Annotated in this window: 36 protein-coding genes, 2 tRNA genes and 1 pseudogene; 10 read left to right on the forward strand and 29 right to left on the reverse strand. The window is 66.1% G+C overall.

Annotation, left to right across the window (positions count from 1 at the left end; translation table 11 throughout):
• The coding region (locus tag ACR2JA_RS07395; protein ID WP_434008455.1) for a hypothetical protein at nucleotides 1–2,021 on the forward strand (2,021 nt) is incomplete at its 5' end.
• Nucleotides 2,022–2,308: 287 nt separating this feature from the next.
• Here the strand turns inward: ACR2JA_RS07395 and ACR2JA_RS07400 are convergent.
• The 7 genes from ACR2JA_RS07400 to ACR2JA_RS07430 form a co-directional block, all read right to left on the reverse strand.
• The gene (locus tag ACR2JA_RS07400; protein ID WP_434008456.1) at nucleotides 2,309–2,923 is read right to left on the reverse strand and encodes a response regulator transcription factor; all 615 of its coding nucleotides are present in this window, start codon (nucleotides 2,921–2,923) and stop codon (nucleotides 2,309–2,311) included.
• 1,026 nt (nucleotides 2,924–3,949) lie between these two features.
• On the reverse strand, nucleotides 3,950–5,719 hold the full coding sequence (locus ACR2JA_RS07405; protein WP_434008457.1) for a DUF6538 domain-containing protein: 1,770 nt from the start codon (nucleotides 5,717–5,719) through the stop codon (nucleotides 3,950–3,952).
• Between the two features lie 114 nt (nucleotides 5,720–5,833).
• Nucleotides 5,834–5,909, reverse strand: a tRNA-His gene (locus tag ACR2JA_RS07410).
• A 38-nt stretch (nucleotides 5,910–5,947) separates the two neighbouring features.
• Entirely contained in the window at nucleotides 5,948–7,849 is a 1,902-nt protein-coding gene (locus tag ACR2JA_RS07415) for a SurA N-terminal domain-containing protein (RefSeq protein ID WP_434008458.1), read from the reverse strand.
• A gap of 83 nt (nucleotides 7,850–7,932) precedes the next feature.
• Nucleotides 7,933–8,008, reverse strand: a tRNA-Val gene (locus tag ACR2JA_RS07420).
• 29 nt (nucleotides 8,009–8,037) lie between these two features.
• Nucleotides 8,038–8,310, reverse strand: coding sequence for an HU family DNA-binding protein (locus ACR2JA_RS07425; RefSeq protein WP_066158910.1), 273 nt, complete (start codon nucleotides 8,308–8,310; stop codon nucleotides 8,038–8,040).
• Between the two features lie 295 nt (nucleotides 8,311–8,605).
• Nucleotides 8,606–9,703 carry a tartrate dehydrogenase gene (locus ACR2JA_RS07430; RefSeq protein ID WP_434008459.1) on the reverse strand — a complete coding sequence of 366 codons (1,098 nt, stop codon included), beginning with the start codon at nucleotides 9,701–9,703 and terminating at the stop codon, nucleotides 8,606–8,608.
• Between the two features lie 94 nt (nucleotides 9,704–9,797).
• On the opposite strand from ACR2JA_RS07430, the gene ACR2JA_RS07435 reads away from it, so the two are divergent.
• Nucleotides 9,798–10,769 (forward strand): LysR family transcriptional regulator, encoded by a 972-nt coding sequence (locus ACR2JA_RS07435; protein WP_434008487.1) that lies wholly within the window; start codon nucleotides 9,798–9,800, stop codon nucleotides 10,767–10,769.
• On the opposite strand, the gene ACR2JA_RS07440 is transcribed toward ACR2JA_RS07435, so the two are convergent.
• The 3 genes from ACR2JA_RS07440 to uvrC all read right to left on the reverse strand — a co-directional run bounded on the left by ACR2JA_RS07440 (nucleotide 10,720) and on the right by uvrC (nucleotide 14,366).
• Nucleotides 10,720–11,601 carry a DMT family transporter gene (locus ACR2JA_RS07440; protein ID WP_434008460.1) on the reverse strand — a complete coding sequence of 294 codons (882 nt, stop codon included), beginning with the start codon at nucleotides 11,599–11,601 and terminating at the stop codon, nucleotides 10,720–10,722. The genes ACR2JA_RS07435 and ACR2JA_RS07440 overlap by 50 nt on opposite strands.
• A gap of 38 nt (nucleotides 11,602–11,639) precedes the next feature.
• Complete coding sequence (gene pgsA, locus ACR2JA_RS07445; RefSeq protein WP_434008461.1) at nucleotides 11,640–12,209, reverse strand: CDP-diacylglycerol--glycerol-3-phosphate 3-phosphatidyltransferase; 570 nt, start codon at nucleotides 12,207–12,209, stop codon at nucleotides 11,640–11,642.
• 123 nt (nucleotides 12,210–12,332) lie between these two features.
• Nucleotides 12,333–14,366: an excinuclease ABC subunit UvrC gene (gene uvrC, locus ACR2JA_RS07450; RefSeq protein ID WP_434008462.1), complete on the reverse strand. Its 2,034-nt coding sequence runs from the start codon at nucleotides 14,364–14,366 to the stop codon at nucleotides 12,333–12,335.
• Nucleotides 14,367–14,406: 40 nt separating this feature from the next.
• On the opposite strand from uvrC, the gene earP reads away from it, so the two are divergent.
• From earP to ACR2JA_RS07470, 4 genes are all read left to right on the forward strand, one after another.
• Nucleotides 14,407–15,504 (forward strand): elongation factor P maturation arginine rhamnosyltransferase EarP, encoded by a 1,098-nt coding sequence (gene earP / locus ACR2JA_RS07455; RefSeq protein ID WP_434008463.1) that lies wholly within the window; start codon nucleotides 14,407–14,409, stop codon nucleotides 15,502–15,504.
• A gap of 150 nt (nucleotides 15,505–15,654) precedes the next feature.
• Nucleotides 15,655–16,209, forward strand: a complete 555-nt coding sequence (efp, locus tag ACR2JA_RS07460; protein ID WP_434008464.1) for an elongation factor P — start codon at nucleotides 15,655–15,657, stop codon at nucleotides 16,207–16,209.
• A 61-nt stretch (nucleotides 16,210–16,270) separates the two neighbouring features.
• The gene (locus tag ACR2JA_RS07465) at nucleotides 16,271–17,149 is read left to right on the forward strand and encodes an AEC family transporter (RefSeq protein ID WP_434008465.1); all 879 of its coding nucleotides are present in this window, start codon (nucleotides 16,271–16,273) and stop codon (nucleotides 17,147–17,149) included.
• Between the two features lie 31 nt (nucleotides 17,150–17,180).
• The gene (locus ACR2JA_RS07470; RefSeq protein ID WP_434008466.1) at nucleotides 17,181–18,053 is read left to right on the forward strand and encodes a TIGR00730 family Rossman fold protein; all 873 of its coding nucleotides are present in this window, start codon (nucleotides 17,181–17,183) and stop codon (nucleotides 18,051–18,053) included.
• A gap of 123 nt (nucleotides 18,054–18,176) precedes the next feature.
• Here the strand turns inward: ACR2JA_RS07470 and ACR2JA_RS07475 are convergent, their stop codons facing one another.
• Genes ACR2JA_RS07475 through ACR2JA_RS07485 form a run of 3 tightly spaced genes read right to left on the reverse strand, consistent with a single transcriptional unit; the run spans nucleotide 18,177 to nucleotide 23,973 of the window.
• Nucleotides 18,177–19,541: an efflux transporter outer membrane subunit gene (locus ACR2JA_RS07475; RefSeq protein ID WP_434008467.1), complete on the reverse strand. Its 1,365-nt coding sequence runs from the start codon at nucleotides 19,539–19,541 to the stop codon at nucleotides 18,177–18,179.
• 13 nt (nucleotides 19,542–19,554) lie between these two features.
• Nucleotides 19,555–22,701, reverse strand: a complete 3,147-nt coding sequence (locus ACR2JA_RS07480) for an efflux RND transporter permease subunit (RefSeq protein WP_434008468.1) — start codon at nucleotides 22,699–22,701, stop codon at nucleotides 19,555–19,557.
• Nucleotides 22,702–22,713: 12 nt separating this feature from the next.
• Nucleotides 22,714–23,973, reverse strand: coding sequence for an efflux RND transporter periplasmic adaptor subunit (locus tag ACR2JA_RS07485; protein WP_434008469.1), 1,260 nt, complete (start codon nucleotides 23,971–23,973; stop codon nucleotides 22,714–22,716).
• Between the two features lie 199 nt (nucleotides 23,974–24,172).
• Here ACR2JA_RS07485 and ACR2JA_RS07490 point away from each other — a divergent pair, with 199 nt between their 5' ends.
• Nucleotides 24,173–24,907, forward strand: a complete 735-nt coding sequence (locus ACR2JA_RS07490) for a TetR family transcriptional regulator (protein WP_434008470.1) — start codon at nucleotides 24,173–24,175, stop codon at nucleotides 24,905–24,907.
• Here ACR2JA_RS07490 and mnhG read toward each other — a convergent pair.
• The 14 genes and pseudogenes from mnhG to ACR2JA_RS07560 form a co-directional block, all read right to left on the reverse strand.
• A pseudogene (mnhG, locus tag ACR2JA_RS07495) lies at nucleotides 24,870–25,127 on the reverse strand (monovalent cation/H(+) antiporter subunit G); the annotation flags it as partial. The gene ACR2JA_RS07490 and the pseudogene mnhG overlap by 38 nt on opposite strands.
• 17 nt (nucleotides 25,128–25,144) lie before the next feature.
• The gene (locus tag ACR2JA_RS07500) at nucleotides 25,145–25,420 is read right to left on the reverse strand and encodes a K+/H+ antiporter subunit F (protein WP_434008471.1); all 276 of its coding nucleotides are present in this window, start codon (nucleotides 25,418–25,420) and stop codon (nucleotides 25,145–25,147) included.
• Entirely contained in the window at nucleotides 25,417–25,944 is a 528-nt protein-coding gene (locus ACR2JA_RS07505) for a Na+/H+ antiporter subunit E (protein WP_434008472.1), read from the reverse strand. Before ACR2JA_RS07505 ends, ACR2JA_RS07500 begins: the two co-directional genes overlap by 4 nt.
• A complete protein-coding gene (locus ACR2JA_RS07510; RefSeq protein ID WP_434008473.1) occupies nucleotides 25,941–27,572 on the reverse strand; it encodes a monovalent cation/H+ antiporter subunit D in 1,632 nt (543 codons plus the stop codon). Before ACR2JA_RS07510 ends, ACR2JA_RS07505 begins: the two co-directional genes overlap by 4 nt.
• Nucleotides 27,569–27,907 carry a Na+/H+ antiporter subunit C gene (locus ACR2JA_RS07515; RefSeq protein ID WP_434008488.1) on the reverse strand — a complete coding sequence of 113 codons (339 nt, stop codon included), beginning with the start codon at nucleotides 27,905–27,907 and terminating at the stop codon, nucleotides 27,569–27,571. Before ACR2JA_RS07515 ends, ACR2JA_RS07510 begins: the two co-directional genes overlap by 4 nt.
• A gap of 2 nt (nucleotides 27,908–27,909) precedes the next feature.
• Nucleotides 27,910–30,738, reverse strand: a complete 2,829-nt coding sequence (locus ACR2JA_RS07520; RefSeq protein ID WP_434008474.1) for a monovalent cation/H+ antiporter subunit A — start codon at nucleotides 30,736–30,738, stop codon at nucleotides 27,910–27,912.
• A gap of 62 nt (nucleotides 30,739–30,800) precedes the next feature.
• Nucleotides 30,801–31,991 (reverse strand): MFS transporter, encoded by a 1,191-nt coding sequence (locus ACR2JA_RS07525; protein WP_434008475.1) that lies wholly within the window; start codon nucleotides 31,989–31,991, stop codon nucleotides 30,801–30,803.
• Nucleotides 31,988–33,517, reverse strand: a complete 1,530-nt coding sequence (gene rmuC / locus ACR2JA_RS07530) for a DNA recombination protein RmuC (RefSeq protein WP_434008476.1) — start codon at nucleotides 33,515–33,517, stop codon at nucleotides 31,988–31,990. The genes ACR2JA_RS07525 and rmuC overlap by 4 nt, the downstream gene beginning before the upstream one ends.
• Nucleotides 33,514–34,503: a 2-hydroxyacid dehydrogenase gene (locus ACR2JA_RS07535; protein ID WP_434008477.1), complete on the reverse strand. Its 990-nt coding sequence runs from the start codon at nucleotides 34,501–34,503 to the stop codon at nucleotides 33,514–33,516. Before ACR2JA_RS07535 ends, rmuC begins: the two co-directional genes overlap by 4 nt.
• 40 nt (nucleotides 34,504–34,543) lie before the next feature.
• Nucleotides 34,544–35,959 (reverse strand): sodium:proton antiporter, encoded by a 1,416-nt coding sequence (locus ACR2JA_RS07540; RefSeq protein WP_434008478.1) that lies wholly within the window; start codon nucleotides 35,957–35,959, stop codon nucleotides 34,544–34,546.
• 176 nt (nucleotides 35,960–36,135) lie between these two features.
• Nucleotides 36,136–36,483 (reverse strand): FKBP-type peptidyl-prolyl cis-trans isomerase, encoded by a 348-nt coding sequence (locus ACR2JA_RS07545; RefSeq protein WP_310563976.1) that lies wholly within the window; start codon nucleotides 36,481–36,483, stop codon nucleotides 36,136–36,138.
• Between the two features lie 35 nt (nucleotides 36,484–36,518).
• On the reverse strand, nucleotides 36,519–37,238 hold the full coding sequence (locus ACR2JA_RS07550; protein WP_434008479.1) for a nitroreductase: 720 nt from the start codon (nucleotides 37,236–37,238) through the stop codon (nucleotides 36,519–36,521).
• Nucleotides 37,235–37,687 (reverse strand): acyl-CoA thioesterase, encoded by a 453-nt coding sequence (locus ACR2JA_RS07555; RefSeq protein WP_434008480.1) that lies wholly within the window; start codon nucleotides 37,685–37,687, stop codon nucleotides 37,235–37,237. The genes ACR2JA_RS07550 and ACR2JA_RS07555 overlap by 4 nt, the downstream gene beginning before the upstream one ends.
• Nucleotides 37,688–37,713: 26 nt before the next feature.
• Nucleotides 37,714–38,682, reverse strand: a complete 969-nt coding sequence (locus ACR2JA_RS07560; protein WP_434008481.1) for a histone deacetylase family protein — start codon at nucleotides 38,680–38,682, stop codon at nucleotides 37,714–37,716.
• Between the two features lie 256 nt (nucleotides 38,683–38,938).
• Between ACR2JA_RS07560 and ACR2JA_RS07565 the strand changes: the two genes are divergently transcribed.
• A complete protein-coding gene (locus ACR2JA_RS07565; protein ID WP_434008482.1) occupies nucleotides 38,939–39,484 on the forward strand; it encodes a phasin family protein in 546 nt (181 codons plus the stop codon).
• Nucleotides 39,485–39,711: 227 nt separating this feature from the next.
• Here the strand turns inward: ACR2JA_RS07565 and ACR2JA_RS07570 are convergent, their stop codons facing one another.
• Nucleotides 39,712–40,635, reverse strand: a complete 924-nt coding sequence (locus ACR2JA_RS07570) for a patatin-like phospholipase family protein (RefSeq protein ID WP_434008483.1) — start codon at nucleotides 40,633–40,635, stop codon at nucleotides 39,712–39,714.
• Nucleotides 40,636–40,725: 90 nt separating this feature from the next.
• Between ACR2JA_RS07570 and ACR2JA_RS07575 the strand changes: the two genes are divergently transcribed.
• Nucleotides 40,726–41,781, forward strand: a complete 1,056-nt coding sequence (locus ACR2JA_RS07575; protein WP_434008484.1) for an extracellular solute-binding protein — start codon at nucleotides 40,726–40,728, stop codon at nucleotides 41,779–41,781.
• A gap of 151 nt (nucleotides 41,782–41,932) precedes the next feature.
• On the opposite strand, the gene ppk2 is transcribed toward ACR2JA_RS07575, so the two are convergent.
• Nucleotides 41,933–42,847, reverse strand: a complete 915-nt coding sequence (gene ppk2 / locus ACR2JA_RS07580; protein ID WP_434008485.1) for a polyphosphate kinase 2 — start codon at nucleotides 42,845–42,847, stop codon at nucleotides 41,933–41,935.
• 153 nt (nucleotides 42,848–43,000) lie between these two features.
• On the opposite strand from ppk2, the gene ACR2JA_RS07585 reads away from it, so the two are divergent.
• Nucleotides 43,001–43,759, forward strand: coding sequence for a 3-hydroxyacyl-CoA dehydrogenase (locus tag ACR2JA_RS07585; protein ID WP_434008486.1), 759 nt, complete (start codon nucleotides 43,001–43,003; stop codon nucleotides 43,757–43,759).
• Nucleotides 43,760–43,912: the final 153 nt, after the last annotated feature.

Here is a 43,912-nt window from a genome sequence, read left to right on the forward strand (position 1 = left end):
AGATGCCCAAAACGTATCCAACCAAGGCATTTGCTGCCCTGCCACGCCTCCTCTTGGCGGTGATCGTGGCAGCTTCTCTTGCAGCCTGCGGGGGTGGAGGTGGTAGTGGCACAGGCCCGGACAGCCCCAAAACTGACAACATACTGACAGCTCAGTACAAGGCCAACATTCAGGAAATCTCGACAGAGCAATACGCACAGGCCAGTGTGCAGGTCATGGCAAACGGCGGCGCGGGACTTGTTCTGACGCCTGTGGGCGATGAATTCGCAGGACTGGAAATTGGCCAGACGGTGGTGCTCGGTCCAAACGAGCAACAGGGCCTGCCCTTTGGCTACACCGGCGTTGTCTTGGGCAAGGAAAACAACCAGGTCACGCTCAGAGACGCCAACATCGAAGACGTCTTTGAAAACCTTGTGGTCGACTATGACAGTGCTCGCGAAACGCCTGCGATCGAGACCTTTTCGATGCCCGATACGAAACTCAAGATTGCATCGGCATCATCAACAACAGGCTCCATGTCGCGGACCGACTCGGGCACCGATCTCGTACTGGAGGTCAACCGTGATGCAGGCCTCAATACCGTGCTCACTGGCCGCATCGAGATCAAAGACCTGCGGGTGATCTCCCTGATTAACTACAGCCTATCCGACTACCCTGGAACGTATGGTCTAGACAGGTTCACGTATGAGGTCAAGGGTCAGACATCTGCGAGTTTGCGGCTGCGACCAAAAACCGCTGACGGCAAGGAAGCCTCTATCAACTGGGGAAACATCTTCCCCAAGCTCAATGGTGGAAATTACGTCTGGGACAGGCCAGTCAACGTTCCCATTCCAGGCACAAGCTGGCTACCAGAGTCGGCAAAGTATTTCTCGCTAAGTGGTCTGGATGCATCTGACCGTCAGGGTCTCGTGCCACTGGGGGGACTGGTCCTCATCCCCGGTGCCGTGACGGCATTTTCCAACCAGCCAACGATATTGCAGCAGATCGCTCCCATGTCGATTGTCATTTGGCTTTACCTAGACGCCAATGGCGAAGTCAAGCTGTTGGCTGACAATACCTTGCTCGACGCCAATAGCGGCATCTGGCACACCGGCTTTCGCATCGAGCGTGAAAGTGCGACGCAGCTCAGATCCACGATTCTCAAGGACTTCGGCAATCCGAAAGTATCCAGCCATGTCAACGAAGCTGTTCAGGCTTCGCAAGAAGTCGGTGTGACCATTGGCGCAGACGTGATTTTCAGTGGTATCCGTCCGGCTACCGGGAAGGTTGACCTCTTTAACATGGAGCTCAAGGGGAACTTCCAGGCCTCCAAGCCAACGTCTGTCACGTGGTACCCCAGCTTTGCTGTGACTCTGCCCAGGGAGCCCGAGTTCTGTGCGTCCTACTCGCTGGAGGTCTTCAGCGAGGCGTCTTACAAGGTCGGATTGTCTGCCACTGTGCCGGGCTTTGGTGAGTACAAGTACCAGAAGTCGGCAAAAACAGACCGCATCAAGTGGGGAGCGTTGGGCGACTTTTATGCCAAAAACTGCCCCATGAAGACGGCGCTAACAGTAGCCAAGGTCATAGAAGATCCACAGGTGGTGCAAAACTGTGGCAGTGGCGACCAAGTAGTCCCCTGCAACCTCTTTTGCACCAACGAGGCCGTGGTTGGAGATCAACAATTTCTGACGAGTAGTTTCAGTGCAGCAACTCTCAAGTCTAGAGGTGCATCGAAACTCATGCTCGACGATGAAGAAGAATCTTTCTTCGATGGCATCTTTGACCTTCAGTACAAGAACAACCAGCTGATAGGCTTGTTCACTGCTCAGAAACTGTTGGACATGGGCTCCGCACGATATGGTGATCTTGACTACACATCTCGCAAGGAACTTAAAGTGCGCTCAGATGTCGACAGAGCATCGGCAGAGTTCAACGGTAAATTCACGCGCACCATGACCAATAGCTGGTCACGGGATAACAGTACTGTGTCCTGCGTCGTAGAGTTTGATATGAAGTCCGAGGTCGACTGGAAAATCAAATGATCCACTTTCTTGCCTGAGTCGAAGCAGATACGTTCTCGAATAGCCTTAAGATGTCCGGGGATTAGGTCTGCTTCGACATATGCTGGCAAGTTGCTCCACCTGAGCCAGCTCAACCGCCTTTTCAGGAGCTGTAGGCCTGTTCCAGGCCTCTTTCCGTTCTCACCTCTTTTCGCCAGGAGGCCCGGACCGTCATGCCGGGGAGGATTCACGTGCTTGAAGGCTAAAGCTCGCCCTCTACACCGGGCATAGCCGAACCGTCCTGGCCACCCGTGTCTTCGGGCTGCGGTTCACCGTAGCAAGGCACCAAAATCTGACGCGTATCTCATCAGTTCCACCCTACTTTGAAGTCCAAGCTTTGAGCTGAGCCTGACTCTATGGGTACTGACCGTTTTTTCGCTTAGTTGCAAAATGCCTGCGATCTCCCGGTTACTCATCCCAGTCACAAGCAGGCCAAGAATCTCATTTTGTCGAGCGGACAATCGCTGTGCCAGTGGCTTTTCGAGATCGAAGGCTATCCTTTCCATCAGGAAGGCCTCCATGAAGTGCCCACCACTGCGAACATTCCTGATCGCCTGAAGGAGTTGGTCGGGATCAGCTGATTTCGTGATAAATCCATTGGCTCCCGCTTGAATAACAGCTTGAGCCAGTTGTGCACTGTTGTGAAGTGTCATCACCAAGATAGGCAACTGTGGGTGATGCTCCCGAATAGCTCGAATCAGGTCAAGTCCGCTGAGTCCCGCCATGCTAAGGTCTGTCAATACGACATCAAAGCATTTCAGCGCTAGAGACCTGAGCGCACTGTCGCCATCGGCCGCGCTCCCTGTGACGACCATGTCCGGCTCACCACTGATGAGTTTGGACACACCAGCACAGAACAGCTTGTGATCGTCGACGACGAACACTCGTGTCCTTGCAGACGGCTTGGCCGAGGGAGTTTGTGTTCTGGACATGGATCAGACGCGATGCTGTAGGCAAGCTAGCAAGCAATGATGTTCGGTGCCAGCGGCGTCAATGCAAAAGTATTGTGGTCCGCACCGGCGCAGCACACTCCCTTTGCTCTAGCGAAACTATGAGTTTGTCATTTTAACTGATCCATCGGCCCAGCCCCCTCTAGCGCAAACGACCAGCCGGAAAAACACTGGGGCTTGCAGGTACCAGCCACTGGCAGCAGGTTGATGCGGGAGCTCAGTTGGCGCGCGCCAACTCCCACGGGCGATGGATAGACTCACAACCTACCGCTTGGCGGTCTGCGGTGTGGCAGCAGCCAGCCAATCCAGCGTTGAGGCCTCCACCATCCACGACCTGAACAGCTGTCTCCTGCCCAGTTGGCGCGCGCCAACTCGCTGCCATGCCCTACCTGGTATTCGCGCGCAGTGCCTCCACTGAGTTGGCCGGCCGCAAGTGCGGCCCCTAGGCAACGCTGCCCAACCTTAGTGGCGGGGTGAAGCGCGCCGGCAAACTGAGCGGGCCGTCAGGCCCGTTGGGCTTTCGGGGGTGTTATGCGACAACTTTCTTCCCCGGGCAGCCCGATCAGCTGGTCTATCTGCCAACGCCGCCTCCTGTGTCACGAGCCTGGCAAATCTTGGCGCGCGCCAACTTTCTCCGAAGGTCGTCTCGATCAGCTGGTCTATCTACCAACGCCGCCTCGGGTGTCACGCGCCAGGCGAATCTTGGCGCGCGCCAACTTTCTTCCAGGCTTGGGTCGTCTACTACCTGGGTTCAATCTGCCCGCCCGCGTCCTCACCCTCGAAAGGGGCATCCCATGCTCGATGGCGGCGTCACTGGAACAGAGCCCGCCTTATGTCCTCTGGCGAATCATCCAAAGGCTGCGGACGAAGATAGCGTGGGCGCCGACGCAGCGCGACGTCAAAACGGGTAAGACACGAAAAGTCGACCGCCCAATTGGAGGCGTCCAGCACATGACAAGGTCAACCAAGTCTGAGCGTTCCCTTGCCTGGCTGCCATGGCTTGGCGGGTATCGGGTGGAACTGAATGGACCGGAAATGTTGCACCAGCAGCTGCAGCGGCAGGTCGCTGCCGTACCCGTCAGTGATTTGCCCATCTCCCGATGTGTGCCCCAACAGTCGCTTGAGGTATTTCGACGGTACTTCGGCCCTCTCCATCGCATCCTTCATGGTGTGCCGGAACGAATAAAGGACTTTGTTGCTGTCCGTGATACCCAACTGCACCTTCAGACGGCCGAAAAACTTGCGAAACGAGCCAGAGAGCTTGCCGTGCCAATCCGGCTTGAGCGTAGGAAACAACGCCACAGCACCCTGGGCTTTGAGCCAGTCGATGTAGTCGAACAACCCCAGGTCGATGAGCTGCGACGCAAGTGGCACGCGTCGCACAGACGCTGCGTTCTTGAGCGTGCGGGCATGCAGCCCAGCTTCAACATTGGTGGCGGCCTTCCTCTCCCCCTTACCTTTGGTCTCGTCCTCAAACAGTCCCACATCCGCAGCCTCCGGACGGTCAATCAGGTTGAAGTACCAGCCGTTCTGCGGGTCGTGGACGATGTCGGTGATGGCCAATCCCGCCACCTCTTCTGTGCGCGCGCCCGTGTAATACATCAGCAGAGGAATCCAGTAGCTCGCCTCTTTGGCCTGCCCCTGGGATCGCAGCTGGGCGTCGGAGTAAATCTGGCACCCAAAAATCGTTTCAAGGTCTTTGACATCAAATGATGAGCGGCTCTTTTTGCGCCGCTCAAGACCCGATTTTCCCTGCCCCACAACGGTCACAGCAGGGTTGCTTTGCAGGGCATTGCGCCCGACTGCAATCTTGTAAATGCCACGCACCTTGGACAGACGGTCGTTGACCGTATCCGGCGCGAGACCGCGAGAAACCATCTCTTCGACAAACTCGATAACAAGGTCTTTGGTCACTTTGCCCGGCTCGAAGACGCCCTTCTTCGCTGCAACCCGCTGCAGGTCCCGCCAGGGTGTCTGAGCAGCAATGATTGTGGACTTGGGCCGTTGGCCAACATGCCGGTTCCACCTCTGAAAAACGTCATCCCAGCTCGGTCCGCTGGCCTGCTGCTGCAAAGAACTCTTCAATTGCTCAAAAGGCATCGCAGGCGCAAATGCATGGGATGGCTTGGCAAGCCCTTCCTGGCGCTGCAGGCGCAGTTCAATGGCCTGGGTGACGGCCTCAAGGAAGCGAAAAGAAACTTCTCGCTGGCGGTCAACGGGCAGAGCCATGTCCACACCCAGCAGATGCATGAAAGCCTGAAGTGCCGGCAAGACGGGAGCAGTCTGCCCCATCGCCAGAAGGCGGCCGTACTCTTTTCGCTGGGATCGCAGCTGTTCGTCCAGTTCGGCGAAGGCCTGCTCATCCAGGCCGTGGCTGCGCAGGTAGTCATCCCCCAGCAGCGCCTGGTGAATCCAATTACCGGCAAGCGCTTGAACCTGTTCGTCGGACAAAGCGGTCAGCTGCGGACTGCTGTTGTCATTACGCGACAAACCCGGAGTAAAACGCCCACTGGCAGCGAGCTTGCGCTCTTGGCGCTCGAAGTCTTTGTAGACGGTCACCAGTTGTTTGGCCAACCGTCTGCGCGCATCCAAGACGCTGCTGGTGCGCAGAGACCGGGTAATTTCTTTCCTGCCAGGATAGGCAGGCAACAATTTCTGCGGAATACGAACACGGCAATAAAAGATGCCGGATTTTCCACGCTTGAAGAGATTTCTTTCGACTTGCAACATCAGCCTGCACCACGAAAATGTGTGACAGGCTGTGTAACAAGTGAAGTTTATCCGACACTCCAAGTTGTTGAATTTACTTATAAATCAACAACTTAGAGAGGATTTAAGAGGGGTTGGGGTGGCTGATGGGGCTCGAACCCACGACAACAGGAATCACAATCCTGGACTCTACCAACTGAGCTACAGCCACCGCAAGCCTTGCATTATAGCGCGAAGGTGGCGCCTTGTTCAGCGTTTCGGTTCTGGCACCAGCAGTTTGACCTTGAAACGTTCCTTGAGCGTTTCGTAATAGGCCAGTCCTTCGGCAGAAGACCACCACTGGCCATACTGCTGCACCTCCTGCGCCAGGCCCTGTGCATCGCGCGGCGTGCGCGGCAGCACCTTGTCCACACGCACCACGGCGTAACCCTCATTCCCCAGGGAGACACCGACCCAGGCTGGCAGGGTGGCGGTGGGTGCACTCATGGCCGCGCTGAGCACGGGTTGTGGCAAACCTTGGGCGCTGTCCCGTGCGATCGTCGCAGCCGCGGGCATGCCGCTGGCATCCGCTCCGCCCTTCCAGGCTGCCAGCTGCTTGGCACCTTCTTCGCGTGCCAGTTCGGCCGAACGCTGGGCCACCAGTCGACCACGGACCTGTTCGCGCACTTCCGCCAAGGGCTGGGTCCGCGCCGCCTGGTACTGCAGCACACGGGCGGCCACCAACTGGCTCGAACCGGTCTCGATCGCCTCGGTGTTGCGCTTCTTCTCGACCGAGTCGGGTGCAAAGATGGCCGTCAGCAGCTTCTCATTGCCCAGCACGCCAGCATCGGGTTTGGGCTGACGGGTCAGGCCCTTGGCCGTCTGCACTTGCAGCTTCAGCCGATCCGCGGCGGGCTTGAGGCTGTCGGCCTGTTCGTACACGAGGTTGCTGAACGCTTCAGCGCTTTCAGCGAAGAGTTTCTGGGCCTGCTGCTTCTTCAGATCGGCCTCGATCTCGGCTCGCATGGCTTCGAAGCTGCGCACCGGCGGAGCCTTGATGTCGGTGAGCTGAACGATGTGGAACCCGAACTCGCTTTCGACCAGGTCGGCGATGCCGCCCTTCTGCAGCGCGAAAACCGCGTCTTCGAACGGCTTGACCATGGATCCGCGCGAGAAGAAGTCCAGATCGCCACCGTTGGCGGCCGAACCTGGGTCTTGCGACTGGGCCTTGGCCAGTTCGGGGAACTTGGATGGGTCCTTGCGCACCTGCGCCAGCAGGTCCTGCGCACGCAGGCGGACCTTGTCCTTGTCGGCCGCCGGAGCACCGGCCGGCACGGTCAGCAAGATGTGGCGCGCGCGGCGCTCTTCGTTGCCGGACAGGCGCGTTGCGTTCTGATCGTAATAAGCACGCACATCGGCCTCATTGAGCGTGAGCCCCTTGGCCAGCCCTGCCGCATCCAGCACGAGGTATTCGATGTCCGCCTGCTCCGGCGCCTGGAACAAGGCGGGATTGGCCGTGTAGAAGGCTTCGATGTCGGCGTCCGTGGGCTGCACCTTGGCCGCGAAATCGCTGGCCTTGAAAGTCTGCACGCGCACCTCACGGCGTTCAAAGAAGGCGTTGAGCGACACGCCGGCCAGCGCGGGCGGCGTCACGCCAGAGCCGGTCACGCCCTGGGTGACCTGGCGCATGGAGATGTCGGCCCGCACCTGGGCTTCGAACATTTCGGGCGTCATGCCCTGGCGTCCCACCAGCTGGCGGTAGGCCTCGACATCAAGCGTACCGTCGGGGCGGCGCAAGGACGCGATGGTTTCGTTCTTCTGCAGATCCTGCGCCAGGCGCTGGTCGCTGGTGTAGAGGTGGAACTTCTGTGCGGCGGTGGCCAGCACACGTTCACGCACCAGGCGCTCCAAGGTGGCGTAGCGGGCCTCGTCGCTGTCCAGCAACTTGGCGTCGATGGTGGGCATGGCTTCGCGCAAGCGCTTGGCCTCGGCCTGATGCGCCTGGTCCCAATCGGCCTTGGTGATGTCCTGGCCATCCACCGTGGCCACGGGCACCGATCGGTTCTTGAAGTCGGTGAAGCCCTGCACGCCGAACAGCACAAAGCCCGGGATGATCAGGATCAGCAAAAAGCCCATCAGGTACTTCTTGTGATTGCGGATGGAATCGAACATGCGTTGAAATCCTGAAACAACAAACAGACGCTGTGCCCGCGTCGACAACAAAAAAGGCGAACCCGTGTTCGCCTTTTTGGTGGTGGTGGGTGCTGACGGGGTCGAACCGCCGACCTACGCCTTGTAAGGGCGCCGCTCTACCGACTGAGCTAAGCACCCCACCGGGACATCCCGTGGTGGGGACGACCTCAGTTCAGCGCATCCTTCAGGGCCTTGCCCGGACGGAACTTCGGCACCTTGGCGGCCTTGATTTTAATCTCAGCGCCCGTGCGGGGGTTGCGACCCTTGCGGGCAGGACGCTTGGTGACGGCAAACGAGCCGAAACCGACCAGCGACACGGTGCCGCCTTTTTTGAGCGTGGTGCGGATGGCGGTGATGGTGGAATCCAGCGCACGCGTGGCGGCCGCCTTGGAGATGTCGGCGTGCTTGGCGATGTGTTCGACGAGTTCTGTTTTGTTCACAAATAGCCCCTCTAGAAATGATTTGATGAATCCCTTCGGACCCACCGCTGACAGCGTTGGCCACCATGGTGTGCAAGGCTGGCGGTGCGGCCGCTCGTGTTCGCATCGGCCCGGACGAGTCGCCGAAAAACTAATGCCTTGTGATTAAACCCATGGGGCAAAGCCCCTGTCAACACAGGCCAGTCGAACGCCGCCCGGGGCGCACGCGAAACGCGAGATTCTAGACGCATTGGCCACACGGGCCCGTCCCGTCCGAGAAATTTGGCACACCTTGCGCACTCCTGGGTAGACAACCTCAAGCCAGCAGTGCGGCCGCGATCGCACGCCCCACTTCCGCGGTGCTGGCGGAGCCGCCCAGGTCGCGTGTGCGGGGCGCGCCGCTGCCGGGCTGCAAGGTCGTTTCGATGGCCCTCATCACCGCGTCGTGTGCGTCGCGGTACCCCAGGTGGTCCAGCATCATGGCGCCACACCAGATCTGGCCGATGGGGTTGGCAATGCCCTGCCCGGCGATGTCGGGCGCCGAGCCGTGCACCGGTTCAAAAAGCGAGGGGTGCTGGCGCGTCGGGTTGAGGTTGGCGCTGGGCGCGATGCCGATGGTGCCGGTGCAGGCGGGACCCAGGTCGCTCAGGATGTCGCCGAACAGGTTGCTGCCGACCACCACGTCGAAGAAGTCGGGGCGTTGAACGAAGTGCGCGGTCAGGATGTCGATGTGGAAATTGTCGACCTTCACGTCCGGGTATTCCTTGGCCATCGCCTCCACACGCTCATCCCAGTACGGCATGGTGATGGCGATGCCGTTGCTCTTGGTTGCGCTGGTCAGGTGTTTCTTGGGCCGCGAGCGTGCCACTTCAAAAGCGTAGCGCAGCACGCGGTCGACGCCGATGCGGGACATCACCGTTTCCTGCACCACGATCTCGCGCTCGGTGCCTGGGTACATGCGACCGCCGATGCTGGAGTATTCGCCCTCGGTGTTTTCGCGCACGATGACCATGTCGATCTCGCCGGGCTGGCGCGGGCTGCCGTCGCGGCGCACGACGGGGGCCATCACGCCGGGCATCAGTTTGGCGGGCCGCACGTTCACGTACTGGTCGAACTCGCGGCGGAACATCAGCAGCGAGCCCCAGAGCGAAATGTGGTCCGGCACCTTGTCGGGCCAGCCCACGGCGCCGAAGTAGATGGCGTCGTGACCGCCAATTTGCTCTATCCAGTCGTCGGGCAGCATCTTGCCGTGGCGTTCGTGGTAGTCACAACTGGCGAAGTCGAAGTGGTCGAACCGCAGCGGGATGTTGAACTTCGAAGCGGCCGCTTCGAGCACGCGGATGCCCTCGGGCATGACTTCGGTGCCGATGCCATCGCCGGCAATGACAGCGATGCGGTGGGGTGTCTGGCTCATGGGGGTCTCCTGCAGCGGTGCGTTGGTGATGCGTGCAGCTTAGCGCTGACAGCCTACATAATCAGGCAACCCATTGATTCCCAAAATGCAACAATTGGACCGCCCCGACCTGGAACTGGTGCTGGCCATCCGCCAGCACAGCACGCTCGCCGCCGCGGCGCGGGCACTGGGCCTGGCCGCGCCCGCAGCCACCAAACGGCTGGCCGCGATCGAGGCCCGCCTGGGTCTGCGGCTTTTCCAGCGCACCACGCGGCGCGTGAGCCCCACCGCCGAAGGCGACGCGGTGTGTGAACGCGCGACCGAGCTGCTGCGCGGCTTCGAGGCACTGGAGAGCGAATTGCGCGAGCGCCGCGCCGAACCGTCCGGTCCCATCCGCCTGGCCGCCACCTTCGGTTTCGGCCGGCATTGGGTCGGCCCGGCCCTGGCCGCTTTTCAGCGGCGCTACCCGGCGATCAGCGTGCAGCTGCAGCTGACCGAGCAACTGCCCGACCTGGCCGTGGCCGGTTTTGACGGTGCCATCTGGCTGTGGAGCGCACCGGCGCAGCGCGCCAGCGAATGGGTCTCACGTCCGCTGGCCCTCAACCAGAGGGTGCTGGTGGCTGCGCCGGCGTACCTGGCGCGCTACGGCACGCCGAACACACTGCAGGACCTGCGCCAGCACCATTGCCTGGTGGTGCGCGAGAACGGCGGACTGACCGACCGGCACTTTGACCACTGGCGCCTGCACCCGTCCGACGGATCGCCCGCCTTGCATGTGCAGGTGCGCGGGCCGCTGAGCAGCAACTCGGGCGAGATGGTGCGCGACTGGTGTCTGGCGGGCCAGGGCATCATGCTGCGCAGTCTGTGGGACATCGCTCCCCAGCTGGCCAGCGGCGAACTGGTTCGGGTGCTGCCGGGCTGGTCCATGCCCGACGCCGACATCCACTGGCTGGCGCCTTATCGGGCCCAGGTGCCGCGGCGCATCCGCCTGCTGGTGGAGCACCTGGCGGCACATTTCGGCACCGAGCCGTGGAAGCTCAAACCGGTTTCGGCGCCCGCACCACCAGGCTCACGCCAAAAGCGGTGAGCGCGGTGCCCGCCAGCGTGGTGGCAGTGATGGGCTCTGCGAACAGCAGCCACGCGATCAGCGCGGTGCTGGGCGGCACCAGGTACATGAGGCTGGTGACGGACGCTGCCGCGCCGCGCTGGATCAATATGTACAGCAGCGAGCTGCCGCCCAGGGTCAGCCCCAGCACCGACCACGCCATGGCGCCGACCAGTTCGCCGTTCACAGCGCCGCCGGGCAGCGTCCAGCGCATGGTTTCCCCCTCCAGCAAGGCCAGCGGCAGGGTCACCACCAAGGCCGCGGTCAGCTGCACCGTGTTGGCGGTGCGCACGTCACAGGGCTGCACAAAACGCTTCTGGTAGAGCGTGCCGACCGTGATGGCGAACAGGGCCATCACCGCAAACGACAGGTTGTGCCAGTTGGCCGAATCGCCGGGACCACCGGCCCCGAACTTGCGCGAGACCACCAGCACCAGACCGGCAAAGCCCAGCAGCAGCCCCAGCCATTGGCGACGCGAGACGTGCTGCCCGCCCACGCTGGTGAGCCAGATGGCGGTGAGCACCGGCTGGATGCCGACGATCAGAGAAGACAGCCCGGACCCCATGCCCGCCTTGACCGCGGCCCAGACGCCGCCCAGGTAGCCCGCGTGCATGAGGATGCCGGTGATCGCCAGGTGCAGCGCCTGGGTGCGGTTGCCCGGCCACTTCACACCGGCCAGCACGATCCACGGCAGAAAACACAGGATGGACAGCGCGTAGCGCACCGCCAGAAAGGACATGGGCGGCGCGTGTGGCATGCCGTAGCGCGCCACGATGAAGCCGGTGCTCCAGATCAGCACGAAGACCCCGGGCATGGCGCGCAGCCACGCGTTGTCTTGAACCGCGGGTGCCATCAGCGCGAGCGGGCGCGGATGTCGGGCAGCGCCTTTTGCAGGTAATACACCATGGACCAGACGGTGAGCACCGCCGAGATCCAGATCAGCCAGGTGCCCCAAAGGTGGGTGTCGATGGCATCGAACAGCCGGCCGTTGAACAGCAGGAACGGGATGGCCGTCATCTGCACCGCGGTCTTGAGCTTGCCCACCATGTGCACCGCCACGCTCTTGGTCGCGCCGATGATGGCCATCCACTCGCGCAGCGACGAGATGGCGATTTCACGGCCGATGATGATGAGCGCGACGAACACGTCGGCCCGGTTCATGTGCACCAGCACCAGCAAGCTGGCGCAGACCAGGAACTTGTCGGCCACCGGATCGAGGAAGGCACCGAAAGCCGAAGTCTGGTTGAGCCGGCGGGCCAGGTAGCCGTCGGCCCAGTCGGTGGCGGCGAACACCACGAACAGCACCGTGGCGAACAGGTTCTGCTCGCCCGCGCTCAGGCCTTCCAGATAGAACACCCCAACGATCAGCGGGATGGCGACGATGCGCGCCCAGGTCAGCAGGGTGGGAAGGTTGAAAAACATGGGGCGATTATGGGGGAGTCGTTCATCGCTGCAGGAGCACACAGCCGATCCGGCGCCGGGCCGCCCCAATCCGGATCAGCACCCCTGGGGGGCAGCGACCCGCGCAGCGGCGGAGCGTGGGGGTCAGTGCAAGGCACGGTAGATGGCGTCGGCGAGTTCGGCCGAAATGCCTTCGACGGTGGCCAGGTCGTCCACGCTGGCCGAGGCCACGCCACGCACGCCGCCGAAACGCTGCAACAGCCGCGCGCGCTTCTTGGGGCCCACGCCCGGAATGTCTTCGAGCTTGCTGCCACCGGTGCGCACCTTGGCACGCGCCGCGCGCATGCCGGTGATGGCGAAGCGGTGCGCCTCGTCGCGGATCTGGGCCACCAGCATGAGCGCGGCCGAGTCGTGACCCAGGTAGACCTTCTCTCGGCCGTCGGCAAACACCAGTTCCTCCAGCCCCACCTTGCGGCCCTCGCCTTTTTCCACGCCCACGATGAGCGACAGGTCCAGGCCGAGCTGCTGGAACACCTCACGCGCCATGCTGACCTGGCCCTTGCCGCCATCGACCAGCACCAGGTCGGGCATGCGCGGGCCTTTCGGTGCTTCAGCGTTGGCGTCCTTGGCGGGCTCGGTGGCGGCGTCCTCCACGGGTGCCGCGTCGGCCTGCACCGCCGCACCCTCGCGCTCGGCGCGCAGCGCCTCGGCGATCTTGCCGTAGCGGCGCAGCAGCACCTGGCGCATGGCGGCGTAGTCGTCGCCGCCGGTGATGCCCTCGATGTTGTAGCGGCGGTACTGGCTGTTCTGCATCTTGTGGCCCTCGAACACCACACAGGACGCCTGGGTCGATTCGCCGGCCGTGTGCGAGATGTCGAAGCACTCGATGCGCAGTTCGTCCAGTTCGTCGTCGGGCAGGCCCAGCGCCTCGGCCAGCGCGCGGGTGCGGGCCTGTTGCGAACCCTCTTCGGCCAGCAGGCGCGCGAGCGCGATCTCGGCGTTCTTCTGCGCCATGTCCAGCCAGGCGCGGCGGTGTTCGCGCGGCTGGTGCACCGCGTGCACCTTGGCGCCGTTCTGTTCGGTCAGCGCCTCCAGCAGGTATTTGCCCACCGCGTGGCTGGTCACCAGGGTGTGCGGCAGGGCCGCACCCAGGTAGTGCTGGGCGATGAAGGCTTCGAGCACGCGCACGTGCACCCGCTCCAGAGGATCGCCCTCGCGGACCTCGCCTTCCGTTTCCAGCCCCTCGTCGATCTGGGTTGCGTCGTCCACATGGGCCGGAAAATACGGCCGGTCGCCCAGGTGGCGGCCGCCGCGCACCATGGCCAGGTTCACGCAGGCCTTACCGCCCTGCACCTTGACGGCCAGGATGTCCACATCCCGGTCGCTCAGGTTGTCCATGGCCTGCTGGTGCAGCACGCGCGAGAGCGCGCTCATCTGGTTGCGGATCTCGGCCGCCTGCTCGAACTCCAGCTTCTCGGCGTGCGCCAGCATGCGCTGCTCCAGCTCGTCCAGCACGGCCTGGGTTTCGCCGCGCAGAAAGCGCTCGGCCGCCGTCACGTCGCGCCCGTAGGTCTCCATGTCGACCAGGTCCACACAGGGGCCGCTGCAGCGTTTGATCTGGTAGAGCAGGCAGGGCCGCGTGCGGTTGGCGAAAACCGTGTCCTCGCAGGTGCGCAGGCGGAAGACTTTCTGCAGCAGGGTGATGGACTCCTTGACCGCCCAGGCACTGGGGTAGGGACCGTAGTAGCTGTGGCGCTTGTCGATCACGCCGCGGTAGTACGCCATGCGCGGAAAGGCCAGCATGGGCACCGGCATCGCTCCGGCGGTGCGGAAGGTTTCGCGCGTGCCGGTGATCTTGAGGTAAGGGTAGCTCTTGTCGTCGCGGAACAGGATGTTGAATTTGGGGTTCAACGTCTTGATCAGGTTGTTTTCCAGCAGCAGCGCCTCGGCCTCGGAGCGCACCACCGTGGTCTCCATGCGCACGATCTTGCCGACCATGTGGCCGATGCGGGTGCCGCCGTGGTCCTTCTGGAAGTAGCTGCTGACGCGCTTTTTCAGGTTGCGCGCCTTGCCCACATAGAGCACCTGGTTCTGGGCGTCGAAGTAGCGGTAGACGCCCGGCAGCGCGGGCAGCGCGGCCACTTCGGCCAGCAACTGTTCGGAATGGGTGTCGGACATGGGCCGTATTGTGTCGCCCGCCGGCATGGACAATCGCGCCATGCGTTGGGACATCTTCTGTCACGTCATCGACAACCTGGGCGACATCGGCGTCTGCTGGCGGCTGTGCGCCGACCTGGCCGGCCGCGGCGAGCAGGTGCGCCTGTGGATCGACCAGCCCGAGCCACTGCGGTGGATGGCGTCCGGCGCGCTGGAGGGCCAGGTGCCCGGCGTGCAGGTGCTGCACTGGACCACGCCGCTCTCGCCAGCCCTGCCCGCCGCGCTGCCAACCGCCGACGTCTGGGTGGAAGCCTTCGGCTGCGACGCGGCGCCGGAATGCGCCCAGCACCTGGCATCCGTCCTGGCACAAGGGCACCCGCCACCGGTCTGGATCAACCTCGAATACCTGAGCGCCGAACGGTACGTGGAGCGCTCGCACCGCCTGCCCTCCCCCGTGAACAGCGGCCCGCTCAGAGGTCTGACCAAGTGGTTTTTCTACCCCGGCTTCACCTTGGCCACCGGCGGGCTGCTGCGCGAGGCCGATCTGCTGGAACGTCAAGCCAGCTTCAAGGCCGACGACTGGCTGCGCACATTGGGCCTGCCCTTGACCGGCCAGCGCCGTGTGAGCCTGTTCTGCTACGAGCCGCCGGTCCTGCCCGCCGTGCTCCAGCAGGCCGGGCAGGACGCCCTGGCCAGCGACTGGCTGGTGACCCCAGGCCGCGCCACACAGGCGGTGGCCCTTGCGCGCGAACAAATCGGTGAGTCCGGCGCCGCCTGCCAGTTGCACGCCCTCCCCGCGCTGACCCAGCGCAACTTCGACCACCTGCTGTGGGCCTGCGACCTGAACTTCGTGCGCGGCGAGGACTCGCTGGTGCGCGCCCTGTGGGCCGGCCAGCCCTTCGTCTGGCACATCTACCCGCAGCACGACGACGCGCATCACGCCAAGCTCGAGGCCTTTCTGGATTGGCTGCAAGCGCCGCCCTCGCTACGGGCGTTTCACCGCGCCTGGAACGGCATTGAAGCCACGGCCGGCCCGGTCTGGCCCGGCTGGGCGGTGGTCGACGGCTGGCGCACCTGCGTGCTCGCGGCCCGTGATCGCCTGCTGGCGCAGCCCGACCTGAGCACGCAGCTGATCAAATTCATCGCCCAAAAGCGATAAAATTCAAGGCTTTGCGGAAAACCGGTCCGGTTCACACCGAGCCCCGTTGCCTGCCAGCCATCTGCCTCGCCGCACAGATCGCAGCCATCAGCACCGTTCCCGGGCCTTTTCAGCCCTGCCGGAACAAGCGGCCCAACCGTTGGAATCTTTATGAAAATCGCCCAAGAACTGCGCGCCGGCAATGTGATCATGCACGGCAAGGACCCGATGATCGTCCTGAAGACCGAATACGCCCGTGGCGGCCGTGGCGCGGCCACCGTGCGTCTGAAGCTCAAGGCCCTGCTGAACAACATGGCCACCGAAGTCGTCTGCCGTGCCGACGACAAGATGGACCAGATCATCCTGGACAAGAAGGAGTGCACCTACTCCTACTTCGCCGATCCGATGTACGTCTGCATGGACGCCGACTTCAACCAGTACGAAGTTGAAGCCGAAAACATGGGCGACGCCCTGAACTACCTGGAAGACGGCATGGCCGTTGAAGTGGTGTTCTACGACGGCAAGGCCATCTCGGTCGAACTGCCCACCAGCGTGGTGCGCGAAATCACCTGGACCGAACCCGCCGTCAAGGGCGACACGTCCGGCAAGGTGCTCAAGCCCGCCAAGATCGCCACCGGCTTCGAAATCCCCGTGCCGCTGTTTGTGGACCAGGGCGACAAGATCGAAATCCACACCCGCACGGGCGAATACCGCAAGCGCGTCTGATCTCCTGCCGCGTTGAATGAAAAGGCTCCTGCGGGAGCCTTTTTGCTTTTCAAATCTGCACATGGACCTCATCTCCCGTATCGCCGACGTCATCGTCCCGGTGTTCCTCATCGTGGCGATCGGCTACGGGTACGCGCGCCGCGCGCCGCCCGACCTGACCACGTTCAACCGCATCGCGCTCGATGTGCTGGCCCCCGTGCTGGTGTATTCGGCGCTCGCCTCGCGGGACTTCCACCTGGCCGACCATCTGCCGCTGCTGCTCGGCGGTACGGTGCTGATCCTTGGAAGCGGCCTGCTGGCCTGGCCGCTGGCGCGCCTGTTCGGCGCGCAGCCCCGTACCCTGGTGCCGGTGGTGATGTTCAACAACTGCGGCAACATGGGCCTGCCGCTGGCCCTGCTGGCGTTCGGTCCGGCCCACTTCGGGGCAGCGGTGGCGCTGTTCTCGGTCAGCAACCTGTTCCACTTTTCCATCGGCGCGCGCATCACCAGCGCATCGGCCCGCACGCGCGATCTGCTGACCAGCCCGCTGATGATCGGCACCGCGCTGGGCTTCGCGAGCGCCTTGACGGATCTGCGCCCGCCCGACGCCCTGCTCTCGGGCCTGAAGCTGCTGGGCGATGCCTTGCTGCCGATGATGCTGTTCGCGCTCGGTGTGCGCCTGACCTCGCTCACGCGCCAGGGGCTGGCGCTGGGCCTGCTGGGCGCGCTGGCCCGGCCCCTGATCGGTCTGGCGATCGGCATCCCGCTGGCATGGGCCCTGGGGCTGGAGGGCCCGGCGCGCGGGCAGCTGCTGCTGTTCGCGGCGCTGCCGCCGGCCGTGATGCAGTTCATGCTGGCCGACCGTTACCACCAGGAACCCGACAAGGTGGCCGCGATGATCATGCTGGGCAACGCGCTGGCGGTGGTGTTCGTGCCGCTCGCGCTGGCGCTGGGTCTGTGACCCACAATCTGGACACACACAAGGAAGCCGTATGGAAACCACACACCACCTGAGCGAACAACGCATCGCCGACGCCTGGGCCGACCTGCAGGCCCATTCCAGCAGCGGCAACGTGCTGCAGGCCGACGCCTACCGCCTGGCCTTCGCCGACCCCGAATTCCTGCTGCGCCGCGAGACGCGCGGCATCCGCTTCCAGCTGGAGATGCTCAAGCCCGACCTCGCCCAGAGCGAGCTGGGCATCGAGAACACCATCGTGGTGTTTGGCAGCGCCCGCGTGCGCGAGCCGGCCGAGGCGCAACAGCAGCTGGAACTGGCCGAAGCCAGCGGTGACGCACGCGCCATCGCCAAGGCCAGGTCCTTGCAGCGCAATGCCCACTTCTACGACCGCGCCCGCGAGTTCGCGCGCATCGTGGCGCGCTACAGCGCCCGTTGCCCGAAGAACGACCAGCTGTTCATCTGCACCGGTGGCGGCCCCGGCATCATGGAAGCGGCCAACCGCGGCGCGCACGACGAAGGCGCGCTCAATGTGGGCCTGAACATCTCGCTGCCTCACGAGCAATCGGGCAACCGCTTCATCTCACCCGAACTGAGCTTCAAGTTCCACTACTTCGCGCTGCGCAAGATGCACTTCATGATGCGCGCGAAGGCGCTCGTGGCGTTTCCGGGCGGCTTCGGCACGCTGGACGAGCTGTTCGAGGTCATCACCCTGGTGCAGTGCAAGAAGGCCAAGCCGGTGCCCATCGTGCTTTTCGGCAGCGACTACTGGAAGCGGCTGATCCACTTCGACGTGCTGGTCGACGAGGGCATGATCTCGCCGGAAGACGTGAACCTGTTCAAGCTGGTCGACGATCCGCAGGACGCCTGGGACCACATCGTCCAGTTCTACGATTTGCCGAAAGTCTGACGCCCAGGTCCGACCGGCGCGGAGGGCCCCCGTCCAGCACACACCGTGGGACCGGCTCCGCCGGGCCACAGGTGTGGTCCCCCTGGGGGGAAGCCGCGCAGCGGCGCAGGGGGGGGAGCCGTTTCAATAGCCTCCACCCAGGGCTTTGTACAAAGCCACCTGGTTCTGCTGCTGCGCCAGACGCACCTGGGCCAGCGACTGCTGGGTGGCGAACAGCGAGCGTTGCGCGTCCAGCAAATCCAGCGAACTGGCCACACCGCTGCGGTAACGCAGTTCCGAGAGGCGCAGGCGCTCGGCGTCGGCGTCGGCCTGTTGCTGCAGTGCGGCCAGCTGTTCGCCCAGCGTGGCGCGGCCGGCCAAGGCATCAGCCACTTCGCGGAAGGCGGTCTGGATCGCTTTCTCGTACTGGGCCACGGCGATGTCGCGCCCGACCTTGGCCGACGCCAGGTTGGCCTGGTTGCGGCCGGCGTCGAAGATGGGCAGCAGCGCCTGCGGCGCCAGGGTGAAGCCCCAGGAACCGTCCTTGAACAGGCCCGACAGGTCGCTGCTGGCCGAACCCACGCTGGCCGTGAGCGCGATGCGCGGGAAGAAGGCCGCGCGCGCCGCGCCGATGTTGGCGTTGGCCGCGATCAGCGCCTGCTCGGCCTGACGGATGTCGGCCCGACGGGCCAGCAGGTCCGAGGGCAGGCCCTCGGGCACGGCCCGCATCGCCACCGATGAAACGCCTGCCGTGGGCAGCAGCGCCGCCGGCGGTGTCTGGCCCACCAGCAGGGTCAGGGCGTTGAGATCCTGTGCGCGGCTGCGCTGCAGCTGGGCCAGGGTGCCGCGGGCGGCGGCGGCCAGCGACTCGGCCTGGCGCAGGTCCAGCGCGGACGCGACGCCGTTGTCAAAACGCAGCTGGGTCAGGCGCAGCGAGTCTTCACGGGTGGCGAGCGTGCGCCGGGTCAGGTCGAGCAGTTCCTCGTCGGTCTGCAGCGCCAGCCAGCCGTTGGCCACCGACGCCACCAGGCTGGTCTGTGCTGCCCGTTGGGCTTCTTCGCTGGCCAAGAACTGCGCCAGCGCCGTGTCTTTCAGCGCGGCGACACGGCCGAAGAAGTCCAGCTCCCAGCTGGACATGGCCAGGCCGGCGCTGTAGGTGCTGCTGATGCCACCGCTGCCGTTGGGCTGGCGGTTGCCGCTGGCGGCCAGGTTTAGCGTGGGGAACTGGTCGGCACGCCGGATCTGGTAGGCCGCGCGCACCTGCTCCATGTTGAGCACGGCCACCCGCAGGTCGCGGTTGTTCTGCAGCGCCAACGCGATCAGGTCGCGCAGGCGCGCATCGGCCACCACCGTGTCCCAGGCCGGCAACGCAGCGCCGGCGCTCGCGTCGGACGCCTGGCCCGGAAAGCTGGCGGGCACCGGCGCGGCCGGACGTTCGTAGGTGGGGATGAAAGAGCAGCCGGACAACACCGCCACGGCCAGGGTCAAGACACTGAGTTTCATGTTCATGGGATTCAACCGGTCAGTGGACACCGTGGTGGGACGCTTGCTCTGCGTCGTGTGCGTGCTGGCGTGCGCTGCCCTTGAACAGCTTGCGCACCACCACGAAGAAGACGGGCACGAAGATCACCGCCAGCACGGTGCCAGTGAGCATGCCGCCGATCACGCCGGTGCCGATGGCGCGCTGGCTGGCCGAACCCGCGCCCGAGGCCAGGAACAGCGGCAGCACGCCCAGCGTGAAGGCCAGCGAGGTCATGATGATCGGGCGGAAACGCAGGTGCGCCGCGGCCAGCGCCGCCTCGACCAGGCCTTTGCCCTGGGCCTGCAGGTCCTTGGCGAACTCGATGATCAGGATGGCGTTCTTAGCCGACAGACCGATGATGGTGATCAGGCCGACCTGGAAGTACACATCGTTCGAGTAGCCGCGCAGCAGCGTGGCCAGCAGCACGCCCAGCACGCCCAGCGGTACCACCAGCACGACGGCCAGCGGGATGGACCAGCTCTCGTACAGCGCGGCCAGGGCCAGGAACACCGCCAGGATGGCGAAGCCGTACAGGATGGTGGCCTGCGAGCCGGCCAGCTTTTCCTCGCGCGACTGGCCGGTCCATTCAAAGCCGAAACCTTGCGGCAGCTTGGCTGCCAGCGCCTCCATCTCGGCCATGGCCTGGCCGGTGCTCACGCCCGGCGCGGCGCTGCCGCTGATGCGCATGGCCGGGTAGCCGTTGTAGCGCACGGTCTGCATGGGGCCGGTGATCCACTGCGTGCTGGCAAAGGCCGACAGCGGTACAGCCTGGCCCTGGGCGTTGAGCACGTTGATGCGCAGCACGTCATCGGGCTGCATGCGGGCCGTGGCGTCGGCCTGCACCACCACGCGCTGCAGGCGGCCAGCGTTGGGGAAGTCGTTGATGTAGCTCGAACCCAGCGCGGTGCCGATGGCGGCGCTGATGCTGTCAAAGCCCACGCCCAGCGCGTTGGCGCGGTCGCGGTCGATGTCGATCTGCAGCTGTGGCGCGTCCTCCAGACCGTCCGGCCGCACCTGGGCCAGCAGCTTGCTCTGCGAGGCCATGCCCAGCATCTGGTTGCGCGCGTTGACCAGAGCCTCACGGCCCAGACCGGCGCGATCCTGCAGGCGGAAGCTGAAGCCCGACGAGGCCCCCAGCTCGGGAATGGGCGGCGGGCTGAGCGCGAAGATGAAGGCGTCGCGGATGCCCGACAGCGCGCCGAAGGCCCGGCCGGCGATGGACTGCGCGTCGCTGCCCGGCGCGGTGCGCTCGGACCAGTCCTTGAGGGTGATGAAGGCCAGCGCAGCGTTCTGGCCCTGTCCCGAGAAGCTGAAGCCCAGCACGCTGACCATGCCCTGCACTTCGGGCTGCTTGAGCACGTAGCCTTCGACCTGTTGCATCACGTCCAGCGTGCGTTCCTGCGTGGCGCCCGGGGGCAGCTGCACGTTCACCAGCATGGTGCCCTGGTCTTCGTTGGGCAGGAAGGACGTGGGCAGGCGCATGTACACCACGGCCACAGCCCCCACGATGGCGGCGTAGATGACCAGCGCGCGACCGGCACGCGGCAGCAGCGCGGCCACGCCACCTTCGTAGCGCTTGGCAGTGCGCGAGAAGCCGCGGTTGAACCAGCCGAAGAAGCCCTTCTTCTCGTGGTGGTGGCCGGCTTCCACCGGCTGGAGCAGCGTGGCGCACAGCGCCGGCGTGAGCGACAGCGCCATGAAGGCCGAGAAGGCGATGGACACGCCCATCACCGCCGCGAACTGGCGGTAGATGTTGCCCACCGAACCGCTGAAAAAGGCCAGCGGCACGAACACGGAGATCAGCACCACGGTCACGCCGATGATGGCGCCGGAGATCTGGCCCATGGCCTTGCGCGTGGCCTGCAGCGGCGGCAGGCCTTCCTCGCTCATGATGCGTTCAACGTTTTCCACCACCACGATGGCGTCGTCCACCACGATGCCGATCACCAGCACCATGCCGAACATGGTGAGCACGTTGATCGAGAAACCCATGGCCAGCAGCGCGGCGAAGGTGCCCAGCAGGGCCACCGGCACCACCACCGTGGGGATGAGGGTGTAGCGCCAGTTCTGAAGGAACAGGAACATCACCAGGAACACCAGGGCCACGGCCTCGGCCAGGGTCTTGGCCACTTCCTGGATGGAGATCTTCACGAACTTGGAGCTGTCGTAAGGAATCGACCAGGTCATGCCCTTGGGGAAGAACTTCTCCAGTTCGGTCATCTTGGCGCGCACGGCGTTGGCCGTGGCCAGCGCATTGCCGCTGGGCGAGAGCTGCACACCGATGCCGGTGGACGGCTTGCCGTTCAGCCGCGCCGAGGTGGCATAGGCCTGGGCGCCCAGTTCGATGCGGGCCACGTCCTTGAGGCGCACGGTGGCGCCGTTGCTGCTGGCGCGCAGCACGATGTTGCCGAACTGTTCGACGTTGGCCAGCTGGCCGTTGACCACCACCGTGGCCGCGATGCTCTGGCCCGCCACGTTGGGCAGGGCGCCGATTTCACCGGCCGAGACCTGGGCGTTCTGCGCGCGGATGGCGTTGTTCACGTCGGCCGCGCTCAGGTTGTAGCCCAGCAGCTTGGCCGGGTCGATCCAGATGCGCATGGCGCGTTCGGTGCCGAACAGCTGGGCCTGGCCCACGCCGGGCAGGCGCTGGATTTCGGGCACCACGCTGCGCGACGCGTAGTCGCCCAGGGCCACCGGGTCCAGGGCCGGGTCGTCGCTGGAGAGGATGGCGAACAGCAGGAAGTTGTTGCGCGACTTGTCCACCCGCACGCCCTGCTGCGTCACCGCCGAGGGCAGGCGCGGCGTGGCACGCGAGAGGCGGTTCTGCACGTCCACCTGCGCCAGGTCGGCGTTGGTGCCGGGCTGGAAGCTCAGCGTGATCTGGCCGGTGCCGTTGGCCTGGGCCACGGCTTCCATGTAGATCAGGCCGGGCGAGCCGTTCATTTCCTGTTCGATGACCGACAGCACGCTGTCTTCCAGCGTCTTGGCCGATGCGCCGGGATAGGTGGCGTTGATGACGATGGCGGGCGGCGCCACCGGCGGGTACTGCGCGATCGGCAGCTGGGTGATGGACACCGCGCCCAGCACCATGATGAAGAGCGCGATCACCCAGGCGAAGATGGGGCGGTCGATGAAAAACTTGGCCATGCCGGGGCCTCCTTACTTCGCGGCAGCCGGGGCTGCGGCGGCCGCGGGCTTGGCTTCTGCGGCGGGTGCAGCCGCAGCCGGCGCAGCGCCCCCGGGCGTCCACGGCACGGCATTCACCGGCGTGCCCGGCGGCATCATCTGCAGCTTCTGGAAGCCGTCCACCATGACCTGCTCACCAGCCTTCAGGCCGTCCAGCACGACCCAGCGGCCGCCCTGCTGACCACCGATCTTGACCGTGCGCTTCTCGATCTTGCCGTCGGCACCCACCACACTGACGGTGTCGCCCTGCGCCGTGCGCGTGACGGCCTGCTGCGGCAGCGTGATGGCGTCGCGCGCCACCGCCTGCTCCAGCCGCACCCGAACGTACAGGCCCGGCAGCAGCGCGCCGCCGGGGTTGGGCACCTCGGCGCGCAATGTCACCTGACCGGTCGCGGCGTCCACCGTCAGGTCGGAGAACAGCAGCTTGCCCGGTCGTGCGTATTCGCTGCCGTCGTCCAGCACCACGCGCACCGCGGCAGCGCCGTTGCCCGCGCCCTTGAGCTGACCGACTTCCATCGCGCGCTTGAGCTTCATGGCCTCGGTGGCCGACTGGGTGAAGTTCACGTACAGCGGGTCGACCTGCTGGATCACCGCCAGCGCGGTGGCCTCGCCCTGGCCCACCAGCGCGCCCTCGGTCACCAGGGCACGGCCGATGCGGCCCGAGATCGGCGCCGTGACGCTGGCGTAGTTGAGGTTGATGCCGGCCGTCTGCACGGCGGCCTTGGCCGCGGCCACGTCGGCCTCGGCGGTCTTTTGCGCCGCGATGGCGGCGGTGTAGTCCTGCTGGCTGATGGCCTTGGCGGCCATCAGCGGCTGGTAGCGCTCGACCACCGCGGTCGCGTTGGTCAGGCTGGCCTGGGCGCGCGCCAGGCTGGCCTGTGCACTGCTCAGGCTGGCCTGGTACGGCGCGGCGTCGATGCGGAACAGCGCCTGGCCGGCCTTCACGTCGCTGCCTTCCTTGAACAAGCGCTGCTGCAGGATGCCGGCCGCACGGGCACGCACCTGGGCCACGCGAGAGGCTTCCAGCCGGCCCGGCAGCTCGGTCTGCAAGCCCACATCACCCGGCTGCACGGTGACCACGCCCACCTGGGGGACGGGCATGCCGCCACCGGGTGCGCCACCGGCGGGCGGTGCAGACGACTGGCCGCAGGCCACCAGGGCCGCCACCAGCGGCAGCAACAACAGGGGGCGCAGCCAGGCGCCAGAGGGGGATGGGGAATGTGCGTGGGGCATGCGAACCTCGTGCGGGCGGGGTGACGGAAGGGGTGAATCGGGTGCAGCAGGATCGGTTCCGAACGGAGCGGCGCCGGGCATCGCGTAGACCGCAAGACCCATGCCGCTGCTGCGGATGACCCTGATCAAGGCATGGCAGTATACATACACACATGAATGTATGTATATTCATGGGGTCTCTTCCTTTGTGTACACCGCCATGGTCCGCCGCTCCAAAGCCGACGCCGAAGCCACCCGCGCCGCCCTGCTCGATGCTGCCGAACAGTTGTTTCAGGCGCGTGGTGTGTCTCGCACCTCGCTGCAGGAGATCGCGAGCGCGGCCGGCACCACGCGCGGCGCCATCTACTGGCACTTCAAGGACAAGGCCGACCTGTTCAACGCCATGATGGACCGGGTCACGCTGCCCCTGGAGCAGTCGACGTACGCAACGCACGCGGTGCAGGCCCCGCTGCAGCAGATCCGGCTGTCGGTGCTGGTCGCCCTGCACAAGACCGCCACCGACGAGCAGGCGCGCCGCGTGTTCGAGATCGCCACCCAGCAGGTCGAATACAACGGCGAGATGCTGGCGGTACGCGAACGCAAGCTGCGCTGGCGCGACGAGTACCTCGTCTACCTCACCCAGCAGTTCGAGGCCGCCGCTGCCGCCGCACGCCTGCCACTGCCCATCCCGTCGCGCAGCGCGGCCCTGGGTCTCAAGGCCATCCTGACGGGTGTGCTCGACGGCTGGCTGCTCGATCCGCGTGATTTCGACCTGGTCCAGGTCGGCACGCAGGTGATGGACCGTTACCTGGCCGGTCTGGGCTTCAGCACCGCGGAGGCACCGACGGCGGCAACGCCTCGGGCTCCGGCGCGCGCGACGGCAGCCGCAGGTGCAGCGCTGCCTGAGCCAACAGGTTCGCCGACACGGGCGCGGTCACGAACACGAACAGCGTGATCAGCAGCTCGGCCATGCCGGGCCGCCCCTGCGCCCAGCCCAGCAGCAGCGAGGCCAGCAGCACGCCCCCCACACCCAGGGTGGACGACTTGGTCGGCGCGTGCAGGCGCATGTAGAAGTCGGGCAGGCGCACCATGCCGATGGCGCCCACCAGCAGGAAGAAGGCCCCCACCACGATCAGGATCGCGGCTGCCCATTCGATGACCGGGTTCAGTTCCATAGCGTGTTCCTACCTTCTCACTCCACCACATCGCCACGGCTGAGGTAGCGCGCCAGCGCCACCGTGCCGACAAAACCCAGCAGCGCCACGATCAGCGCGGCCTCGAACAACAGCGGCGTCTGCCAGCGCAAGCCCAGCAGCACCACCAGCGCCACCAGGCTCAGGTACAGGGTGTCCAGCGCCAGCACGCGGTCGGCGATGGTCGGGCCGCGCAGCAGGCGCCAGCCACACAGCAGCAGGGTCAGCGTCACAGCGCCGATGCCGATGGTCAGCGCGAGGTCGAGGACGTTCATGGCCGCCCCTCCCCATCGAGCCGGAAGACGGCCAGCAGCGGCGCCTCGTAGCGCGCCTTCATGTCGGCCACCATGCCGGCCGCGTCGTCGCAGTTGAGCGCGTGCACCCAGATGCAGCGTGCGGATTCGTCGATCACGGCCGAGACGGTGCCGGGCGTCATGGTGATGATGCTGGCGAACAGCGCGTTGACGCGGTGGTGTTCGCAGGCCAGCGGCACGCGCAGCCAGGCCGGCTGCGGACGGCTCATGGGCCCCAGCACCAGCTTGGCCACGGTGATGTTGGACACCACGATGTCCCAGGTCACCACGAGGCTCAGGCGGACCGCGGCGCCCCAGCGGATCGGGCTGCCCACGTGCAGCAGGCCGCGCAGCAGCCGCGGCACGATCAGGCCGATCAGCAGGGCCGAGAGCAGGTGCACCGGCTCCAGGCTGCGCGAGAGCGCCAGCCAGCTGACGACCAGCAGCAGGGACAGCACCGGGTGGTCGAACCAGCCGCCGCGGCGGTCGAGGGCGTCGGATTTCATGGCTGTTTCTCCGGAGCGGGGGCGGCGCGCTGGCCGTCGTAGGGGCGCGTGCTGGGCGGTGCGTCCGGCCCAAGCACGGCGCGCACGTAGTCGGCGTTGACCGACAGCTGCGCCGCGGCCGCGTCGGTGTAGCGTTTGACGGGCGCGGCCAGCACGGCCAACGCCACCGTCAGCGCCATGAAGGCCCAGATCGGCGCCCGCAGGTTGGCGCTGCTCCCGGGCGCACCATGGTCCACCGCGGGCTGAACGTGCCAGAACACGATGACGCCGGCGCGGGCCAGGCCGACGATGGTGAGGAACCCCACCCCCAGCACCACAGTCCAGACCCAGGCCTGCGCCGCCAGACCACTGCTGGCCTGCAGCACCATGAGCTTGCCCAGGAAGCCCGGCAGCGGCGGCAGGCCGGCGGCCGACGCGGCACCGAACAGCAGCATCACGCCCAGCAACACGGGCTCGCGCACCGCGGTCGCCGGTTGCAGCTGGTCCGTGCACTCGCCGCGTTGCGCCGCGATCAGCTCCACCAGCAGGAACAGGCCCGCGATGACGAGGGTGCTGTGCAAGGTGTAGTACAGCGCGGCCGACAGGGTCGCCGGACTGAACAGCCCCACCGCGGCGAGGATGGTGCCCACCGACGACACAGTGAGGTAGGCCACCAGCCGGCCCAGGCTGTGCGCCGCCAGCGCGCCCAGCACCCCCAGCGCGCTGGTCGCCAGGGCCAGGGGCAGCAGCCAGTCGGCCACGGCCAGCGCGGCGCCGCCGGCCTCCGCCCCGAACAGTTGCCAGTGCACGCGCACGATGCTGTAGACCCCCACCTTGGTCATGATGGCGAACAGCGCCGCCACCGGGGCACTGGCCGCGGCGTAGGTGCCGGGGAGCCAGAAATACAGGGGCAGCATGGCGGCTTTCAGCCCGAACACGACCAGCAGCACCAGCGCAGCGGCCTGCGCAAACAGCAGGGTGTCGCCCTGCAGCAGCGCCAGCCGCCGGCCAACGTCGGCCATGTTCAGCGTGCCGGTAGCCGCATAGACCAGCGACAGGCCGATCAGGAACAGCCCCGAAGCCACCAGGTTGAGCACCACGTAGTGCACGCCCATGCGGAAGCGCTCGCGCCCCTGGCCGTGCACCAGCAACACGTAGGACGCGATCAGCAGCACCTCGAAGAACACGAACAGGTTGAACAGGTCGCCCGTGAGGAACGCACCGCAAAGGCCCATCAGCTGGAACTGGAAGATGGCATGGAAGTAGCGGCCCCGGCTGTCCCAGCCGCTGGCGGCGTACCAGAGCACCGGCAGCGCGACCAGGTAGGTCAGCAGCACCATCAGGGCCGAGAGACGGTCCACCACCATCACGATGCCGAACGGCGCCGGCCACTCGCCCAGGCGGTACACCAGCAGCTCGCCTTGCGCCGCATGCTGCACCAGGCCCACGGCCATGAACAGACCGAGCGCTGTGGACAGCAACGCGACGCGGCGGCGCCAGCGCAGCGACGCGTCGTCGTGCGCCCCGCCCTGCCCGGCCATGCCGCCCTGGTCGCCGATGAGCAGCAGCACCACCGCTGTCAGCATCGGTAGCACCACCGACAGCACCGGCGCGTGCTGCAGCCAGAAATCCAACAGCGAACCGGTCATACGCGCGGCCCTCCGGGCTCGTGGCCGTCCACGTGGTCGCTGCCGCTCTCATGGCGGCTGCGCAGCGCCAGTTCCACCACGAAGCCGGTGGTCGCAAAACCGATCACGATGGCGGTGAGCACCAGCGCCTGCGGCAGCGGATCGGCCACCGGGCCTTCGCCCACCAGCACCGGCGCGGCGTTGCTCCACAGCCGGCCCATCAGGAAGATGAACACGTTGACCGCGTAGCCGAACAACGACAGGCCGAGGACCACCGGGAAGCTGCGCCCGCGCAGCATGAGGTAGATGCCGCTGGCGGTGACCATGCCCACGCCGGTGGCCAGCAGAAATTCCATACTCATGAGGCACTCCGTTGGGTTGCAGCGGCCGGCACCTCGCGCGAGGCCTGGCCCAGCACCGAGAGCGTCAGCAGCGTGCTGCCAACCACGGTGAGGTAGACGCCGAGGTCGAAGATCGCGGCGGTGGCCAGCGGCAGTTCGCCCAGCACCGGCACGTGCGGGTGACCGAAGGCGCTGGTCAGGAACGGGCGACCCAGCGCAAAGGCACCGACCCCGGTCAGGCCGGCGATGCCCAGACCCGCGCCGATCCAGCGCACGAAGCGGCGACCGCCCCCGGCGCGCAGGAACTGCTCGGCCCGCGCCTGCCCCAGCGACATGAACTGCAGCACCAGCGCCACCGCGGTGATCAGCCCGGCGATGAAGCCGCCACCGGGCAGGTTGTGGCCGCGCATGAAGATGTAGAGGCTGAACACCAGCGCCAGCGGCAGCACCACCGAGGCGGCCACGCGCAGCAGCAGCGGCTGTTGGGCAAAGGTCCAGGCGCGGCCCTCGGGGTCAGCGCCCGCACGGCGGGTGCGCAGGCCGTCCATCAGCGCCAACACGCCGATGGCAGCGATGCCCAGCACGGTGATCTCGCCCATGGTGTCGTAGCCGCGGAAGTCCACCAGGATCACGTTGACCACGTTCGAGCCGCCACCCTTGGGCAGCGACTGTTCCAGGAAGAACCACGAGATCGATGCCTGGTCGCGGGTGAGCACCAGCCAGGTGATGGCCGACATGGCCGCGCCGCCCGCCAACGCCAGCAGCGCGTGCAGGCCCTTGCGCAGGGCCGGTGTTTCCTTGGGGCTGGTCTGCGGCAGCAGGGCCAGGCCCATGAGCAGCAGCACGGTGGAGACGATGTCCACCGACAGCTGGGTCAGCGCCAGGTCGGGCGCGGAGAAACCGAGGAAGGTGAGCGAGGCCGCCACACCGACCACGCCCACCAGCACCACGGTCTGGAAGCGCTGGTGGTGCGTGCGCACGATGGCCACGCAGGTGAGCAGCAACAGCACCCACATGGCCCATGCCAGCGGCGTGGCAGGCATCTGCGGACGGGGGCCGGTGCCAATACCGCTGCCCAGGAACGGCAGCGCACCCAGCACCAGCGCCGTGAGCAGCAGCCACCCAACGTAACGCTGCAGAGAACCGGTCTCCAGCAGCCGCGTGATGCGACCCGACAGACCGAACAGGTGGTCGATCAGCCACTCGAAAATGGCGCGGCCGGTGGCGGCGCCGAACCAGGCCTCGGAGCTGATACGGTGCAGCCGTTTGCCTTTGGCCAGCCACAGGTACAGGCCCACACCCACCACCAGCGCGATGGCGCTCATCAGCAGCGGCAGGTTGACGCCGTGCCAGATGGCCAGGTAATAGTCGGGCAGGGGCTGGCCCACCAGCGCGGTGGCGGCCACGTGCACCAGCGGCCCGAAGGTGACGGCGGGCAGCAGGCCGACCACGATGCACATGACCACCAGCAGCATGGCCGGCAGCTTCATGCCCAGCGGCGGCTCGTGCGGATGCTTGTTCGGCACATCGCCCAGCTCACCGTTGAAGTAGGTATCGTGCACGAAGCGCAGCGAGTAGGCCACGCTGAACACACCGGCCAGCGTCACGAGGGCCGGCACCAGCCAGGCGTAGACCCCGCTGGTGCCAACGACGGCCTCGGTGAAGAACATTTCCTTGGACAGGAAGCCGTTGGTCAGCGGCACACCGGCCATCGAAGCAGCCGCCACCATGGACAAGGTGGCCGTCCAGGGCATGAACTTCCACAGCCCGCCGAGCTGGCGCATGTCGCGCGAATGGGTCTCGTGGTCGACGATGCCGGCGATCATGAACAGCGAGGCCTTGAACGCCGCGTGGTTGAGCACGTGGAACACCGCGGCCACACTGGCCAGCGGCGAGCCCAGGCCGATCAGGAACACGATCAGCCCCAGGTGGCTCACCGTCGAATAGGCCAGCAGGCCCTTGAGGTCGTGTTTGAAGATGGCGATGAAGGCCGCGAACAGCACGGTGGCCAGGCCGGCCGCGCTGACGATGATCTCGAAATGCCCGGTGCCAGCCAGCACCGGGTACATGCGCATCAGCAGGAACACGCCGGCCTTGACCATGGTGGCCGAGTGCAGGTAGGCCGAGACCGGCGTGGGCGCGGCCATGGCGTCGGGCAGCCAGAAGTGGAACGGGAACTGGGCGCTCTTGGTGAAGGCGCCCAGCAGGATCAGCAGCAGCGCGGGCACGAAGCGCGGGTCGGCCTGGATGGCCGCCACGTTCGCCGCCATGGCGCTGAGTTCGTAGGTGCCGGCGATTTGCCCCAGCAGCACAAAACCACCCAGCATGGCCAGGCCGCCGCCGCCGGTCACGGCCAGCGCCTGCCGCGCACCGGCACGCGCATCGGGTCGGTGGCTCCAGAAGCCGATCAGCAGGAAAGACGAGATGCTGGTCAGCTCCCAGAACACCACCAGCAGCAACAGGTTGTCCGACAGCACCACGCCCAGCATGGCGGCCATGAACAGCATCATGAAACTGAAGAACTTGCCCGCCGAGTCCTCGGGCGCGAGGTAATAGGCCGCGTACAGCACGATCAGCAAGCCGATGAACAGGATCAGCCCGGCGAACATGAGCGACAGCCCGTCGAGCCGGAACGTCAGATTCAACCCGATCTCGGGCACCCAGGGCCAGGCGTTCATCACCGTCTGACCGGCGAACACCGCCGGCGCCTGGGACAGCAGCACGGCGAGCGCCGACGCCGTGACAAGACCAGCCGCGACGGCAGTCAAAGGGCGGGATCTTGAACCGAGCCAGGCGGTGGCCAGGGTCCCGAGCAGCAGCGGCAGTAGGACGATCAGCAAGAGCAAGGGGCTTCCTTCAAGTGACGGCGCATTCTACGGATGCCCCGCTGTCCACAGAGTTCCGCAGGTCAGACATCCAGGCGTTGCGGCTCGGGCGGATGCGCGGCCAGGGTCTTGCGCATGCGCCAGGCCAGCCGCGAGCCAGCGCCGACCACCCCGCCCACCACCCAGAACACCCCGCTGATGCCCACCAGCACCCCCGCCGAACCGAACAGCAGCGGCATGAGCACGCTGGAACCGTTGATGGCCATGGAGCGCAGGCCCAGCGCCTCGCCGTGCCGGTGTTTCGGCGTGATCTGGTGCAAGGTGCTCATCACCATGGGCTGCACCGACCCCAGCGCCAGCCCCAGCAACAGAGAGAGCAGCCCCATGGCCCAGGCGGTGTGCACCAGCGGGTACAGGGCGAACAGCAGCGCGGTGCTGACCATGGCGATGCCGATCACCGTGCCCTCGTGCAGGCGCGCGGCCAGCCAGGGCATGAGCAGGCGGATGGCGGTGGCCGCCAGCGCGAAACCACCGAGGATGGTTCCGATCACCGTGGCCGACAGCCCACGCTCGTGTCCCAGCACCGGCACCAGGAAGGTGTGCACGTCCCAGCAGGACGCGAGCATCCAGTTCACCAGCATCAGGTGGCGGAAGGGCCGGTCGCGCAGCAGGTCCCACGATGAACGGCCGCGCGATGGCTCGGCGGAGTCGGTGACCGGGTGGTCGGGCACGCGCCGCACCCACCACCAGGCCAGCGAGGGCAGCAACGCCAGCAGCAGGTAGGCCGCGCGGAATCCGCTGGCGTCGATCAACAGACCCGCCAGGAAGGGCCCCAGAAAGTTGGAGATGGACGGGCCGATGGCCACCCAGCTGAACACCTGGCGCAGTTCGGTGGCGTCGCTGGCCATGTGGCCCACGTGGCGCTGCAGCGCGATCATGGCCAGGCAGACGGCAGCGCCGCTGCTCAGGGCGGTGAGGCAGAGCACGGCAAAGTGCGGCCAGGCCACCGAGCACAGCCCCCCGGCCGTGGCCACCACGCTGGCCAGCACAAACGGCCGCTGCAGTCCGTGCCGTTCGGCGTAGCGCCCGGCGGGCAGCGCCAGGAACACCTGGGCCAGCGCGAACAGCGCCAGCAGCACGCCGACCGCGGCGGCGCTGTGCCCCTCGCGCAGCGCCATCAGCGGCGCGGCCATGCGAAAGCCGGTCATGCACGCGTGCACACTGATCTGCGCGCCGATCAGGCGGGCGAGTGCGGTGCGGGTGCCGGCCTTCAAGCGCGGTCGGCGTCGGGCGCGTCCAGCAGGTCGGTCGGCAACAGCGCGGTGGCCTTGTCCTGCGGCAGCGCCTCCACCGTCTTGAGTGCGCGGCCCATGGCGCGGCTGCGGGTTTCGGCCGCGTCCAGGGTGTTGAGCACGGTCTGGGTCTGGTTCTTGACCTTGGCGAGCACATCGCCGAACTTGCCGAACTCGGTCTTGACCGCGCCCAGCACCTGCCAGACCTCGCTGCTGCGCTTCTCCAGCGCCAGGGTGCGAAAGCCCATCTGCAGCGCGTTGAGCATGGCCATCAAGGTGGTGGGGCCGGTCAGGGTGACGCGGTGGTCGCGCTGCAGCGCTTCCATCAGCCCCGGGCGGCGCAGCACCTCGGCGTACAGACCTTCGGTGGGCAGGAACAGGATGGCGAAGTCGGTGGTGTGCGGTGGCTCCAGGTACTTCTCGGCCATGCTCTTGGCCTCGAGTTTGATGCGCTGCTCCAGGCCGCGCGCGGCCAGCTCGACGCCCTCGGCGTCGGCGCGCTGTTGCGCGTCCAGCAGGCGCTCGTAGTCTTCGTTGGGAAATTTGGCGTCGATGGGCAGCCAGCAGGGCGCGCCGTCGTCGCCGCGCCCTGGCAGGCGCACCGCAAAGTCCACCATGTTGCGGCTGCCCGGTCGCGTGGCCACCTGGGTGGCGTATTGCTCGGGCGAAAACACCTGCTCCAGCAGCGCGCCCAGTTGCGCTTCACCGAACATGCCGCGCGTCTTCACATTGCTCAGCAGGTGCTTGAGATCGCCCACGCCCTGGGCCAGGCTCTGCATTTCGCCCAGGCCTTTGTGCACCTGCTCCAGCCGGTCGGCCACCTGCTTGAAGCTCTCGCCCAGCCGGGTTTCCAGCGTGCTCTGCAGCTTCTCGTCCACCGTGGCGCGCATCTCGTCGAGCTTGGCGGCGTTGCTGGCCTGCAGCTGTTGCAGCTGCGCGTCGAGCGTGGCGCGCAACTCCCCCAGGCGCTGCTGGTTGCTCTCCATCATGGCCCTAAGCTGCTGGGTCAGCGTGTCGCCCAGGCTGCCGCGCAGCTGGACCAGTTGCTGCGCAAACGCGTCGATCTGGGCGTTCTGCGTGCGGGTCGCCTCCTGGGCCTGCTGGCCCATGCCCAGGCTGATCGCCTGCAGCTGCTGCGTCAGCGTGTCGCCCAGCGTGCCGCGCAGCTGCAGCAGCTGCTGGGCAAAGGCGTCGAGCTGGCTGTTCTGCGTGCGCGTCGCTTCGGCGTCCTGCCGGGTCAGGGTTTCCTGGAAGGTGGCCAGGGTCTGCTGGATCTCCTGCCGGCCGCCGCGCGCGCTCTCGCTGATCTCGCGGCGCAGCTCGCTTTCCACCCGCTCGATGCGCTGACCGGTCTGTTGCGTCTGGCCTTGCAGCGCATCCAGCAGCTGCTGGCGCTGGGCCACCGCCTGCGCATCCACCGGCGCGCGGCGCAGCAGCAGCCACAGCAGCAACAGCCCGTTCAACACCCCCAGGGCCAGCAGCGCCCACACCAGTGCGCCGTCGCTCATCGGCCCAGCACCTGAGGGTTCAGCGGCGTCAGCGCCTTGCCTTCGGTGAGGAAGGCGATCAGGTTGTCGGCCGCGAGCTGGGCCATGGCCATGCGCGTGGGAATGGTGGCGCTGGCGATGTGCGGTGTGAGCACCACGTTGGGCACGGTCAGCAGCGCGGGGTTGACGGCGGGCTCGCCCTCGAACACGTCCAGCCCGGCGGCGGCGATGCGCTGCTCGCGCAGCGCGGCGACCAGCGCGTTTTCGTCGACGATGCCACCCCGCGCGATGTTGATCAGCGTGGCCGTGGGCTTCATGCGCGCGATCTCGGCCGCGCCCACGGTGTGGTGCGCCGCCGGCGTGTAGGGCAGCACCAGCACCACGTGGTCGGCCTGCTCGAACAGCTCGTCCTTGCCCACGTAGCGGGCCTTGCAAGCCGCCTCCTTGTCGGGGTCCAGGCGGGAACGGTTGTGGTAGATCACGTTCATGCCAAAGCCATGGGCGCCGCGGCGTGCAATAGCCTGGCCGATGCGGCCCATGCCCAGGATGCCCAGCGTGCTGCCGTGCACCTCGGCCCCGGCAAACAGGTCCAGCGACCATTCCTTCCATTGACCGGCGCGCAGGAAATGCTCGCTCTCGGTCACGCGGCGCGCGGTGGCCATGAGCAGGGCAAAGCCAAAGTCGGCGGTGGTTTCGGTGAGCACGTCGGGCGTGTTGGTGCCCAGCACACCGGCGGCCGTCATGGCCGGCAGGTCGAAGTTGTTGTAGCCCACTGCGATGTTGGCCGCGATCTTGAGCTGCGGGCAGGCCGCCAGCAGGGCCGGGTCGATGCGCTCGCCGCCGGTGGTCATCACACCGGCCTTGCCCTGCAGTTTTTCGGCCAGCTGGGCCGCGCTCCAGAACACACCGGGCGGTGTGGACTCCACCTCGAAGTGCTGGCGGAGCTGGTGCTCTACCTCGGGGAAAACGGCGCGGGCGATCAGGATGGAGGGGCGTGGGGTGCTCATGTGCCGATGGTAAACGGCCCCCCCGCGCCCCGCTGTCACATCAGGCGAAGAACAGCCAGGTCATGAGGGCAAACAGCGGCACCAGGATGCCGAAGGACCAGGCCATGTAGCCAAAGAAGCTGGGCATCTTCACGCCCCGGTCCTCGGCGATGGCCTTGACCATCAGGTTGGGCGCGTTGCCGATGTAGCTGTTGGCCCCCATGAACACCGCGCCGGCCGAGATGGCCACCAGCGTCGGCGCCAGCGTGGTCATGAGCACCTGCGCATCGCCGCCTGCGGTGTTGAAGAACACCAGGTAGGTCGGCGCGTTGTCCAGGAAGGAACTCAGGATGCCGGTGGCCCAGAAGTACATGGCCGGGTTGGGCGTGCCGTCGGGGTTGGTGACCGCGCGCACGACGGCGCCGAACGGCCCGTCCACGCCGGCCTTGAGCATGGCGATGACGGGGATGATGGTCAGGAAAATGCCGGCGAACAGCTTGGCGACCTCCTGCATCGGGCCCCAGCTGAACTGGTTGTCGGCGTGCACGCCGCTGGGCGTGAGCTGCAGCGAGGCCACGGTGATGGCGATCAGCCCGACATCGCGCAGCAGGCCGGGCAGGCCCACCTCGGTGCCCGCGATGTTGAACACCACGTCGGACTTCCAGAGCCCGCTCATCAGCACCAGGCCCACCACGCCGGCGAGCAGCAGGAAGTTGACGCTGCCGTCGAAGCCGAACCCGCGGTCATCGGGCGTCGGATCCATGGGCCGGACCTCTTCCCGCTTGTGGTAGTACCACCAGTCCAGTGCGTAAAACAGTGCCAGCAGCACGCCGATCAGGAACGCCGTCTCGGGCAGGATGTGGACCAGCGTCCAGCTGAACTCCACGCCCTTGAGGAAGCCCAGGAACAGCGGCGGGTCGCCCAGCGGCGTGAGCGATCCGCCGGCGTTGGACACGATGAAGATGAAGAACACCACCACGTGCACCACGTGCTTGCGGTTGTCGTTGGCGCGGATCAGCGGGCGGATCAGCAGCATCGAGGCCCCGGTGGTGCCCATCAGGCTGGCCAGCACCGCCCCGATGGCCAGGATGCCGGTGTTCAGCGCCGGGCTGCCGTGCAGGTTGCCCTTGATGTAAATGCCACCGGCCACGGTGAACAGGGCGGTGAGCAGGATGATGAACGGGACGTACTCGGCCAGCAGCGCGTGCACCACCCCAGCCCCCGCCGCCCCGGGGCCGAACACGAGGGCGAACGGCAGCAAAAACGACAGGGCCCAGGCCGCCGCCACCTTGCCGAAGTGGTGGTGCCAGAAGATGGGCGCCACCAGTGGCATGAGCGCAATGGACAACAGGATGCCCGCAAACGGCACGCCCCAGAGCACCGACAGCTCGGCACCGTTGAGTTCCGCAGCGTGCGACAGCACGGGCAGCAGGCCAGCGGCCAGCGCCAGCAGGCGGGGAAGGAGGGGTTTGTTCAAGTGATGTCTCCAGCGATCGGCCGCGCTACAAGGCGCTGGCTCTTATGGGGGGGCGATTGGCGCCGGGCGCCATGACCACCGAGGCTTCGGCGGGTCCTGGCGTTGGACGGCTCCCCCTGGCCAGAAGATGCCAAGGGGGCGCGATGAGGCCCAACGGCGCGTGGGGCTCGGGCGGGTCAGACCGCCAGCAGGTCCACTTCGAACAGCAGCGTGGCGTTCGGCGGGATCACGCCACCGGCGCCGCGGGCGCCGTAGCCCAGGGCGGCCGGGATCACCAGGCGGCGCGTACCGCCGACCTTCATGCCTTGCACGCCTTCGTCCCAGCCCTTGATGACGTGGCCCGCGCCGAGCGGGAATTCAAACGGCTGGCCGCGGTCCTTGCTGGAGTCGAACTTGCTGCCCTGCACGCCGTCGTTGAACAGCCAGCCGGTGTAGTGCACCTGCACAGGGCGGCCGGCCTTGGCTTCGTCGCCGTTGCCGACCACGGTGTCTTCGTACTGCAGGCCGCTGGGGGTGGTGATCATGGAATGTCCTCGTTGGATGGAATGGGAACCCGCGATTATTCCAGCCAATGCGTGAAGCTCGCCACCGGCTCGCGCGGCGTGATGAAACCGTTGACCTTGTCGGCCGGATCGGCGTAACCCAGCGCCATGCCGCAGACCAGCATCTCGTTCTCGCCCGCGCCGATGTGCGGCAGGATGATCTTGGCAAAACCGTTCCAGGCGGCCTGCGGGCAGGTGTCCAGCCCGTGGGCCTTGGCGGCCACCATGATGTTCTGCAGGAACATGCCGTAGTCGACCAGCGAACCGCGACCCATGACCTTGTCCAGCGTGAACATCAGGCCGACGGGCGCGTCGAAGAAGCGGAAATTGCGCTGGTGCTGCGCGTGCATCTTGTCCTTGTCGCCCTTGGTGATGCCCAGCAGGCCGTACAGGCTCCAGCCGTTCTCGCGGCGGCGGTCGATGTAGGGACTGACCCATTTTTCCGGGTAGTAGTCGTACTCTTCGCGGTACTGCTCGGCCAGCGACGGGTCGGCCCGCAGGGCGTCGTGCGCGTCGCAGCACTTCTGAACCAGGTTGTCGCGGCTGGCGCCCTGCAGCACGTACACCTTCCAGGGCTGGGTGTTGGTGCCTGAGGGCGCCCGGCTGGCGACCTGCAGGATGTGCTCCAGCGTCGCGCGCGGCACCGGCTGCGGCCGGAAAGCGCGCGCCGACAGGCGGGTGGTGATGGCGGCGTCCACGCTCGCAGCGTCGATGGTAAAGGTGGGGTTTTGCGTCATCGAATGGTCTCCAGGGTGCGTTTGAGTTTTTCAGGCAAAGGCACGGGCCGGCGGGTCTGCCGGTCCACGTACACATGGACAAAATGACCACAGGCGGCGGCGAGCGGTTCGCCCTGGGCGAACAGGCCGACCTCGTAGCGCACGCTGGACGAACCCAGGTGCGCCGCGCGCAGGCCCGCCTCGATGGTCTGCGGAAAGGCCAGCGGCGCGAAGTAATTGCACTGCGTCTCGATCACCAGGCCGATCACCTCGCCGGCGTGGATGTCCAGCGCGCCCTGCTCGATCAGCCAGGCGTTGACCGCGGTGTCGAACCAGCTGTAGTAGACGACGTTGTTGACGTGGCCGTAGACGTCGTTGTCCATCCAGCGCGTGCCGATGGAGCGGAACACGCGGTAGTGGTCGCGCGGCAGGGCCCGGGGTCGGGCAGACGGGGCGGCGGGAGCGTTCATGGCGCCCGATTCTGCCCGCCCCGCTGTCAGGCGGCTGTCGCCGCCGTGCGTCCGGCGGTGCCGGGCCGTGCGGCCCAGCGGGCGTGGTATTCCAGCGCCACGCGGTAGGTGTTCATCTGCACCTGCACCGTGGTCTCCATGTCGGTGCCGTAGCCGCCGGCCATGACAAAGACCAGCGGCAGCCGGCGCTGCCAGGCCCAGTCCATCACGCGGCGGTCGCGCGCTTCCAAGCCGTCGAACGTGAGTTTCAGGCGCCCGAGCCGGTCACCCTCGTGCGGGTCGGCGCCGGCCAGGTAGATCACCAGCCCGGGCTCGAAGCGGCGTTCCAGTTCGTCCAGCGCGCGCTCCAGCGCCTCCAGGTATTCGGCGTCCCCGGTGCCGTCGGGCAGTTCCACGTCCAGGTCGCTCGGCTCCTTGCGGAACGGGAAATTTTTCTCGCCGTGCAGCGACAGGGTGAACACGGAAGGATCGTTGGCAAAGATGCGCGCCGTGCCATTGCCCTGGTGCACATCGAGGTCGACGATCGCCACCTTCAGCGTCCCGCGCGCCCGGTGCCGGCGCGCGTGCTCGGCCTGCATCAGGCGCGCGGCCACGGCGGCGTCGTTGAACACGCAGAAGCCACTGCCCTTGTCGGCATACGAATGGTGCGTGCCGCCGGCGATGTTGGCGGCCATGCCCTCCCCGCCCAAGGCAGCCCGACAGGCCTGGATGGTGGCGCCCACCGAACGGCGCGCCCGCTCGGCCATGGCCGGGCTCCAGGGGAAGCCGATTTCGCGCTGGGCGGCGGCGCTCAGCGTGCCCTGCTGCACGGCCTGGATGTAGGCCGGGCGGTGCACCAGCGCCAGTTCGCCATCGGTGGCAGGCTCGGCCTGGCCCAGCACGACGGAGGGGCACTCGGCGACCAGGCGGTCGCGCAGGCGGCCGTACTTGGCCATGGGAAAGCGGTGCCCCGGGGGCAGCGGCAGAACGAACTGGGTGGCGTAGAAAACGTGCACAGGGCAACTCGATCAACGGGGAAGCCGATTGTGACCACGCCCCGGGACCACAGCGGGGTGAGCGGGTTCTAGAAAGTTACATCTAGATTGTTGCGATGCAGCAAAAACCCCTTGCGCACGTCCTCGGCATCCCTATAATTGAAACCATGTTGCAGTGCAGCAAAGCGAACGAAAAGAACAGCGTCGAGACAGCGCGGGGTTCGGGAGCAGCTCTCAACAAACCAAACGCCCCTTCCTTTTTTATTGGAGTACCCACATGCTGACCGCTGAACAAATCGTCGCCGCACAAAAAGCCAATATCGAAACCCTCTTTGGCCTGACCCAGAAGGCCTTCGAAGGCGTGGAAAAGCTGGTCGAGCTGAACGTGCAAGCCACCAAGGCCGCTCTGAGCGAAACCGCCAACAGCACGCAAGCCCTGCTGTCCGTCAAGGACGCCCAGGAACTGCTGACGCTGCAAGCCAGCCTGATGCAGCCCCTGGCCGAGAAGACCGTGGCCTACAGCCGCCACCTGTACGACATCGCTTCGGGCACCGGTGCCGAGTTCGGCAAGGCTGCTGAAGCGCAAGCCGCCGACGCACAGAAAAAGTTCATGTCCGTCGTGGACAACGCCGCCAAGAACGCTCCCGCCGGTTCCGAAACCGCCGTGGCCGTGATGAAGAGCGCCGTTTCCGCCGCCAACAACGCCATGGAATCGGTGCAGAAGGCTGTCAAGCAAGCCACCGAAATGGCCGAAGCCAACTTCAACACCGTCACCGCCCAAGCCGTGAGCGCCACCAAGGCTCCCGTCGCCAAGAAGCGCTGATCTGTACCGTTCGTGCGCCGCTGATCGAGGCTTTGACTTCGATCAAGGCGAACACAATAGAACCCATGGACACTGGTGCCTGACTTGAGAGAGCGGCGCTGGGTTCCCAACCCGTTTTTTCTGGTTGTCTCCTCGGGTCCTTTTCGAAATTCGATTTCATCGGACCCCTTCAAGCCCCAGCCGCAAGGCCGGGGCTTTTTTTATGCGCGCCCGGCACTCCGGTGGCGTCAGCCGCCCACCAGCCGCAGCTTGGCCATCTCGGCCTTCAGGCGCGGCAGCGCAGCCAGCATGGCCGCCCGGCCCGCGGCAATGGAGCGCTGGCGCGCCGAAAAGTCGGCGCTGCCGACGCCGCTGAGCGCGGGGCGCAGCACCACGTCAGCCCCCTTGAGCTCGTGCCGGTTGATGCTCTGGCCCATGATGGCCGTGGTCTGCAACAAGACCTGCAGCATGCCGTTGGCGTTGTTGCCTTCGGGGTCGGCGGAGATGTCCACCGCCAGCACCACCTCGGCGCCCATGGCGCGCGCCTGACTCACGGGTACTGGTGCGACCAGGCCGCCGTCCACGAATTCGCGCCCGGCAATCGCCACCGGCGTGAAAACCCCCGGCACCGCGCTGGAGGCGCGCACCGCCAGCGCCGCATCGCCCCGGCGGAACAGCGTGCCCTGCCCGCTGCCCAGGTCGGTGGCCAAAATGCCCAGGGGCAGCGCCATCTGCTCGATGAGGCGCCCGTTCACCGCCTGCCGCACGTAGCGGGCCAGCGCGTCGCCCTTGAGCACACCGCGCCCGTTGATGGGCAGCGTCCAATCGGTCAGCGTGGCCTCTTCCATGCTCAGGGCGGCGCGCTCCAGTTCGGCGCCGTTCATGCCGCTGGCGTACAGGGCAGCCACCAGGCTGCCGGCTGAGGTGCCCGCCACCAGATCGGGCCGTATGCCGTTCTGCTCCAGCACCTGGATCACGCCCACGTGCGCAAAGCCGCGTGCGGCCCCACCGCCCAGGGCCAGGCCCAGCCGAGGGGCGCGCCGCGCCGGTTCGGGCACCGAGGGGGTGGTCACCACCGGCGGCGTCACGGGCTCGGGCACCGTCGGCACGCTCGAACAACCGGCCAGCAACAGGATCAGGCCACCCAAGGCCCACAACTTATTAATAACCATTCTCGTTTGTGTTAGCATCGTGTTTATCGTCATCGCAGGCGCGCTCCAACAGCCACCTGCACCCTTCAAGCCCACAGCACATCCCACGCCATGCGCACATTTGCTCAGCTCCCGATTGTCCTGGCAACCGCCGTTGCCGCCCTCGCCCTGCACGCCCCCGCGTCGGCCCAGGACAAAGTGCTCAACATCTACTCGGCCCGTCATTACCAGACGGACGAGGTCATGTACGAGACCTTCACCAAGACCACCGGCATCAAGATCAACCGCGTGGACGCGGACGACGCGGGCATCGTGGCACGGCTCAAGGCCGAGGGCGCGGCATCGCCGGCCGACGTGATCTTGCTGGTGGACGCGGCCCGCATGGCCAGCGCCGACGCCCAGGGCCTGTTCCAGCCCATCAAGTCCGCCAAGCTGGACGCTGCCATTCCGGCCCACCTGCGCGCCGACGCCACCAAAGACGGCGTGACCTGGACCGGTTTTTCCACCCGCGCCCGCGTGATCGTGTACGACCCGCTGCGCGTGAAGGCGGCCGATGTGGCCACCTACGAACAGCTGGCCGATCCCAAACTCAAGGGCATGGTCTGCACCCGCTCGGGCTCCCATCCCTACAACCTTTCGCTGTTCGCCACCGTGGTCGAACGCCTGGGCGACGCCAAGGGTGAGGCCTGGCTCAAGGGCGTGGTCGACAACATGGCGCGCGCGCCCAAGGGTGGCGACACCGACCAGATCAATGCCGTGGCCTCGGGCGAGTGCGGTGTGGCGCTGACCAACACCTACTACCTGGCGCGCTTGATCAAGTCCACCAAGCCGGAGGACCGCGCCACGGTCGAGCGCATCAAGGTGGTCTTCCCGAACCAGGGCACCACCGGCACCCACATCAACATCGCCGGTGCGGCTGTGGCCAAGCACGCGAAGAACCGCGAGAACGCTGTCGCTTTCATGGAGTACCTGGCCAGCCCCTTCGCTCAGGACTACTTCGCCAACGGCAACAACGAATTCGCCGCCGCCAACGGCGTGAAGATCGCCAACCCTGCGCTCAAAGCGATGGGTGGCGACAAGTTCAAGGCCGAACAGATCCCGCTGGGCGTGGTCGCCAAGAATTTGACCAAAGTCCAGCAGATGCTGGACCGCGTCGGGTTCAAGTGAACAACTCCCCCCTGCGCCGCTGACGCGGCTTCCCCCCTCCGTGGCGCGCCTGCGGCGCTTCGAGGGGGGACAACACCTGCGGCCTGGCGAAGCCAGTTCCGCGGTGTTTCTGGTTGGATGCCGAAGGCCCGCTTCTGCGGGCCTTTGCACGTCAATACACTTGGGGCACGTAGATCTCGCCGGGCACCTGGTGGCGGCGGTAGTCCTCGTGGCGGATGCGCTCGGGCAGTTCGATCACGGGGCGTTCGATCTCGTGGTACGGCATCTGTGACAGCAGGTGGTGGATGCAGTTCAGGCGCGCCTTCTTCTTGTCGTCCGCCGGCACCACCCACCAGGGCGATTCGGGGATGTGGGTGCGCTCGATCATCACTTCCTTGGCCTTGGTATAGAGCTCCCAGCGGCGGCGGCTTTCCAGGTCCATGGGGCTGAGCTTCCACTGCTTGAGCGGGTCGTGGATGCGACCCAGGAAGCGGATCTCCTGCTCCTGGTCCGACAGCGAGAACCAGTATTTGATGAGCTGCACACCCGATCGCATGATCATCTTCTCGAACTCGGGCACGTCTCGAAAGAACGCTTCGTACTGCTCGTCGGTGCAAAAACCCATCACCTTCTCGACGCCGGCGCGGTTGTACCAGCTGCGGTCGAACAGCACGATCTCGCCCGCCGCCGGCAGGTGCTGGATGTAGCGCTGGAAATACCACTGTGTGCGCTCGCGGTCACTGGGTGCCGGCAGCGCCACCACCCGGCACACGCGGGGGTTCAGGCGTTGCGTGATGCGCTTGATCGCTCCGCCCTTCCCGGCCGCGTCGCGCCCCTCGAACAGGATCACGACCTTGTGCCCGGTGGCCTGCACCCAGTCCTGCAGCTTCACCAGTTCGGCCTGCAGGCGGAACAGCTCGCGGAAGTAGACACGCCGGCTTTCCTTCTGCTGCAGCAGCTCTTCGGCGCTGATGTCGCCCACCAACTCGTCCACGTGGCGGTCCTCGATCTCCATCTCCAGCTCTTCGTCGTAGCCATCCATCAGGTCGGTCAGGATGCGGCTGTGCAGGTCGGTGTGGTCGAACATGGGCGTGGCAGGGAGTCAAAACCGCCAGCCTAGGCACGCTGTGTGACAGCCCCGTGAAAACACCGTGACGACGGGGCTGGTCAAGGCAGCGAGCCGCAGGCCATAATTGACGTTTACGTCAACGTCAATTCACCACTTCACGAGGAACAACACATGGACATCGCAGGCAAAGTCTTCATCGTCACCGGCGGCGCATCGGGCCTGGGCGAAGGCACCGCACGCATGCTGGCGGCCAACGGCGGCAAAGTGGTCATCGCCGACATGCAGGCCGAAAAAGGCGAAGCGGTCGCCCAGGACATCGGCGGCGCCTTCGTCAAATGCGACGTCAGCAGCGAGGCCGACGGCCAGGCCGTGGTGGCCAAGGCCGTCTCCATGGGCAAGCTCATGGGCCTGGTCAACTGCGCCGGTATCGCCCCCGCCGAAAAGACCGTGGGCAAAAACGGCGCTCACAACCTGGCGCTGTACACCAAGACCATCATGGTCAACCTGGTGGGCAGCTTCAACATGATCCGCCTGGCTTCCGAAGCCATGTGCAAGAACGAACCCGAAGCCACCGGCGAGCGCGGCGTGATGATCAGCACCGCCAGCGTGGCTGCCTACGACGGCCAGATCGGCCAGGCCGCCTACGCCGCCTCCAAGGGTGGCGTGGTCGGCATGACGCTGCCGATCGCGCGCGACCTCTCGCGCAACGGCATCCGCAACATGACCATCGCCCCGGGCATCTTCGGCACGCCTATGCTGTTCGGCATGCCCCAGGAAGTGCAGGACGCACTGGCCGCCAGCGTGCCCTTCCCCAGCCGCCTGGGCACCCCCGAGGACTACGCCAAGCTGGCCAAACACATCTTCGAGAACGACATGCTCAACGGCGAAGTGATCCGCCTGGACGGTGCGATCCGGCTGGCACCGCGCTGAACCGGTCACGGCGCCCCACAGCAGATAAGCGCCGGCCAGACGTTGCGTCTGGCCGGCGCTTTCACTTATTGCCGACATGCTTGTTGATGTTCCGACTGGCATGGCTGCAGGGGGCAGGTCAGTTATGCCAACCTCGAGCGCGCTGGTCTAGTG

It is taken from the genome of Hydrogenophaga sp., from assembly GCF_051007235.1.
GTDB lineage: Bacteria > Pseudomonadota > Gammaproteobacteria > Burkholderiales > Burkholderiaceae_C > Hydrogenophaga.

Bases quoted from the DNA above. Each gene is read 5' to 3' on its own strand.
- ACR2JA_RS07570 (WP_434008483.1), bottom strand. From the start codon at position 40,635: ATGGTTATTAATAAGTTGTGGGCCTTGGGTGGCCTGATCCTGTTGCTG.
- efp (WP_434008464.1), top strand. From the start codon at position 15,655: ATGAAAATCGCCCAAGAACTGCGCGCCGGCAATGTGATCATGCACGGC.
- ACR2JA_RS07500 (WP_434008471.1), bottom strand. From the start codon at position 25,420: ATGAACGTCCTCGACCTCGCGCTGACCATCGGCATCGGCGCTGTGACG.
- ACR2JA_RS07430 (WP_434008459.1), bottom strand. From the start codon at position 9,703: ATGAGCCAGACACCCCACCGCATCGCTGTCATTGCCGGCGATGGCATC.
- rmuC (WP_434008476.1), bottom strand. From the start codon at position 33,517: ATGAGCGACGGCGCACTGGTGTGGGCGCTGCTGGCCCTGGGGGTGTTG.
- ACR2JA_RS07510 (WP_434008473.1), bottom strand. From the start codon at position 27,572: ATGACCGGTTCGCTGTTGGATTTCTGGCTGCAGCACGCGCCGGTGCTG.
- ACR2JA_RS07415 (WP_434008458.1), bottom strand. From the start codon at position 7,849: ATGTTCGATTCCATCCGCAATCACAAGAAGTACCTGATGGGCTTTTTG.
- ppk2 (WP_434008485.1), bottom strand. From the start codon at position 42,847: ATGTTCGACCACACCGACCTGCACAGCCGCATCCTGACCGACCTGATG.
- ACR2JA_RS07405 (WP_434008457.1), bottom strand. From the start codon at position 5,719: ATGTTGCAAGTCGAAAGAAATCTCTTCAAGCGTGGAAAATCCGGCATC.
- ACR2JA_RS07550 (WP_434008479.1), bottom strand. From the start codon at position 37,238: ATGACGCAAAACCCCACCTTTACCATCGACGCTGCGAGCGTGGACGCC.
- earP (WP_434008463.1), top strand. From the start codon at position 14,407: ATGCGTTGGGACATCTTCTGTCACGTCATCGACAACCTGGGCGACATC.
- ACR2JA_RS07505 (WP_434008472.1), bottom strand. From the start codon at position 25,944: ATGAAATCCGACGCCCTCGACCGCCGCGGCGGCTGGTTCGACCACCCG.
- ACR2JA_RS07565 (WP_434008482.1), top strand. From the start codon at position 38,939: ATGCTGACCGCTGAACAAATCGTCGCCGCACAAAAAGCCAATATCGAA.
- pgsA (WP_434008461.1), bottom strand. From the start codon at position 12,209: ATGTTTTTCAACCTTCCCACCCTGCTGACCTGGGCGCGCATCGTCGCC.
- ACR2JA_RS07485 (WP_434008469.1), bottom strand. From the start codon at position 23,973: ATGCCCCACGCACATTCCCCATCCCCCTCTGGCGCCTGGCTGCGCCCC.
- ACR2JA_RS07490 (WP_434008470.1), top strand. From the start codon at position 24,173: ATGGTCCGCCGCTCCAAAGCCGACGCCGAAGCCACCCGCGCCGCCCTG.
- ACR2JA_RS07535 (WP_434008477.1), bottom strand. From the start codon at position 34,503: ATGAGCACCCCACGCCCCTCCATCCTGATCGCCCGCGCCGTTTTCCCC.
- ACR2JA_RS07480 (WP_434008468.1), bottom strand. From the start codon at position 22,701: ATGGCCAAGTTTTTCATCGACCGCCCCATCTTCGCCTGGGTGATCGCG.
- ACR2JA_RS07465 (WP_434008465.1), top strand. From the start codon at position 16,271: ATGGACCTCATCTCCCGTATCGCCGACGTCATCGTCCCGGTGTTCCTC.
- ACR2JA_RS07470 (WP_434008466.1), top strand. From the start codon at position 17,181: ATGGAAACCACACACCACCTGAGCGAACAACGCATCGCCGACGCCTGG.
- ACR2JA_RS07555 (WP_434008480.1), bottom strand. From the start codon at position 37,687: ATGAACGCTCCCGCCGCCCCGTCTGCCCGACCCCGGGCCCTGCCGCGC.
- ACR2JA_RS07575 (WP_434008484.1), top strand. From the start codon at position 40,726: ATGCGCACATTTGCTCAGCTCCCGATTGTCCTGGCAACCGCCGTTGCC.
- ACR2JA_RS07515 (WP_434008488.1), bottom strand. From the start codon at position 27,907: ATGGAATTTCTGCTGGCCACCGGCGTGGGCATGGTCACCGCCAGCGGC.
- ACR2JA_RS07440 (WP_434008460.1), bottom strand. From the start codon at position 11,601: ATGCCCGGGGTCTTCGTGCTGATCTGGAGCACCGGCTTCATCGTGGCG.
- uvrC (WP_434008462.1), bottom strand. From the start codon at position 14,366: ATGTCCGACACCCATTCCGAACAGTTGCTGGCCGAAGTGGCCGCGCTG.
- ACR2JA_RS07475 (WP_434008467.1), bottom strand. From the start codon at position 19,541: ATGAACATGAAACTCAGTGTCTTGACCCTGGCCGTGGCGGTGTTGTCC.
- ACR2JA_RS07545 (WP_310563976.1), bottom strand. From the start codon at position 36,483: ATGATCACCACCCCCAGCGGCCTGCAGTACGAAGACACCGTGGTCGGC.
- ACR2JA_RS07585 (WP_434008486.1), top strand. From the start codon at position 43,001: ATGGACATCGCAGGCAAAGTCTTCATCGTCACCGGCGGCGCATCGGGC.